Annotated in this window: 58 protein-coding genes and 1 pseudogene (2 of these 59 running past the window's edge); 41 read left to right on the forward strand and 18 right to left on the reverse strand. The window is 62.9% G+C overall.

The genetic code is table 11. The features are described from left to right. The 3 genes from ABID19_RS16445 to ABID19_RS16455 all read left to right on the forward strand — a co-directional run. On the forward strand, positions 1–283 hold the 3' end of the coding sequence (locus ABID19_RS16445; protein ID WP_354492192.1) for a carbohydrate ABC transporter permease. 551 nt of this gene lie to the left of the window's left edge; only the last 283 of its 834 coding nucleotides appear in the window; its start codon lies off the left edge, out of view; the stop codon is at positions 281–283. A 4-nt stretch (positions 284–287) separates the two neighbouring features. Next, positions 288–1,424, forward strand: a complete 1,137-nt coding sequence (locus ABID19_RS16450) for an ABC transporter ATP-binding protein (RefSeq protein WP_354492041.1) — start codon at positions 288–290, stop codon at positions 1,422–1,424. Between the two features lie 96 nt (positions 1,425–1,520). Then, positions 1,521–2,249 carry an SDR family oxidoreductase gene (locus tag ABID19_RS16455; protein WP_354492042.1) on the forward strand — a complete coding sequence of 243 codons (729 nt, stop codon included), beginning with the start codon at positions 1,521–1,523 and terminating at the stop codon, positions 2,247–2,249. 162 nt (positions 2,250–2,411) lie between these two features. On the opposite strand, the gene ABID19_RS16460 is transcribed toward ABID19_RS16455, so the two are convergent. After that, entirely contained in the window at positions 2,412–4,016 is a 1,605-nt protein-coding gene (locus ABID19_RS16460) for an FAD-dependent oxidoreductase (protein WP_354492043.1), read from the reverse strand. 151 nt (positions 4,017–4,167) lie between these two features. Here ABID19_RS16460 and ABID19_RS16465 point away from each other — a divergent pair, with 151 nt between their 5' ends. The 4 genes from ABID19_RS16465 to ABID19_RS16480 are packed head-to-tail and all read left to right on the forward strand — an operon-like array spanning position 4,168 to position 8,032. Next, positions 4,168–4,704 carry a cupin domain-containing protein gene (locus ABID19_RS16465; protein ID WP_354492044.1) on the forward strand — a complete coding sequence of 179 codons (537 nt, stop codon included), beginning with the start codon at positions 4,168–4,170 and terminating at the stop codon, positions 4,702–4,704. 10 nt (positions 4,705–4,714) lie between these two features. Then, a complete protein-coding gene (locus ABID19_RS16470; RefSeq protein ID WP_354492045.1) occupies positions 4,715–5,491 on the forward strand; it encodes an aspartate dehydrogenase in 777 nt (258 codons plus the stop codon). Continuing rightward, positions 5,491–6,303: an alpha/beta fold hydrolase gene (locus tag ABID19_RS16475; protein WP_354492046.1), complete on the forward strand. Its 813-nt coding sequence runs from the start codon at positions 5,491–5,493 to the stop codon at positions 6,301–6,303. The genes ABID19_RS16470 and ABID19_RS16475 overlap by 1 nt, the downstream gene beginning before the upstream one ends. Continuing rightward, positions 6,293–8,032 carry a cobalamin-dependent protein gene (locus ABID19_RS16480; protein ID WP_354492047.1) on the forward strand — a complete coding sequence of 580 codons (1,740 nt, stop codon included), beginning with the start codon at positions 6,293–6,295 and terminating at the stop codon, positions 8,030–8,032. Before ABID19_RS16475 ends, ABID19_RS16480 begins: the two co-directional genes overlap by 11 nt. Positions 8,033–8,073: 41 nt before the next feature. Here the strand turns inward: ABID19_RS16480 and ABID19_RS16485 are convergent, their stop codons facing one another. Next, positions 8,074–8,820: an SDR family oxidoreductase gene (locus ABID19_RS16485; protein ID WP_354492048.1), complete on the reverse strand. Its 747-nt coding sequence runs from the start codon at positions 8,818–8,820 to the stop codon at positions 8,074–8,076. 103 nt (positions 8,821–8,923) lie between these two features. Between ABID19_RS16485 and ABID19_RS16490 the strand changes: the two genes are divergently transcribed. The 7 genes from ABID19_RS16490 to ABID19_RS16520 all read left to right on the forward strand — a co-directional run bounded on the left by ABID19_RS16490 (position 8,924) and on the right by ABID19_RS16520 (position 15,173). Then, the gene (locus tag ABID19_RS16490; protein ID WP_354492049.1) at positions 8,924–9,895 is read left to right on the forward strand and encodes a thiamine pyrophosphate-dependent dehydrogenase E1 component subunit alpha; all 972 of its coding nucleotides are present in this window, start codon (positions 8,924–8,926) and stop codon (positions 9,893–9,895) included. 1 nt (position 9,896) lies between these two features. After that, positions 9,897–10,871 (forward strand): alpha-ketoacid dehydrogenase subunit beta, encoded by a 975-nt coding sequence (locus tag ABID19_RS16495; protein ID WP_354492050.1) that lies wholly within the window; start codon positions 9,897–9,899, stop codon positions 10,869–10,871. Between the two features lie 11 nt (positions 10,872–10,882). After that, the gene (locus ABID19_RS16500; RefSeq protein WP_354492051.1) at positions 10,883–12,181 is read left to right on the forward strand and encodes an acetoin dehydrogenase dihydrolipoyllysine-residue acetyltransferase subunit; all 1,299 of its coding nucleotides are present in this window, start codon (positions 10,883–10,885) and stop codon (positions 12,179–12,181) included. Between the two features lie 103 nt (positions 12,182–12,284). Further along, a complete protein-coding gene (locus tag ABID19_RS16505) occupies positions 12,285–12,608 on the forward strand; it encodes an NIPSNAP family protein (protein ID WP_127293567.1) in 324 nt (107 codons plus the stop codon). A 1-nt stretch (position 12,609) separates the two neighbouring features. Further along, positions 12,610–13,476, forward strand: a complete 867-nt coding sequence (locus ABID19_RS16510) for a hypothetical protein (protein ID WP_354492052.1) — start codon at positions 12,610–12,612, stop codon at positions 13,474–13,476. Then, the gene (locus ABID19_RS16515) at positions 13,476–14,399 is read left to right on the forward strand and encodes a 3-hydroxyacyl-CoA dehydrogenase NAD-binding domain-containing protein (RefSeq protein WP_354492053.1); all 924 of its coding nucleotides are present in this window, start codon (positions 13,476–13,478) and stop codon (positions 14,397–14,399) included. Before ABID19_RS16510 ends, ABID19_RS16515 begins: the two co-directional genes overlap by 1 nt. 24 nt (positions 14,400–14,423) lie before the next feature. Continuing rightward, positions 14,424–15,173, forward strand: a complete 750-nt coding sequence (locus ABID19_RS16520; protein WP_354492054.1) for an SDR family oxidoreductase — start codon at positions 14,424–14,426, stop codon at positions 15,171–15,173. 21 nt (positions 15,174–15,194) lie between these two features. Here the strand turns inward: ABID19_RS16520 and ABID19_RS16525 are convergent, their stop codons facing one another. Beyond that, positions 15,195–15,956, reverse strand: a complete 762-nt coding sequence (locus tag ABID19_RS16525) for a pyrroline-5-carboxylate reductase family protein (protein ID WP_354492055.1) — start codon at positions 15,954–15,956, stop codon at positions 15,195–15,197. Positions 15,957–16,064: 108 nt separating this feature from the next. On the opposite strand from ABID19_RS16525, the gene ABID19_RS16530 reads away from it, so the two are divergent. From ABID19_RS16530 to ABID19_RS16560, 7 genes are all read left to right on the forward strand, one after another. Continuing rightward, complete coding sequence (locus ABID19_RS16530) at positions 16,065–16,838, forward strand: GntR family transcriptional regulator (protein WP_354492056.1); 774 nt, start codon at positions 16,065–16,067, stop codon at positions 16,836–16,838. 141 nt (positions 16,839–16,979) lie between these two features. Next, positions 16,980–18,092 (forward strand): branched-chain amino acid ABC transporter substrate-binding protein, encoded by a 1,113-nt coding sequence (locus tag ABID19_RS16535; RefSeq protein WP_354492057.1) that lies wholly within the window; start codon positions 16,980–16,982, stop codon positions 18,090–18,092. A gap of 147 nt (positions 18,093–18,239) precedes the next feature. Continuing rightward, entirely contained in the window at positions 18,240–19,190 is a 951-nt protein-coding gene (locus ABID19_RS16540; RefSeq protein WP_354492058.1) for a branched-chain amino acid ABC transporter permease, read from the forward strand. Beyond that, positions 19,190–20,185, forward strand: coding sequence for a branched-chain amino acid ABC transporter permease (locus tag ABID19_RS16545; RefSeq protein ID WP_354492059.1), 996 nt, complete (start codon positions 19,190–19,192; stop codon positions 20,183–20,185). The genes ABID19_RS16540 and ABID19_RS16545 overlap by 1 nt, the downstream gene beginning before the upstream one ends. After that, positions 20,182–21,012 carry an ABC transporter ATP-binding protein gene (locus tag ABID19_RS16550; protein WP_354492060.1) on the forward strand — a complete coding sequence of 277 codons (831 nt, stop codon included), beginning with the start codon at positions 20,182–20,184 and terminating at the stop codon, positions 21,010–21,012. The genes ABID19_RS16545 and ABID19_RS16550 overlap by 4 nt, the downstream gene beginning before the upstream one ends. After that, positions 20,936–21,685, forward strand: a complete 750-nt coding sequence (locus ABID19_RS16555) for an ABC transporter ATP-binding protein (RefSeq protein ID WP_354492061.1) — start codon at positions 20,936–20,938, stop codon at positions 21,683–21,685. Before ABID19_RS16550 ends, ABID19_RS16555 begins: the two co-directional genes overlap by 77 nt. Beyond that, the gene (locus ABID19_RS16560) at positions 21,678–22,976 is read left to right on the forward strand and encodes an NAD(P)/FAD-dependent oxidoreductase (RefSeq protein WP_354492062.1); all 1,299 of its coding nucleotides are present in this window, start codon (positions 21,678–21,680) and stop codon (positions 22,974–22,976) included. The genes ABID19_RS16555 and ABID19_RS16560 overlap by 8 nt, the downstream gene beginning before the upstream one ends. Before the next feature lie 31 nt (positions 22,977–23,007). Here ABID19_RS16560 and ABID19_RS16565 read toward each other — a convergent pair whose 3' ends face one another. The 6 genes from ABID19_RS16565 to ABID19_RS16590 form a co-directional block, all read right to left on the reverse strand. Then, positions 23,008–23,736 carry an ABC transporter ATP-binding protein gene (locus ABID19_RS16565; protein WP_354492063.1) on the reverse strand — a complete coding sequence of 243 codons (729 nt, stop codon included), beginning with the start codon at positions 23,734–23,736 and terminating at the stop codon, positions 23,008–23,010. Then, positions 23,736–24,500 (reverse strand): ABC transporter ATP-binding protein, encoded by a 765-nt coding sequence (locus ABID19_RS16570; RefSeq protein ID WP_354492193.1) that lies wholly within the window; start codon positions 24,498–24,500, stop codon positions 23,736–23,738. Before ABID19_RS16570 ends, ABID19_RS16565 begins: the two co-directional genes overlap by 1 nt. A gap of 2 nt (positions 24,501–24,502) precedes the next feature. Next, the gene (locus tag ABID19_RS16575) at positions 24,503–25,462 is read right to left on the reverse strand and encodes a branched-chain amino acid ABC transporter permease (protein WP_354492064.1); all 960 of its coding nucleotides are present in this window, start codon (positions 25,460–25,462) and stop codon (positions 24,503–24,505) included. After that, the gene (locus ABID19_RS16580; protein ID WP_354492065.1) at positions 25,462–26,373 is read right to left on the reverse strand and encodes a branched-chain amino acid ABC transporter permease; all 912 of its coding nucleotides are present in this window, start codon (positions 26,371–26,373) and stop codon (positions 25,462–25,464) included. The genes ABID19_RS16575 and ABID19_RS16580 overlap by 1 nt, the downstream gene beginning before the upstream one ends. A gap of 121 nt (positions 26,374–26,494) precedes the next feature. Continuing rightward, on the reverse strand, positions 26,495–27,604 hold the full coding sequence (locus tag ABID19_RS16585) for a branched-chain amino acid ABC transporter substrate-binding protein (protein WP_354492066.1): 1,110 nt from the start codon (positions 27,602–27,604) through the stop codon (positions 26,495–26,497). Between the two features lie 160 nt (positions 27,605–27,764). Further along, positions 27,765–28,400 (reverse strand): RraA family protein, encoded by a 636-nt coding sequence (locus ABID19_RS16590; protein WP_354492067.1) that lies wholly within the window; start codon positions 28,398–28,400, stop codon positions 27,765–27,767. Positions 28,401–28,629: 229 nt separating this feature from the next. Here ABID19_RS16590 and ABID19_RS16595 point away from each other — a divergent pair, with 229 nt between their 5' ends. From ABID19_RS16595 to ABID19_RS16620, 6 genes are all read left to right on the forward strand, one after another. Next, the gene (locus ABID19_RS16595; RefSeq protein ID WP_354492068.1) at positions 28,630–29,406 is read left to right on the forward strand and encodes an SDR family NAD(P)-dependent oxidoreductase; all 777 of its coding nucleotides are present in this window, start codon (positions 28,630–28,632) and stop codon (positions 29,404–29,406) included. 1 nt (position 29,407) lies between these two features. Further along, positions 29,408–30,070, forward strand: coding sequence for a 5-oxoprolinase subunit PxpB (pxpB, locus tag ABID19_RS16600; protein ID WP_354492069.1), 663 nt, complete (start codon positions 29,408–29,410; stop codon positions 30,068–30,070). Then, a complete protein-coding gene (locus ABID19_RS16605) occupies positions 30,067–31,047 on the forward strand; it encodes a 5-oxoprolinase subunit C family protein (protein ID WP_354492070.1) in 981 nt (326 codons plus the stop codon). The genes pxpB and ABID19_RS16605 overlap by 4 nt, the downstream gene beginning before the upstream one ends. Beyond that, on the forward strand, positions 31,044–32,210 hold the full coding sequence (locus ABID19_RS16610) for an epoxide hydrolase family protein (protein ID WP_354492071.1): 1,167 nt from the start codon (positions 31,044–31,046) through the stop codon (positions 32,208–32,210). Before ABID19_RS16605 ends, ABID19_RS16610 begins: the two co-directional genes overlap by 4 nt. A 45-nt stretch (positions 32,211–32,255) precedes the next feature. Then, the gene (locus ABID19_RS16615) at positions 32,256–33,287 is read left to right on the forward strand and encodes an Ldh family oxidoreductase (RefSeq protein ID WP_354492072.1); all 1,032 of its coding nucleotides are present in this window, start codon (positions 32,256–32,258) and stop codon (positions 33,285–33,287) included. 86 nt (positions 33,288–33,373) lie between these two features. Further along, positions 33,374–34,399: a proline racemase family protein gene (locus ABID19_RS16620; RefSeq protein WP_354492073.1), complete on the forward strand. Its 1,026-nt coding sequence runs from the start codon at positions 33,374–33,376 to the stop codon at positions 34,397–34,399. 26 nt (positions 34,400–34,425) lie between these two features. On the opposite strand, the gene ABID19_RS16625 is transcribed toward ABID19_RS16620, so the two are convergent. The 5 genes from ABID19_RS16625 to ABID19_RS16645 are packed head-to-tail and all read right to left on the reverse strand — an operon-like array spanning position 34,426 to position 38,632. Beyond that, the gene (locus ABID19_RS16625; RefSeq protein ID WP_354492074.1) at positions 34,426–35,205 is read right to left on the reverse strand and encodes a LamB/YcsF family protein; all 780 of its coding nucleotides are present in this window, start codon (positions 35,203–35,205) and stop codon (positions 34,426–34,428) included. Between the two features lie 11 nt (positions 35,206–35,216). Continuing rightward, positions 35,217–35,612, reverse strand: a complete 396-nt coding sequence (locus tag ABID19_RS16630) for a biotin/lipoyl-containing protein (RefSeq protein ID WP_354492075.1) — start codon at positions 35,610–35,612, stop codon at positions 35,217–35,219. After that, entirely contained in the window at positions 35,602–36,975 is a 1,374-nt protein-coding gene (gene accC, locus ABID19_RS16635; RefSeq protein WP_354492076.1) for an acetyl-CoA carboxylase biotin carboxylase subunit, read from the reverse strand. Before accC ends, ABID19_RS16630 begins: the two co-directional genes overlap by 11 nt. A gap of 5 nt (positions 36,976–36,980) precedes the next feature. Continuing rightward, positions 36,981–37,421, reverse strand: a complete 441-nt coding sequence (locus ABID19_RS16640) for an acetyl-CoA carboxylase biotin carboxyl carrier protein (RefSeq protein WP_354492077.1) — start codon at positions 37,419–37,421, stop codon at positions 36,981–36,983. 5 nt (positions 37,422–37,426) lie between these two features. Next, positions 37,427–38,632 carry a pyridoxal phosphate-dependent aminotransferase gene (locus ABID19_RS16645; RefSeq protein WP_354492078.1) on the reverse strand — a complete coding sequence of 402 codons (1,206 nt, stop codon included), beginning with the start codon at positions 38,630–38,632 and terminating at the stop codon, positions 37,427–37,429. Positions 38,633–38,839: 207 nt separating this feature from the next. Here ABID19_RS16645 and ABID19_RS16650 point away from each other — a divergent pair, with 207 nt between their 5' ends. Both ABID19_RS16650 and ABID19_RS16655 read left to right on the forward strand, forming a co-directional pair. After that, positions 38,840–40,018, forward strand: a complete 1,179-nt coding sequence (locus ABID19_RS16650; protein WP_354492079.1) for an NAD(P)/FAD-dependent oxidoreductase — start codon at positions 38,840–38,842, stop codon at positions 40,016–40,018. Positions 40,019–40,124: 106 nt separating this feature from the next. After that, on the forward strand, positions 40,125–40,778 hold the full coding sequence (locus ABID19_RS16655) for a GntR family transcriptional regulator (protein WP_354492080.1): 654 nt from the start codon (positions 40,125–40,127) through the stop codon (positions 40,776–40,778). 57 nt (positions 40,779–40,835) lie between these two features. Here ABID19_RS16655 and ABID19_RS16660 read toward each other — a convergent pair whose 3' ends face one another. The 3 genes from ABID19_RS16660 to ABID19_RS16670 all read right to left on the reverse strand — a co-directional run bounded on the left by ABID19_RS16660 (position 40,836) and on the right by ABID19_RS16670 (position 42,563). Continuing rightward, a complete protein-coding gene (locus tag ABID19_RS16660) occupies positions 40,836–41,300 on the reverse strand; it encodes a VOC family protein (protein ID WP_354492081.1) in 465 nt (154 codons plus the stop codon). 97 nt (positions 41,301–41,397) lie between these two features. Then, positions 41,398–41,985, reverse strand: a complete 588-nt coding sequence (locus tag ABID19_RS16665; RefSeq protein WP_354492194.1) for a thiamine pyrophosphate-dependent enzyme — start codon at positions 41,983–41,985, stop codon at positions 41,398–41,400. Positions 41,986–41,990: 5 nt separating this feature from the next. Further along, positions 41,991–42,563 (reverse strand): thiamine pyrophosphate-binding protein, encoded by a 573-nt coding sequence (locus ABID19_RS16670; protein WP_354492082.1) that lies wholly within the window; start codon positions 42,561–42,563, stop codon positions 41,991–41,993. A 101-nt stretch (positions 42,564–42,664) separates the two neighbouring features. On the opposite strand from ABID19_RS16670, the gene ABID19_RS16675 reads away from it, so the two are divergent. From ABID19_RS16675 to ABID19_RS16735, 12 genes and pseudogenes are all read left to right on the forward strand, one after another. After that, positions 42,665–43,600: a LysR substrate-binding domain-containing protein gene (locus ABID19_RS16675; RefSeq protein ID WP_354492083.1), complete on the forward strand. Its 936-nt coding sequence runs from the start codon at positions 42,665–42,667 to the stop codon at positions 43,598–43,600. Between the two features lie 80 nt (positions 43,601–43,680). Next, positions 43,681–44,868, forward strand: a complete 1,188-nt coding sequence (locus ABID19_RS16680; protein ID WP_354492084.1) for an acyl-CoA dehydrogenase family protein — start codon at positions 43,681–43,683, stop codon at positions 44,866–44,868. Between the two features lie 11 nt (positions 44,869–44,879). Then, entirely contained in the window at positions 44,880–45,620 is a 741-nt protein-coding gene (locus ABID19_RS16685; RefSeq protein WP_354492085.1) for an NAD(P)H-dependent oxidoreductase, read from the forward strand. Then, positions 45,613–46,743, forward strand: a complete 1,131-nt coding sequence (locus ABID19_RS16690; protein ID WP_354492086.1) for a CaiB/BaiF CoA transferase family protein — start codon at positions 45,613–45,615, stop codon at positions 46,741–46,743. Before ABID19_RS16685 ends, ABID19_RS16690 begins: the two co-directional genes overlap by 8 nt. 11 nt (positions 46,744–46,754) lie before the next feature. Next, positions 46,755–47,309, forward strand: coding sequence for an FAS1-like dehydratase domain-containing protein (locus tag ABID19_RS16695; protein ID WP_354492087.1), 555 nt, complete (start codon positions 46,755–46,757; stop codon positions 47,307–47,309). Continuing rightward, positions 47,282–47,593, forward strand: coding sequence for an HTD2 family dehydratase (locus ABID19_RS16700; protein WP_354492088.1), 312 nt, complete (start codon positions 47,282–47,284; stop codon positions 47,591–47,593). The genes ABID19_RS16695 and ABID19_RS16700 overlap by 28 nt, the downstream gene beginning before the upstream one ends. Positions 47,594–47,755: 162 nt before the next feature. Next, on the forward strand, positions 47,756–49,132 hold the full coding sequence (locus tag ABID19_RS16710) for an MmgE/PrpD family protein (RefSeq protein WP_354492089.1): 1,377 nt from the start codon (positions 47,756–47,758) through the stop codon (positions 49,130–49,132). 765 nt (positions 49,133–49,897) lie between these two features. Further along, on the forward strand, positions 49,898–50,884 hold the full coding sequence (locus tag ABID19_RS16715) for an MBL fold metallo-hydrolase (protein ID WP_354492090.1): 987 nt from the start codon (positions 49,898–49,900) through the stop codon (positions 50,882–50,884). Positions 50,885–50,924: 40 nt separating this feature from the next. Further along, positions 50,925–51,089: pseudogene (locus ABID19_RS16720) on the forward strand ((2Fe-2S)-binding protein); the annotation flags it as partial. Positions 51,090–51,216: 127 nt separating this feature from the next. After that, a complete protein-coding gene (locus ABID19_RS16725) occupies positions 51,217–52,470 on the forward strand; it encodes a cytochrome b (protein WP_354492091.1) in 1,254 nt (417 codons plus the stop codon). 83 nt (positions 52,471–52,553) lie between these two features. Beyond that, positions 52,554–54,095 carry a mechanosensitive ion channel family protein gene (locus ABID19_RS16730; protein ID WP_354492092.1) on the forward strand — a complete coding sequence of 514 codons (1,542 nt, stop codon included), beginning with the start codon at positions 52,554–52,556 and terminating at the stop codon, positions 54,093–54,095. Further along, a complete protein-coding gene (locus ABID19_RS16735) occupies positions 54,092–55,024 on the forward strand; it encodes a pirin family protein (RefSeq protein WP_354492093.1) in 933 nt (310 codons plus the stop codon). The genes ABID19_RS16730 and ABID19_RS16735 overlap by 4 nt, the downstream gene beginning before the upstream one ends. A 126-nt stretch (positions 55,025–55,150) precedes the next feature. Here the strand turns inward: ABID19_RS16735 and ABID19_RS16740 are convergent, their stop codons facing one another. Next, on the reverse strand, positions 55,151–55,198 hold the 3' portion of the coding sequence (locus ABID19_RS16740) for a DUF1810 domain-containing protein (RefSeq protein ID WP_354492094.1). Its footprint extends 387 nt past the window's final position; the window shows 48 of its 435 coding nt (coding positions 388–435); its start codon lies off the right edge, out of view; its stop codon occupies positions 55,151–55,153.

A 55,198-nucleotide genomic window follows, 5' to 3' on the forward strand; every position in this document is an offset into this window, starting at 1 on the left:
CTGGCACGTGGCCTTGCCGCTTGTACGACCGGCCCTGGTCTTCGTGACGATCTGGCAGTTCATCGTGACATGGAACGAGTTCTTCCTCGCTCTCATCGTCCTCACCAAAAGCGAGATGAAGACGCTCACCATCGTGCCGATGCAGTATTCCGGCCTCTACATGGCCAATCCCGGTGCCCTCTTCGCAATCCTGACGCTGATCGCCCTTCCCCTCATCCTCCTCTATGTGCTGGTGCAGCGCGCCTTCGTGCGTGGCCTGCTCGCCGGTGCCGTAAAAGGCTAGATCCATGGCGACGCTTTCGATCGACAAAGTTACCAAGGCGTTCGGCAACACCACGGTCATTCCGGAACTGTCGCTGACAATCGAGGACGGCGAATTCTGCGTATTGGTGGGACCGTCGGGCTGCGGCAAGTCCACGCTGCTTCGGATCATCGCCGGGCTGGAACCCATTAGCTCCGGCCGGATCCTGGTCGATGGCGTCGATATGAGCGATGCCGAGCCACCGGAAAGGGGCGTGGCCATGGTGTTCCAGTCTTATGCGCTCTATCCGCATATGGATGTCGGCCGCAACATCGGCTTCGGCCTGAAGATCGCACGGACGCCTGCCGCCGAGATCGTCGAACGTGTAAGCCGCGCTGCCGAAAAACTGCGGCTCGGCTCCTACCTTAAGCGCAAGCCGCGAGAGCTTTCTGGCGGGCAGCGTCAGCGCGTTGCGATCGGCCGCGCCATGACACGCAAGCCGAAACTCTTCCTGCTCGACGAGCCACTCTCCAATCTCGATGCGGCGCTGCGTGTCGGCATGCGCGTGGAGATCGCGCGGCTAAAGGCCGAACTGGCGTCCACCATGGTCTATGTCACCCACGATCAGGTGGAGGCCATGACGCTTGCCGACCGCATCGTGGTCATGAACAGCGGGCGCATCGAACAGGTCGGCACACCGCTGGATCTTTACCACCGGCCAGCCAATTTGTTCGTTGCCGGTTTCATCGGCTCGCCGGCGATGAATTTCTTGAATGGCAAGGTTGTTGCCGTTCAAGGCACGGTCGCGACTGTGGCTCTTTCCTGGGGGCCAATGCTGGACATTCCGGTCGAGCGGCATATCGAGCCCGGCGACATCGTCACGCTCGGCATTCGACCGGAACACGTTGAGCTTGCGGGCGAAGGACAGGCCAATGACCATGTCGTGCAAGCTTCTATGGTCGAACTCCTCGGTAGCGACACCTTCATTCATACCAATGAACGCGAGGAAAGCCTGGTCATTCGCGACAGCCGCGGCCGGATGGTGCGGGCGGGCGACCGCATCTCAATCTCGCTGCCGACCCGCGTCTGCCATCTTTTCAACGAGTCCGGAGACAGAATTTCTGATGCCGCCGCGGCGTATGCGGAGCCCGTTCCCCTCTCCCCCAGGGAACGCGTCAACTGACCCACGAGAAGCAACACAGTCCGGCAATCGATGGTCTTCGGAGACCGGACGTCGCGGAATACCCGACACGAGCAGAAACAAGGACGAGAAGGAAACATGACGGATTTTCAGGATAGAAAGATTCTGGTGACGGGGGGCAGCGGCGGTATCGGTGGTGCCACCGTGCGGCACCTGGTGCGTGCAAACGCCAACGTCATCGCGGCCGGACGCTCCCGCGAAGCACTCGATGCGATCGCAAAGGAGACGGGCTGCCGCACTGTGGCCTTCGACCTTGCCTCGGAAGACGAGATTCGCGGCGCTCTCGAAGGGCTCGACCTCTGGGGGGTGGTCAATTGCGGCGGTTTCGGCGGCGAGATCGCGACGCCGATGGATACCGACATCGCCATTTTCGACAAGGTCATCACCATCAATGCGCGTGGTGCGCTATTGGTCACCAAATATGCGACGCAGCAAATGGTCCGCATCGGCAAGGGCGGAGCGATCGTCAATGTCTCCAGCCAGGCGGCGCTGGTCGCGCTCGAGGGGCACATTTCCTACGGCTCCTCGAAGGCCGCGCTCGAAAACATCACGCGCTGTTCGGCTTTGGAGTTGGGCAAATACGGAATCCGCGTCAACAGCGTCAATCCGACCGTGGTCATGACACCAATCTCGTCCGGCCACTGGAGCCAGCCGCATGTCGCTGAACCTTTTCTGAAGCAGATGCCTCTCGGCCGGTGGGCAACGGAGGACGAAATCGCTGGGCCGATCGTGTTCCTGCTCAGCGATGCGGCCTCGATGATCACAGGGATTTCGCTTCCCATCGACGGCGGCTATACCTGCCGATGAGCCCGCGATCGGGAGTGAGATACTCGAGATCGTAGGACGGCAAATCTGGCACACGCGCCTTGCCGCATCATCAACTCGATGATGGACGATGCCCGGTGCCAATGGCCGAAGGTCGACGTAATCGGCGGCGCGATCGCGCGCGCCGGCCTCGGCATCCCGCAATCACCGGTTCTGCTGCAGGATCGTTTCGGCGGCGATGAAGCCCCATGTCAGATTGGGGCCAAGTGTCGTGCCGGCGCCGACGGCGCGCGTGCCAACGGGATTGGCCATGGCGAGCCCTGCCGCATAAAGGCCGGGAATGATCGAGCCGTCCGTTCTCAACACCTGCGCTCGCTCGTTGGTGCGGGCGCCGCCCTTGGTACCGAGAATTGAGCGATTGATCGTCATGCCGACATAGGGAGGCTTATCGATCGGCTTCAGCCGGTTCTCGGGCCCATGCGCCTTGTAGTCCTCCCAGCCGTTCTCACCGCGGCGGAAATCCGTGTCGCGGCCCTTCGCGCAAAGGTCGTTCCAGCGGGCAATCGTCTCCTCGAGCGCCACCGCCGGCAGCCCGAGCTTGGCGGCAAGGCCACCGATCGTGTCGGCCTTCTTGACCCAATCGCGCTCGTAGGAGGCGTACCAGCGGAAAGGCAGCGACGTTTTCAGGAAGCGGTGATCGCCAATGAGATAGCAGGGCAGATTGACGGGAGAGCCATCCGTCCCACGCGCGTCGATCGCCTCGCCGATATTGAAGTCGTTCTCGCTGACAAAGCGCTTGCCACCACGATTGACCACGATCGAATGCGGCTCGGCCTGGAAGGTCATCGGCAAGCCGTGCTTCTGTCCCTGGTAGCGCGTCGGCAGGCAGGGATAGATGTTGGCCTGGTCCATGCGGTCCAATTGCGCGCCAACGGAAGCCGCGAGCTTCTGGCCGTCGCCCTCGTTGCTGCGCGGGCTGCCGATCCGGTCGAAGGCACCGGGGAAATGGCGCATGCGCATTTCGGCATCCCATTCGAAGCCCCCGGTAGCGATCACGACGCCGCGGCGCGCGAGAATCTTCGTTCGTTGGCCGTCGCTTTCCACCTCCGCGCCGGTGATGCGCGAGTCCGGGTCCTGAAGCAGGGTGACGGCGCGCGCTTCCACCTGGAAGGTTACGCCGGCATCGAGGCAGCCCTTGATCAGCCCGCTCATGAGGGCCGTGCCCTGGCCGCCGGAATTCGTCAGCCATCGCCACAGAAGCTTCGGCCAGAGCTTGAGCCCGGCCCGGATAGGATGGTGATAAAGGTCGAGATCGACCACCTCCTGGTAGGTGAAGCTGTGCGGCAAGGTGGATCGGCGCAGCCGGGCTGCAAACCTGCCCAAGATACGGCGGCTGAGCGGTCCGGGCGAGACCATGCGTCCGTAGAGCTTGCCGCCCGGCGCTTCGGCAAAGGGGTCCGGTTCGTTGATCAGGCGAAAATCGAGCGGCGTGTTGCCGGACAGGAAGCGCAGCATGTCCGGCGCAGCCCTGACGAAGGCGCTCCAAAGCGCGTCCTCCTTATCAGCCCAGCCCTCGGGCGAGACATGGCGCAGATAGGTCAGCGCATCTTCCTGGCTATCGGCAACGCCTGCAGCGGCGGCGACATGATTGGCGGGCACCCACACGCCGGCGCCCGACATGGCTGAGGTGCCACCGAGCCATTCGGTCTTTTCGATCACGAGCACCTTCAGATCGCCCTTGGCGGCCCTCAATGCCGCCGAGCAGGCCGCCGACCCCGAACCGATGACCAGAACGTCGAATTTATCCATTGGCGTTCCCCTGCTTTTCGTCGCCGCAGCACTATAGGGGCAGGAAATTAAATCTGTCTACTATTGTGTCGACACTTTTTGCGCTGTAGCTTCCTTAGGGTCGGCAGCTTGCCGGCATGATCCTCGCAGCTCCTTTTCGAGAGGCAGAACCATGGACGATACGAGCCTTCCAAGCGCCCCGTCCGGCATCCATGTTTCCGGATCGGATGCACGCGAAAGCTACTGGCAGCCGGTACCGGCAAACGGCCATATCGACGTGGCGCTCGCGCCGCACATCGTCGGCATGGAGCACCCCTTTGCACTGGGCACCCAATCGGTGGCGCCCGGAGGCTATGTGCGCGAGCACACGCATGAGCGCAACGAAGAGGCGATCTACGTCATCGAAGGTCAAGGCCGCGCCGTGGTCGAGGGCAAGGAATATCCGCTCAGCCCGGACAGCGTGGTGTTCCTGCCGAAGAATGTCAGACACATGTTCATCAATGACGGCGAGACGCGCCTGCGCTGGCTCTGGCTGATCGTGCCCAACGGGCTGGAGGACTTCTTTCGCCTTATCGGCAAGCCGCGCAAGCCGGGTGAGCGCGTGCCATCCAATTTTCCGAGGCCGGAGAACGTGCTTGAGATCGAGCGCAAGACGGTGTTCGGGGCAGACCTTGCCGACAAGTTCGATCCCACGAAGCAGAACCCTTAAGAAGCTCCAGATGCTGACGCTCGGCCTCATCGGCTACGGCACGGTCGCGCGCGGGATTGTCTCGGCTTTTCCGCCGGACTCGATCGGCTGGATAGCGCTTCTGCGCGACGGCGCCAGCCCCGCTTTGCCGGCTAATGTCCGTGCGGTCACGCGGCTCGATATGCTGATTGGCGCCCGACCCAAAGCGGTGATGGAAGCGGCAGGCCAGGAGGCGGTTGCCAGCTACGTGCCCGCGATTCTGGAAGCCGGCATACCGACCGTCATCGCTTCGATCGGCGCACTTTGCGATCCAGCACTTGCCGACCGGATCGCCACCATCCGCCGCAAGGGTGGCGCGCGCGCTGTGCTGCCCGCCGGAGCCTTGGGCGGCCTCGACTACCTCAGGGCGATTGCGGCACTTCCCGACGCACGCGTGCGCTACACCTCAAGAAAGCCGCCGTCGGCCTGGCAGGCCGAACTTGCCACTCTCGGCCTGTCGGCCGAGCACGAGGAGCTGATGCTTTTCGAAGGCACGCCTGACGAAGCGACAAGAGCCTATCCGAAAAACCTCAACGCCGCCTTCGCTGTGGCGCTCGCGGCGGGCGTCGGCAAGGTGACGGTGCGTGTGATCGCCGATCCGAAGGCGACCGGCAATACCCATGAGATCGAGGCCGAGAGTGCCGCCGGCACTGCCTCCTTCCGCTTCACCAATGCGCCGGCTCCCGACAATCCGAAAACCTCGGCGCTCACGGCGCTTAGCCTCGTCGCGGCGCTCGGCGAGCTGCTCGATGTGGAAGGCCTTCGGTAATGCCCTTCTTCACCGCCGCCGATGGCTGCCGCATCCACTACGAGACATCAGGCGCCGTTGGCCCGTGCGTCGTTCTCATCCCGGGACTTGGCGGCGACGGCAGGTTCTGGTCAGGCGTGGTGCGCCTGCTGGAAGTCGACCATCGCGTGGTCGTCACCGACCATCGTGGCGCGGGACGCAGCGACCGCCCGCAAAGCCCGTACTCCATTCCCCTGATCGCCAGCGACATTGCCGCCCTGCTGGCGCGCACAAGTGGACCGGCGCATATTGTCGGGCACTCCACCGGCGGCGCCGTCGCGCAGGTGCTGGCGCTCGATCATGCCGAACTCGGCCTGAGCTATACGATCAGCAGCTCCTGGGCGCGAGCCGACGGCCGTTTCCGCACGCTGTTCACCGCGCGCGCCGAACTGCTTGATGCCGGCATGGCCGAAACCTATCAGCGCCTTGGCCATGTGCTCTGCCATGAGCCGTCCTATCTCGAGACGCACGCCGGGCAGCTCGAGGCGGCGGTCGCCGACGCTCCTCGTACCCTGGCTCCGCTGACCGTGGCAGCTGCGCGGGTGCGCATGCTGCTCGACCACGATCGCCTGGCCGACCTGCCTGATATCGCCGTCCCGGTTCAGGTGATCGCCGCCGCGGGCGATGTGCTGACGCCGCCCGCTCTTTCGCATTCTATTGCCACCGCGATACCGCAGGCGACCTATGTAACCGTTGGTGGCGCTCATTTTCATCCACTCGCCGATCCCGAGGGTTTTGCCGCCATCGTTCGCCAATTCATTGCCAAAGCCGACAGCAAAAAACATGACCGCTGAAGTCGACCCCACTCTCATCGATCCACGCCTGAAGCCCGGCGCTGACCTCCTTGCCGATGGGCGCGCGATGGCGCGCGACTGGCGGCTTGGCAGCTGCCGCTTCCTGGCCGAGACCGGAATGCCGTCCGAAGCCGCATGGAAACGCAAGGCGGCGGCGGAGAAGCGCGTTATGCAGCACGCCCATATCGGCTTTCGAAGCGTCGACCGCACCATTGAGGCGATCGGCGAAGTGCATGAGCAATGCCGAAAGGCCGGGGTGACGGTCGACCGTTTCGGCATCACCCTCGACTGGTCGATGGGCTATCCGCACTCCATGCGGGCCAAGGCCGCGCGCGGCACCGGCATCGTGCTCGCCGGCCCGGAGGATTTCGCTCGCATCACCAATGCCGCGCCTGCCGCCGCCCATTTCGGCGACTTCATGCTTGGCCTGCCGGCCGCGGTGGAAAACACGCGCGCCGCGATCGCCGCCGGGGCGACCGCGGTGGGCAATCTCGGACAATATTTCACCTTCCGGCTGCCCTATTGGGACGATGACGTGGCGACCACCGAGGCGACCGTCACCGCGCTCGGTCTGATCGCCGCGCAGGACGCCGAGATCCTCGTCCACTCCAATCTCGATGACGGATTCGCCGGGCTGTTCATCGACATGGCCTGCGCGCTCGGCATGGTGCTGATCGAAAAGCACATCGTCGAGGACCTGATCGGCGCGCGGCTCGGCCATTGCTACGGCCACCACTTCAGCGATCCGCTTTCGCGCACCGCCTTCCATGCCGCACTGGTCCGGGTCAGCGACACGCCTGGGACGATGATCTTCGGCAATACCGTCTCCTACCAGTCGACCGCGTCGGGCAACTATGCAAGCCTGGCCAGCTATCTCCTGGCAGACATACTCGCTGTCGGACGCTGGCCGTCCGGCCATGCGATCAATCCGGTACCGGTGACCGAGAACCAGCGCATTCCCGATGTCGACGAGATCATCGATGCGCAGACCTTCGCGCATCGGCTGACGCTGCATGCGCCGTTCTATGATCCAGTCTTCGACTGGGCAAAGGCCGAGGCTATGGCCGATGTGCTGGTCGAAGGCGGGCGCCGCTTTGCCGATGCCGCCCTTGCGGGTCTCGTGGAACGAGGCGTGAATGTCGAGGACCCCGCCGCCCTGATGCTGGCGGTCCGCCGCATGGGACCAAGGCGCATGGAGGCGCTGTTCGGTCCGGGCGCGGCCGGCTCGAGCGGGCGCACGCCGCTGATCCATGCCGAATGGGCCCGCGAACTGAACCACAAGGCAGCCACCTGGGTCGCCAGGCAGCAGCCGTTGAGCACTGCAAAACCCCTCATCATCTGCATCGGCACCACCGACGTGCACGAGCATGGCAAATATCTCGTCGAACAGGCGCTCCAACGTATGGGCATCACCATTGCCGATGCCGGGGTTGCGGTCGATCCGGAAACCCTCGTCGCCCGCGCCGCCGAAACCGGGGCGGACGCCATCGCGGTCAGCACCTATAACGGCGTAGCGCTGCGCTATGCGCAGGCGGTGAAGACGGCGCTTGCCGCGCGCGAACTTGTCCTGCCGGTGCTCATCGGCGGACGCCTCAACGAAGTGCCCAAGGATTCCAATTCGGGCCTGCCGGTGGACGTAACCAAGGAGATCGCGGACCTTGGCTGCCTGCCATGCGCCGACCTCGACGAGATGCTGGACGCCTTGCGCGCCATCCGGCCTGTTGCCTGAAGCGGCAGGCTCCGTTTGCCGCCGCCGACGGGTGCGTTGCCTCACCAGGCGGTCATGCCGCCGTCGACTGTCAGGATCGAGCCTGTGGCGAAAGAGGATTCGTCGCTGGCAAGCCACAGGATTGCATTTGCGATTTCAACTGGTTGCGCGACGCGGTTCATCGGCGAACGCGCGTTCAGTGCCGCGACGAACCCCTGAGGATCGGGATGGGTTTCCAGCATGCTTTCGAAATAGCTCGACCAGGTCACACCAGGCGCCACGGCGTTGACGCGGATATTGCCTGCGACATGGTCGAGCGCCATGGCACGCGTCAGCGCCGCGACGCCACCCTTGGAGGCGACATAGGCCGCCCGATCGGCAAGTCCGACATGGGCGACGTTGGAGGCGGTGTTCACGATCACCCCGCCACCACCCGCGGCCATGACGGGGATGACATATTTGGAGCAGAGGAAGACGCCCTTGAGGTTGACGGCCATGAGCGCGTCCCAATCCGCCGCCGCGGTAGTGACGACCGAACCGCGTATGCCGTAACCGGCGTTGTTGACCAGGATGTCCACCTGCCCGAATGCGTCTTGCGCGCGTCGCACCATGGTCGCGACGGAAGCTTCGTCCGAGACGTCCGCTTCCATGGCCAGCGCTCCGGTCCTGCCGGCCACCTCGCTGGCCCGCGCATCGTCGCGGTCGACGACCAGAACGCGCGCGCCCTCCTTCACGAACAGTTCCGCGACGGCGGCGCCGATACCGGCACCGGCTCCGGTCACGATGGCTGCTTTGCCCTTCAGACGCATGATCGATCCCCTTTTCAAAAACTTGTTTTGCCCTATCTTGCAGAACCTCTTGCAAAGTGTCGACACTTTTGTATTTAATTTCGGCACGAGATCGGGGACCGCCGTGAAAAATACTCCTTCCGTCGAACAACAGCTGGAAATCTATCGCCGGATGCTGCTGGTGCGGCATCTGGAAGAAAGCCTTGGCGCGCTTCACAAGGAAGGACGCACGCGCGGTCCAATCCACCGCTGCGACGGTCAGGAGGCCGTCGGCGTCGCCGCCACGGCAGTGTTGGAGGCCGGAGACAAGGTCACTACCACCCATCGCGGCCATGCGGTCTATATCGGCAAGGGCATGGAAATGCGGCCCGTGGTCGCCGAGATTCTCGGGCGGGCCACCGGCGCCTGTGGCGGGCGCGCCGGCCATATGCTGATAGCCGATGCGCAAAAAGGCGTGATCGGCGGCAACGCCATTGTCGGTGCCGGCATTCCGGCGGCCACAGGGATGGCGCTGTCCATGCAGATCCTTGGCACCGGCAATGTCGCCATGTGCATTTTCGGCGACGGCGCCGCCCAGACCGGCATCTGCCACGAGGCAATGAACATGGCTGGGCTGTGGAAGCTGCCCGTCGTCTTCGTGCTCGAGCACAACCAGTTCGGTCTGACCGTTCCCTCCGATGTCCAGTCGTCTGTCGAAGATTTGTCGATCCGTGCCGCCGGCTATGCAATCCCGGCCGAGATCGTCGACGGCAACGATGCGGTGGCCGTCTACCGCGCCGTCTCGGCCATGGTCGAACGCGCCCGGCGCGGCGAAGGCCCCGGCATGGTCGAGTGCAAGACCTACCGCATCGAAGGCTTTTCCACCTCCGACATGGGCGGTTACCAGAGGCCGGAGGATATCGCCGCCTGGAAGGCGCGCGATCCGCTGCAGATTTCACGCACGGCACTTCTGAGCGAATTCAGCGAGGCGCAGCTCGCCGCGATCGAGGCGGCGGCCAAGGCCGAGGTGGCCGAGGCTTTCGAGACCGCGCTTTCCGATCCGATGCCGGAATTTTCCATCGACGAAGCCTGCAATCCCTACAGCGAGGCGCACTGACATGGCCATGATGCGATACGCTGAAGCGCTGAACGCCGCGCTGCGCGAAGAGATGCAGGCCGACCCTTCCGTCTTCCTGTTCGGCGAGGATATCGGCCGCTATGGCGGCGTCTTCAAGGTGACGAAGGGGCTTATGGAGGAATTCGGCCAGACGCGCGTGCGCGACACGCCGATCTCCGAACAGGCGCTGGCCGCAATGGCGGTGACCGCCGCCATGACCGGCACGCGGCCGGTGCTGGAAATCATGTATGCGGATTTCGTGCCGCTGACACTCGATGCGCTGGTCAACCAGGCCTCGATCTACAATTACATCTGGAACGGCCAGGTAAAGATGCCGTTCGTGCTGCGCACGCAGGGCGGCGGCGGGGCCGGGGCCGGCGCGCAGCACTCCAAGGCGCTCGATTCCATGCTTGCCCACATACCCGGCATCAAGGTCGTTGCTCCATCGACGCCCGCCGACGCCAAAGGCATGCTGAAGGCCGCCATCCGCGACGACCAGCCGGTCGTCTTCCTCGAGCACAAGCTGCTCTACAACACTCGCGGCGAGGTGCCGGAAGGTGACGTGACAGTGCCGCTCGGCACGGCGGCAACCATGCGCGAAGGCAGCGACATCTCGATCTTCGCCACCTCCAAGATGGTGGTCGAGGCGCTGAAAGCCGCGGATCTTCTCACCGCCGACGGTGTTTCGGCCGAAATCATCGATCTCCGGTCGCTGCGCCCACTTGATGTCAATGCCATTACAGCCTCGATCTCGAAAACGCACCATGCCGTGGTGGTCAACGAGGGCTGGCGCTTCTGCGGCTATGCCGCCGAGCTTTCGGCAACGATCATGGACCACGCCTTCGACGAGCTGGACGCGCCGGTCGCGCGCGTCACGCTGCCAGACATGCCCATCCCCTATTCCGAACCTCTGGAAACGGCGATGCTGCCGAGTGCCGAGAAGATCCGCACTGCTGCGCTGAAGACGCTGAAGTGACGGGGGCAGCAATGGCGACCCATCCGATCAGCATCGACAGCGCCGGCGGCGAATATATGGAAGCCGTGCTGGTGGTTGCCTGGGCGGTGAATTCAGGCGATCCGGTCAAGGCGGGCGATCTTGTCGTCACTGTCGAGACAGCCAAGGCGGCCACCGAAATCGAGGCCGACCGCGATGGTTGGCTGGCTGAGATCTTCTTCGCCGAGGGGCAGGAAGCGCCGGTGGGCGCGGTGCTCGGCACGATCACGGACGAGAAGCCTGTGCCTGGCCACGCGCCTGCGATCACGCAAGCCATGGTGGCCGCTAGCTCAGCCAATCCGCCGGTGCTTGCGTCGACTGACGCCCCTTCCCCTAACCCGCAGGCCGGCAGCCGCGCGATCGCCAGCCCCCTCGCCCGGAGGCTTGCCGCTTCGGCCGGGCTCGACCTTTCCACCATCCCTGGAAGCGGCCCCAACGGGCGCATCAAGAAGCGCGACATCGATGCCGCCCTAACTGATCTCTCGAATGGGCACAGCGCAGCTGGCCAGTCGAGGTCGGCTGCGCTTGGTCCCCGGGTGTCAGCCGTTTCCGCACCGGCTCGGCAGACGGCGCCGATCGTCCTTATCCACGGGTTTGGGGCGGATCGCTCCATTTGGCGTCAGGTTATTCCCTTGCTCGAACCGGGGGTCGAGACGATCAGCCTCGACCTGCCTGGCCACGGTGCCGAAGCAGCGAGACCCGCAACGAGCATCGAGGAGATCGCCTTCATCCTCTCCGACCGGTTGGAGGACATGGGGGTGGGGGATGCCCATCTCGTCGGCCATTCCCTGGGCGGTGCGGCGGCTCTCGCGCTCGCCCGGCTGGGCCGTCTCACCGTGCGCTCGGTCACGCTTCTCGCGCCCGGCGGGCTTGGCCCCGAGATCAATGCAGGTTTCATTGCCGGCCTTGCCCGCGTCACCACGGTGCAGGTCCTGGAACGGTGGCTGACGGTCATGGTCGGCGAACCCTCGGCCCTGCCGGACGGCTATGCGCAGGCCGCGCTCAGGCAGATCGAAAAGACCGGTAATCGCGACGCGCTCGCGGCGATGGCCGAAAGCCTGTTCCCGGACGGCACGCAGGGCTTCGATCTGGCAACCGCGCTCGCCGAGCTCGACGTGCCGACGCGGCTCATCTGGGGCAGGCTCGATCGCATCATCCCGGTTGCCCATGCGGCCCGCGCGCCAGGCTTCGCCGCGGTTCATCTTCTCGATGGCATTGGCCATGTAGCGCAGATGGAGGCGCCGGCGCTGACGGCCCGGCTCATTGCAGAAACGGTGCGCAGCGCCGGCTGAACCGGCAGCCGACCGACCCGCGGATCAACCGCGAGAAGCAGACAAGACCACACCATGCCGGCGCCGAGGGCGCCGGAACAGAATGCCAGAAGGAGTGACCAGGATGATCTTCGACCATCGTACCTACACCGCCCGTCCAAACAAGCTTTCGCATTTCCTCAAGCTTTACGAGGATGTCGGCCTGCCGATGCAGCGGCACTATCTGGGCGAGCCTTTCGGCTTCTTCCAGACCCATATCGGGGACCTCTCGCGCACCGTTCATTTGTGGAAATATGAAAGCCTTGCCGACCGGGAGGAGCGGCGCGACCGCATGGAGGCCGATCCCGAATGGCAGGCCTATCGGCGCAAGGTGATCGAGACCGACTATCTTCTCGATATGCGCAACCAGATCCTGAAACCCGTCTCCTTCTTCAATCCCGGGAAATAAGATGGACCTGATTTTCTCTGCCGAAGGGCGAAGCTGGCCGCTTCGCCTTACCGGCGACGCCGGCCGCACCCGCCGTGCGTTGCTTTCGGCCCTGCCCATGCGCCTGCAACTCCACACGCCCAAGATCGCCGGCAGCCATATCTATTGGCACGCGCCGTTCGTCGAGGATCTGGAGGGTGCGACGCATGTGCTTTCGGCGACCGCTGGCGCCTTCATCTACTGGCCGGTGCGGCAGTTTCTCGAAATCACCTTCGCGCCGCTGCAGGCGGAGAATGCCGAGATCACCGTTCTCGGGCATCTCGACGCGCCGGTGGCAGGCATTGCCGAGCTTGCTGCGACACTGAAACACGACCAGGGCCGCCGTGTCCTGGACGGCACGCTTGGCAGATCGGATGGCGTGGCGCCGGAGCCATCGGCTTTGACGCTGCTGCCGCAAGATATCGTCGCCGCACGCAAGGCGCTGTGGGCGGCTTGTCCCGCCGACATCAGTGGTATCACCACGTCCCGCGCCATCATGCATCCGGCAGGCCCCGTCTTCACCGCGGAGTCGGAAGCCCGGGTGCTGCATGAATTCCTGTGGTGGATTCGCGCCGAACGCGGCAAGGACGAAGCAGTGCGACGCCAGGCGGCCGCCCTCGCGCTCGACAAGGCCGCGACACGCCTGCGCGACTTCTGCCACATGGAGGAAACGCCGGCCCTGCTTTTCCGGCTCAAGGCGGCGATGGGCGAAGGACATGCTTTCGATGCCTTGATCGACGAGGCAATCCTGGTGGCCGGGCGAGTAGGCGCCTGGCTCGACCTGCTGATCCCGTGGAACGACCTCAATGAAGCCTTCCGTGCAGCGCTTGATGGCAGGAGAGCCGCGTAATGGAAAAGCTGACCATCGGCATCGTCGGCTTCGGTGTGATCGGGCAGCGCTGGACGGCCTGCTTTGCCCATGCCGGCCACGCGGTGCGCGTATTCGACCCGACGGAACGGCGCGAGGCAGCTTTCAGCGAAGCGCTGCCTGCACTCATGGCCGACCTTGACGCGTTGAAGGGGCCTTCGCCCGCACCGGGTCCGATCCGTTTGTTGCCGACCCTGGCCGAGACACTCGAAGGCGTCGATTTCGTGCAGGAGAACGGTCCCGAGGACCTAGCTCTCAAGCGCCGGTTGCTGGCCGAGATCGAAGATCATATCGGCGATGAGATCGCCATCGCGTCTTCCTCCTCGGCCCTGCTCGTGTCCGACATGCAGGCCGAATGCCGCCTGCCCGGCCGCATCGTGCTCGGTCATCCCTTCAACCCGGCGCATTTGATGCCGCTGGTCGAAATCGTCGGCGGCAAGGCAACCGATCCGCGGGCAATCGCCCAGGCACGCGCGATCTATGAAGCGATCGGCAAGAAGCCGGTGACGCTCAACCGCGAAGTGACAGGCCACATTGCCCTGCGCCTGATGGGCGCGATGTGGCGCGAGGCGATCGCGCTGGTGCGCGATGGCGTCGCCTCCGTCGAGGATGTCGATCGCGCTTTCATGTACGGGCCGGGACCGAAATGGACGCTGCAGGGTTCGTTCATTTCCAACAGCCTTAACGCCGACGGCATCGAGGACTTTCTGCGCAAATATGGCCCGACATATCAGGCGATCTGGGACACGCTGCTCGACGCCAAGCTCGATGACGAGACGATCGGCGCGATCACGACTTCGACGGGTGCTGCGGTCGACGGACGCAGCCAGGAGGAACTGAAGGCAGCGCGCGAAGCCGGCCTCGTCGGCATTTTGAAAACGGTGGCCGAACGCGGCGCACTCTAATCATCACGGTTCAGGAGAACGGCCATGAACTACCGCACCGCCCTCGTCACCGGCGCCTCGAAAGGCATCGGTGCGGCAATCGTCGAGAGCCTGATCGCGGAAGGATTGACGGTCCATGCGCTCGCGCGCAGCCACGACGCGCTGCGGGTCCTGCAGCAGCGCCTCGGACCAAATGTAAAGCCGCTTGTCGCCGATGTGCGCGACCATGAAGCGATCGCCTCAGCGCTCGGCGCGGCTGAAATCGATGTGCTGGTCAACAACGCCGGCGGTCTGGCAACCGTGCGTCCCCTGTATGAGCAGAGCGCGGAAGAGACAGCCGAGGTGGTGGCGCTGAACCTCACCGCGCCGCTGCAGCTCATCCGCCTGCTGTTGCCCGGCATGATCGCGCGCAAGCGTGGTCATATCTTCAACATGACCAGCACTGCGGCAAGCGGCGTCTTTCCAGGCACGACGACCTATGGCGCGGCCAAGGCAGGCCTCTCGCAGGCCGGCCGCATCCTGCGCTTTGATCTGGCAGGCACAGGGGTACGGCTGACCGAGATCGCTCCCGGGCGCGTGGAAACGGATTTCTACCTGAAGGCGTTCGACGGCGACCGCGAAGGCCTGCGCAAACGCATGTATTCCGAACAGCGGCCGCTTGGGCCGGCAGACATCGCCACCGTGCTCGTTTCCGCGCTGCGTTTGCCCGATCACGTCGATATCGCCGAACTGATCGTCGCGCCAAGCGAACAGGCATCAGGCGGCCAGATCTATCCGCCCGCGCCGCAACGCTGACGCGTGGCGTCGGCGACGCGCTTAGGCATCAAATCGTCGCTTGGTCAATTTGTCGAGCACCGCTACGCAAGCTTCCTCCCACGCCGCTGGCACGCCGCGTAGTGAAAGAACCTGCAGTCCCCTTTCGGTGATGCCACCCGGTGTCACCAGTTCTTCGAGCATCTGGTCCATCGGTTCGTCCTTCTCGGCAATCAGCTGCCCGGCCGCCACGAAGGTCATGGCCGCCAGCCGGCGGGAAATTGCCGGGTCGAGGCCTTCGGCACTCGACCATTCAGCCGTCTTGCGGATCAGATCCTGCGCCCAGCCGTACACTGCGGCGCTGACCGTCGCCACCTCGAAGTCATTCTCGCTGGGGAGCGCGATCGAGGGTCCGAGCCGATCGAGAACCGCCCGCGCCTCTCCGACGTCGGGGAAATAGACCGTCGGGCTTGCGGCGATCTCGGAAGCGGTGAACGGCATGGCGCGCACGGCGCGCGCGGGTGCAACATCAAGCCGCGACAAAGGCACGCCGGCACAAACCGAAACCACTGTCTGTCCGATACGCCACGGCAAGCCTGCAACCGTCTCCGGCGCGTGCTGAGGCCGCACGGAAAGAACCACGACGTCCGACCGTTCGACGAGGTCGCGATTGTCGGCCGCAAGCTGAAAGCCGTGCCGGGCGGAAAGCACCGCGGCCTTGCCACGTGGAGACAGGAGGATTGCTGCGGGGTCGAGCCCGGAACGCAGGAAACCAGCCAGCATGGACGCCGCCAGATGCCCGACGCCAAGAATGCCTATGATCATTGTTGTCTCCGGGGTTCGAACCTGCCGCTTGCCATTCACAGAAAGTTGGGAAACAAAGGCGCATCAAAGTGTCGACACCGCCTGTAGACAAATCAGATTGGAATCTTCATGACCGAACGAGCCGAGACCGGCGCCGACAGCGAGCCGTCGCTTGCGAACGACGCCGAAACGCGCCGCACCGCCGACAGCAGCGAACGCGCCTACAACACCATCCGCAAGCTTCTCGTCGAGTTCAAGCTCAAGCCCGGCGAGCGCATCAACGAGGTTCAGCTTTCGCGCAGCCTCGGCGTGTCGCGCACCCCTATCCGGGAGGCGCTGAACCGGCTTGCCTCGGAAGGCTTCGTTTCGCTGACGCCCAATCGCGGCTTCTTCGTCAGGAGCCTCAGCACCGAAGGCCTGCTCGACCTTTACGAATTGCGCTCCATCATCGAATGCGCCGCCTTCAAACTGATGTGCGAGCGCGCGGATGACAGCGAGATCGACCGTTTGCGGCAGTATTGGGAAGCGATCGTCGATGTCTACCCGAACCAGCCGCCGGACATCATCCTGGCGGAGGACGAAGGCTTTCATCTGCTCATCGCCGAACTTTCCGGCAATCCGGAAATCGTCGGCCAGCTTGCTTCCATCAATGCGCGCATTCGCTTCATCAGGCGCATCCAGATCGAACACCCCTCGCATGACAGGGCGCAGATCACCTCCCACTCGGCAATCGTCGACGCCGCCGTCAAGCGCGATGCGGAGAATGGCGCGAAACTGTTGCGCGAACATATCGAAATGACCGTCTCCGCCACGCAGCAAGCGCTCAAGGACGCCCTGCTCAGGGTTTTCGCGCCCGACAATGGCGCCGAACTGAAGCGCCGCCGAAGGACTCGCGACGTCTAACCGGTATCTGACCACAAAATTGAACGCAATAGTGTCGACACTTTCTTGACGACAGCCTCTTTGTCTGCTTCGATGGATCACAAGGGAGTTGAAGACCGCAACGGCCGCTCCCGTAGTGATCAGTAGTCAAGGGGAACCATCATGAAGAAATTTACCGCCGCACTTCTTTTCGGAGCATCGCTGTTCGCAGCGCCGGCCATGGCCGAGCAGATCACGGTTGGTCTGTCGGCTCCGCTCTCCGGCCCGCAGGCCTATTTCGGCACCACATGGCATAACGGCTTCAAGCTCTACGTCGACAAGCTGAACGCCGACGGCGGGGTTAATGGGGTGACCGTCGCCTATGAGCAGGAAGACGACAAGGCGGACCCGCGCGAGGGAACGCTCGTGGCGCAGAAGTTTTGCGACAATGACGAGGTGGTCCTTGGCCTTGTCAACTTCAATTCCGGCGTCGCACAGTCAACTCTGCCGATCTACGAGGACTGCACGCTGCCGACGATGACCTTCGGCTCCAACCCCTCGCTCACCAAGCAGGGCTACCAGTTCATGGTACGTCCGGTTGCCAATGACCTCGCCGGCGCGCTGCTGCCGGCCGAATACGCGATCGGCAAGCTTGGCGCTAAGACCGCCCTTGTCGTCAACGACAAGCAGGTTTTCGGGCAGGGAATCTCCGAAATCTTCGCCAAGAACTTCCAGGCTGGCGGCGGCACGCTTCTCAACACCATTGCCGTTGCGCCGAGCGACGTGGACTTCACCGCTGTCCTGGCGCAAATCAAACCGAAGAAGCCTGACGTGATCTATCTCGGCGCCGTCATGCCGCAGCTGGCGCTGTTTGCAAAGCAGATGCATGAGCAGGGCATCACCGCCACGCTGATCGTGCCCGACGGCGGCTATACGCCGGACCTCATCAAGCAGGCTGGCGAACCTAGCGTCCAGGGCACGCTCGTCGCCATCCAGGTGCCGCCGATGGATGCCTCGCCGGCAATTGCCGATTTCGCCAAGGCCTACAAGGCCAAGTACGGCGAGGAAGCCGGCCCGTACTCGATTTACGGCTATGTCCAGGGCCAGATCCTCGAGCAGGTGCTGAAGACGACCAAGGGCCTGACGCGCGAGGACCTCAACGCGGCGCTGCACGCAGTCAAGGTCAAGACCGCTGTCGGTGACCTAGAATTCGACGAGACAGGCGAACTTAAAGTCGCCCCATCCTACCTCTACAAGGTCGATGGGTCGAACTTCCAGCTTGTCGGCTCGAAATAGCAGCCTGGCGCCGGAGCTGCCTGCCGTTCGCATGCGGCTCCCATTGCCTGTCGACGGCCTCGCCTGACAACGTGCGGCGGCCGTGTCGAGCGCTTGTCTTTCCGGCTCGACCGGTCGATCGGAACCCCTTGCACAGGACGCCAGCCCATGCTGGGAAACCTCATTCAACAGACGGTCAATGCCTTGACCATCGGCTCCATCTACGCGCTGATCGCGCTCGGCTACACCATGGTCTACGGCGTGCTGCGCATGATCAATTTCGCCCATGGCGAGATGTTCATGCTCGGCGCCTATGTCGCCTTTCTGCTGCTCAGCATGCTCGTCGGCGATGTCGGCATGGCAGGCGCCATTGCGCTTGCCATGGCTTTTGTCATAGCGATTTTCCTGGTCGGCGCCGTGGGCGTCGGCATTGAAAGAGTTGCCTACAAGCCACTCAGAAACTCCACCCGCCTTGCGCCGATGCTCTCCTCGCTTGGCGTCTCGCTTTCGCTGGTTACCGGTATACAGATTCTCGCCGGCCCGCAGCCGGTCGCCTTCCCGAGCTTCTTTCCCGTCGTCCGCTACGAGGTGATGGGCGGCACCATCACCTCGATGCAGATCGGCATCCTGGTCGCCGCCTTCGTGTTGATGTTCGGCCTCCATTTCCTCGTCAACCGCAGCCGTATCGGCATCATCGTGCGCGCCGTATCGGAAAGCCGCCCCACGGCGCAGCTCCTGGGCATCAACGTCAACGGCGCGATCTCGATGGTGTTCTTCGTCGGGCCGTTGCTCGGCGCGGCGGGCGGCATCCTCTATGCCAGCTATTACGGCATCATGTCGCCGACCATGGGCGCGGTCATTGGACTGAAAGCATTCACAGCCGCGATCCTCGGCGGCATCGGCTCCATTCCCGGCGCCATGCTTGGCGCCTTCATCCTCGCCTTCGTCGAAGTTGGCGGAACCGCGCTGCTGCCTGTCGTCACCCATGGCGTGCTGGGCACCGAATATCGCGACGTGCTCACCTTCGCGATCCTCATACTCGTGCTTCTCGTTCGTCCCGCCGGCATATTGGGCGAGACCGTGTCCGAGGAAAGCGTCGTGTACAAGAGGGAGTTCTGATGTCCGTTGCCGAGGCTCGCACCGCTGTCAGGCCGCGTTCAAGCCGGATCGTTCCGCTTCTCGTCTTCGCCATAGCAATCGCATTGATCGTGGCGACGCCCTTTCTGCCCAACTACTACGTCCGCGTCATCAACAGCCTGCTGATCTACATCCTGCTCGGCATCGGCCTGAACATCGTGATCGGCTACACGGGACTGCTCGATCTCGGCTTCGTCGCGTTCTATGCGGTTGGCGCATACACCTATGCGCTGCTGGCCAGCCCCCAGTTCGACCTGCATTTGCCTTTCCTGCTTATTCTGGTCATCGCTGCCTGCCTTGGCGCGATAACCGGCATATTGCTCGGCATTCCGGTGCTCAGGCTGCGCGGCGATTATCTCGCCATCGTCACGCTCGGCTTCGGCGAGATCATCCGCATCATCATCAACAATCTCGACTGGCTCACCGGCGGGCCGCAAGGCATCGCCCGCCTCGACAAGGCCTCGATCCTCGGCTTGCAGATCGCCCGCCCCGTCGAGTTCTTCTGGCTGCTGCTTGTCGTCGTCGTCATTGCCGGTGTGGTGGCCTGGCGACTGGAACGTTCCATCCTCGGCAAGGCCTGGGCCGCGATCCGCGAAGATCAGGACGCCGCGCGCGGCATCGGCATCAACACGACCAACGCCAAGCTCGCCGCCTTCGCCACATCCGCGACGATCGGCTCGATCGCCGGCGCGATCTTCGGCGCCTCTCAGCGTTTCGTCAGCCCGGAGAGCTTCACGCTTCAGGAATCCGTGCTGATCGTGCTGATGATCGTGGTTGGCGGCATCGGCAACATTCTCGGCATCGTCGCCGGCGCGGCGATCCTGATCCTGCTGCCGGAAGTGCTGCGCGAATTCGCCGAATGGCGCATCCTCTTCCTCGGGCTGCTGATGATTTTCCTTATCATCGTGCGCCCGGCCGGCATCGTGCCGCGCAGTTTCGGGCCTGAGAAGCTCATCCGGGGGCTCTTCGGAAAATGACGCTGGTCTTTCAGAGCCTTCGCAAGGAGTATGGCGAGGTCGTCGCCATCGACGACGTATCGACTTCCTTCACCCCCGGCATGATCCACGGCGTGATTGGACCGAACGGCGCCGGCAAGTCGACGCTCATCAACATGACCGCGGGCTCCTACACGGTCTCCTCAGGGTCGATCACGCTCGACGGCAAGCGCCTCGATACGCTCAAGAAATACCAGATCGCCAATTCGGGTATCGCCCGCACATATCAGAACATCCGCCTCTTCGATCAGATGACGGTGATCGAGAACCTCGAAGTCTGTTTCTATCCCGCCGAGGTCGCTGGGACCTGGAAGGAAGTGGTCTGGCCGCCCTACGCCACAGCCCAGCGGCAGCGCCGTCGCGAAAAATGCATGGAGATATTGCGTTTCTTCGACCTGCAGGGCTACGCCGAGGCCGATGCCGGCGGCCTGCCCTATGGCCGGCAACGCATGCTTGAAATCGCCCGCGCGCTGGTCTGCAACCCGCGCGTCTTGCTGCTTGACGAGCCCGCCGCCGGATTGAACCATCACGAGACGGCGGAGCTGACTGCCAAACTCACCGCACTGCGTTCGCCCGACCGGATCATGATCGTCGTCGAGCACGACATGGATCTGGTCATGGCGCTCTGCGACAGCATCATCGTCATGCATCACGGAAAGCTGCTTTTTCGAGGCACGCCCACCGAGGTGCAGGCCAGCACCGAGGTCCAACTCGCCTATCTGGGAACCGCCAATGACATCGACGACATCCGAGCCGCTGCTCAGGATCGCCGGGCTCAGCTCGGGATACGGGCGCGTCGGCGTTCTTGAAGACATAGACCTCGAAGTCGATCCGCATGAGATCGTCGTCGTGCTCGGCCCGAACGGCGCCGGCAAGACGACGCTGCTCAACTCCATCTCCGGCGTGGCGCGTCCGACCGCAGGCAGCATCACCTTCGAAGGACGCGACATCACCGGCATGCGGCCCGAGCAGGTCGTGCGCCTCGGCATCACTCATTGCCCGGAAGGCCGGCAGATCTTCCAGCGCCTCACGGTCGAGGAAAATCTGGTCGCTGCCCATATCGGCCGTGGCGGCAAGAGTTTCGAAACGCTGCGCGCCGAGGCATTCGATCTCTTTCCGGTGTTAAAGGAGCGGCGCAACGGCTTGGCGAGCCGCATGTCCGGCGGCCAGCAGCAGATGCTTGCGATCGGCCGCGCGCTGATGGCCGAGCCGAAACTTCTGATGCTCGACGAACCGTCTCTCGGCCTTGCGCCGAAGATCGTGCACCAGATCTTCCGCATCATCCTCGACCTGTCGCGCAACGGCATTTCCATCCTGCTCGTCGAGCAGAACGTTCAGCTCGCGCTTGAATGCGGCGACTACGCCTATCTCTTGAACACCGGCAGAGTGAAGCTGCATGGGCCAGCGCAGGAAATGGCCGCGCACTCGGCATTGAGCGAGCACTATCTCGGCGGGGTCACCGAGGAAGTGCTTCATGTTTGAAGTCGATTGGAAAACCCCGCATCTCTGGCGCAAGACTGCGAACGTGCGCCAAACGGCTCCCGCGCTGCAAGGCGACCTGAAGACGGACGTGCTGGTCGTCGGCGGCGGCTTCACCGGCATGGCCGCAGCGCTGGGGGCGCGCGACAGCGGCGTCGATGTGATCCTCCTCGAAGGCAACGAGATCGGATCGGCAGCATCCGGCCGCAACAACGGCCTCGTCATCTCGCATCATTCCAAGGCATCGCCTTCGGAGTTCGAAGCGGCGTATGGCAAAACCATCGGCGACCGCTACAACCGCATGGTGGCAGACGCGGCCGGCGTCGCCTTCGGCCTGATGCAGCGCTTCAACATCGATGCCCACCAAGTGCAGGAAGGCTGGATCCAGCCGGCGCACACCGAGGCGACGCTTATTCGCACGCGCCAGTTTTGCGAGGAGTGGAAAGCCTTCGGCGCCAATGTCTCCAGCCTTGACCGCGACGAAGTCACTGCGCGCATCGGCAGTCCCTATCTCGGCGGCTGGATGGTGCACAATTCGGGCCACATCAATCCGTTTGCCATGACCATCGGTCTTGCGGCCGCGCTCGAGCGCGAAGGCGTGACCATCCGCGAGAACTCCCGTGCGACGCGGCTCGAGAAGGTGGAAAGCGGCTGGCGCGTCTTCACTCAATCGGGAAGCGTCACGGCATCGGAAGTGGTGCTGGCGACGAATGCGTTGACCAATGACATCTGGCCAGGGCTGAAGAGGACGCTCGTGCCATTCAAGGTGTTCCAGGCGGCAACCGATCCTCTACCGGAGGAAATGCGCGAAAAAATCCTCGTCGGCAATCCGGCCGTATCCGACATGCGCAATGACATCCGCTATTTCCACTATGACCGTGACAATCGGCTGGTGAGCGGTGGTACGCATACATTTTGGTTCGACGAGGCCGATCGCGGCCGCGCCAAGGTATCGCGCATGCTCAGCAGGGCCTTTGCTGCATTTGGCGGCGAGCCAAGAATGACCGAATATTGGCACGGGACGTTCGCCGTGGTGCCCGACCGCAGGCCGCGCCTTTATCGCCTGGCGCCCGGTCTTGTGTTTGGGGGCGTCTATTCCGGTCGTGGCGTGGCACTTTCGATGTCACTTGGCCAGGAAATCGGCCGCTGGGCGGCAGGTCGGCGCACGGATGAGCAGATGTCGCTGCCGGTCACGAACATGAAGCCAGTTCCGTTTCACCCGATCGCGGTGCAGGTCGCCAACCGCATGCACCCCTGGAACCGCCTGCAGGATCACCTGCTCCCGGTAAAGTAACACGGACGGAGTTCTCATCGTTCGTACGGTGCTAGGCGGCAACACCGCCTAAATAGGCGCTGATGACGGCCTCGTTGCTCGCAAGATCACTGCCTCGTCCCTCAAGAACGATGCGCCCGGCCTTGAGAACATAGCCGTAGTCGGCGAATTTCAAGGCGACTTTGCTGTTCTGCTCGACAAGCAAGATGGTCACGCCTTCGCGATTGAGGCGCTGGACGATGTTCATGACTTCCTTGATCAATTGCGGCGCCAGGCCCATTGACGGCTCATCGAGCAAGAGCACATTGGGCGCGGCCATTAAAGCCCTGCCGATCGCCAGCATTTGCTGCTCTCCCCCCGACAAGTTCCTTGCCTCGCCATTCTGTCTGCGCGCCAGGATGGGGAAGAGTTCAAAAACGTGATCCAGCCGCCGGCGGCGCTCTACGTCGTCGGCGAGCGTAAATGAGCCGAGGTCAAGGTTCTCCTTGATCGTCATGTCGCCGAAAATGCGCCGCCCCTCGGGGACGTGGACGAGCCCGCGGTGAGGCAGACGGTGAGCAGGAACCTTGGTTATGTCCTCACCCATGAAGCGGACATTTCCAGAGGACGCTGCAATGAGGCCGGACAGCGTGCGCAAGGTCGTGCTTTTGCCGGCACCATTCGCACCGAGCAGGGCGACGATCTGACCGCGCTTGACCGAAAGGCTGATGCCATGAAGGGCCTCGATGCCGCCGTAGCGCGTAACGATGCGATCGGCGGAAAGAACAATATCGGAGTCCATCAATCCTCCGTACCGAGATAGGCTTCGATGACTTTGGGGTCCGCACGTACGGCCTCTGGCGTGCCGTCGGCGATCTTCTGGCCGTAGTCGAACACCACGATCTTTTCCGAGACCTGCATGACAAGGCCCATATCGTGCTCGATCAGCAGGACCGTGACGCCGGTCTCGTCGCGGATACGGCGGATCAGATCTACCAGCTCCAGCTTCTCACGCTCGTTCAGGCCGGCGGCGGGTTCGTCCAGCAGGATGAGCTCTGGCGTCGACGCCAGAGCCCGTGCCAGTTCGAGCCGCCGTTGATCGCCGTAGGAAAGCCCCCCTGCAAGACGATGCGCATGCTCCTCAATGCCGACGAAATCGAGCCAGTGCATCCCGACTGCGCGGATATTCTCCTCCTCGCGCCGCTGCGACGGCAAATGCAAGATCGCCGAGATAATGCCGTGGCGGCTGCGGCAGTGCTGGCCGGACATGACGTTCTCCAGAACGGACATTTCCTTGAACAGCCGGATGTTCTGAAATGTGCGGGCAAGGCCGAGCGCGGTGATGCGATGCGGCGGCAAACCGGCAATCGGCCGGCCGCCCAGCCTGATCGAGCCGCCCTTTGGCTTGTAGAATCCCGTCAGGCAGTTGAAGAGCGATGTCTTGCCGGCCCCGTTCGGCCCGATAAGACTGTTTATGGCGCCCTTCTCCACCGAGAACGAGATATCATCAAGGACCTTCAAGCCGCCAAAGCTGAGACGCAGATCGCTGACTTCCAGCAAGGCCATGGTCAAACCCGCTTGTCCGGCCACAGACCGTTCGGCCTGAAGAGCATGATCGCCAGCAGCGCGATCGCGATCACCAGCGGACGATAGGTGCCTGCCCCGCGCAGTACCTCTGGAAGCAGGGCGACCAGAACAGCGCCAAGCACGACACCGGGAATGCGCCCCATGCCACCCAGGACGACGCCGAGAAGGATGAGAAGCGATTGGTTGAAGGTGAAGCTTTCCGGCGAGATGGCAGTCATCTTGGCGGCGTAGAGGCATCCGGCCACGGAAGCGATCACGGCTCCCATCATGTAGGCCTGCAGCTTGGCCGAGACCCGGTTGATGCCGATGCCGGCAGCAGCGTCCTCGTCGTAGCGAACGTAGAACCAGGCACGTCCCATGCGCGATCGTTCCACACTCAGGCAGACGAAAGCGGTGAGCAGAGCGAGCACCAGGAACGCATAGTAGAAGTGCTGCACCTGCATTAGCTTGATGCCAAAGAGCTCTGGTCGCTCGATACCGATCAGGCCGCTGGCGCCACCGGTGATATCGAGGTTGCGGGCGACGATACGCACGATCTCACCAAAGCCCAGCGTCACGATCGCCAGATAGTCACTGCGCAGCCTCAATGTTGGAGCGCCAATGATGATGCCAGCCACGCAGGCTGCCGCCATGGCAACCGGAATGCTGAGCCAGAAATTGAAACCGAACTCCGCCGTCAAAATCCCTGTTGTGTACGCGCCCACCGCGAAGAAGGCGGCGTAGCCGAGGTCGAGCAAGCCTGCATAGCCGACAACAATGTTCAGGCCGAGGCATAACACGACATAGAGCAGAGCGGTGGTTGCCACCTCGGTCACATAAGCATTGGCAAATTGGGGCAGCATCACCGCGCAGGCGAGCGCCGCCAGCCCAGGAAACACAAACCAAGGGCGCATCAATCGCGTTTGCTGGACGGCCGGCAAGATTCTTGTTTCGTCGGTCATCAGACCCGCTCCACGATTGAGCGGCCGAGAATGCCGGTTGGCTTGAAAACGAGGAACAGGATCAGCGCGCCGAATACGAAGACGTCGCGCCATTCCGAGCCAACGAAGGGCAAGGACGAGCCGAAAGCCTCAAGCAGGCCAAGCAGCAAGCCGCCAAGCATGGCGCCCGGCACGCTGCCGATCCCGCCTATGACAGCGGCGGTGAAGGCCTTCAGCCCCATGATAAATCCCATGAAGAAATGGACGCTGCCATAGTAGGCGCCGGCCATAACTCCGCCGCCGGCGGCGAGCGCCGAGCCCATGAAGAAGGTCAATGCAATCACCCGATCGACATCGATGCCCATCAGGCGACTTGCGCCCATGTCGATGGACACCGCGCGCATCGCCTTGCCGTACATGGTGCGCGAGATGAATATCTGCATCCCGGCCATCAGGGAGATGGAGGCGGCGACAAGCACCATCTGTGTGTAAGTGATGTGGACCGAGGAGATATCAACACCGGCAAAACCGAGGTCCGTATTGAACGCGTAGTGTCTTCCGCCGGTGAAAGCGAGTGCCGCGCCGTTCAGCGCCATCGAGGCACCGAGCGCCGTGATAAGGATGGAGAGACGCGGCGCGTTGCGCATCGGCCGATAGGCGAAGCGCTCGATGACAACGCCGAGCAAGCCGACAGCCAGCATCGACACCAGCAGGGCGCTGACGACACCCAGCCAGCCATTGCCGATCCATATGCCCACGGAGGAAAACACAATAAGGCCGACGAAAGCCCCACTCATGTAGATGTCGCCATGGGCAAAATTCAGGAGCTTGATGACACCGAAGACCATGCTGTAACCGAGCGCGATCAGGGCATAGAACGAGCCGACGATAAGGCCGTTCACCAGTTGCTGAATAATCAGGTCGAGCGTCATTGATGCTCCGGGTGCGGAATTGAGAAGTCTTGGCTGGGCGGCGTCAGGTGTGCCAGACAATCGGCAAATAGCGCCGCCGAGGCGGCGCCAGCCCCGCCTCGGCGTGAAGACTGCCTTGACCTTACTCGACAGCCACCCACTTGCCGCCCTTGGCAATCACCGGGCGGAAGTTGGACGTCTGCAGCGTGTTCTTGTCGGTGAACTTGATTTCACCGGCGAGACCCTTGAAGTCGCTGGCCTTGAGCGCCCCGACGATTGCCTTGTGATCCGCCGACTTGGCCCGCGCGATAGCATCGACGATCAGGTCACCCACATCGTGGGAGAGAGCTGCATAGGCACCGGCGTCGCGGCCGTGGGCTTCCTTGTACTTGGCCTTGAAATCGCCCGCGCCGGACAAGAGGTCGACGGTCGGCGGGGACAATAGGTACACGCCCTCACCCGCCGAGCCGGCGATCTCCAGATATTCCGGGGAGTTGTTGCCGTCGCCCAGCACGATGCCGCCCTGGAACCCTGCCTGCCGAAGCTGCTTGGTGAGCAAGGCGCCCCCGGCATGATAGGCGGTCCAGAAGACAGCGTCCGCGCCGCTCGATTTGACTTTGGTGACGACCGCCGAATAGTCCTGCTCGCCGGCGGTGGTGGTTTCCTTGGCGGCAATCTCGCCGCCGGCGCTCTTGAAGGCTTCGGCGGTCAGCTTGGCGAGGTCGGACGAATAGGCGTCGCCTTCGTCTATGACCGCGATCTTCTTGTAGCCGTTCTTCTTGAAGAGTTCGACGGCCGTTATCGCCTGCATGTCACCGGTTGAATTGGCGAGAAAGGCATTGCCCTGATTGGCGGCGACCAGCTTGGTCGAATTCGCGCCGATGATGACGAAGGGAATGCCGGCGTCACCATAGATCTTCAATGTCGGCAAGACAGCGCCCGAACAGTAGCCGCCGACGATGGCGGTCACGCCCTCCGAGACGAGCTTGCTGCCCGCCGTCACCGCCTGCTGCGGATCGCAGGCATCGTCGGCGGTGGTGGTGGTGATCTTGTCGCCGTTGACGCCGCCCTTTGCATTGGCGGCATCGATCGCCATCTTGACGGCGTTCTCCATATCCTGCCCTTCGCTGGCCAATTGGCCAGTCATTGGGGCCACGATGCCGATCTTGATGTCGGCAGCCAAGGCCACGGTAGTCATCCCCAGCCCGGCAAAGGCGGTGGCACAAGCAAGCTTCTTGAAGAAATCAACCATTTTTCTCTCCATTTTCCCCTGTTGGCGCATCCGGGCAGCGTGCCCGGAATGCATTCTTCTGCCTTGTTGCCGAACCGTTCGCGGAAGGTTCGGGATGGTCATGTTCAGAAGATCCCGAGCCAGCAATCTGATCTGCACCGTCGGGATCTGACCAGACAGATCAATGACTTCCGCCAGCGGCCCGGGCATACGCCCCCTGATAGCGGTTCTCCCTGATGCTCTGCATGATTTCGGCTTCGCGGGCCTCTTGCGCGCGGACGGCGGCCAGCAAGGCGGCAGCGCCGTCGACCGGAAACGCCACGACACCATCCTCGTCGCCGACAACGATGTCGCCCGGACTGACGACCATGCCGCCCACACAGACGGGAACGTTGATGGCTCCCGGCCCATCCTTGTAGGGTCCCAGATGAATGGCCGACCGTGCAAAGCATGGAAACGGATTGCGGCCGATGGCGCCCGCGTCGCGAATGGCGCCGTCGATGACGATGCCCGCGGCGCCGCGTGAGGCCGCAACGCTCGTCATGATCTCGCCGACCAGCGCGCGCCCCTCATAGCCACCGCCATCCACGACGACGACGTCACCGGGTTGCACCAAATCGAGCGCGCGATGGATGAACTGGTTGTCGCCGGGGCGCGTCCTGACCGTCAGCGCCCGCCCCGCCATGACGCCGCTGGCACGATGAAACGGCCGCAGCCCGATAGCCCCGGGGACACGAGCGAGATTATCGCTGATCAACGGCGTCGCAAAAGCACGGAACGCGTCGATCATTTCGCTTTCCCGAAGCCCACCTGCCATCTCCGGCTCTCCCGTCTATCGGCACCACTGTGAATATATTATCCAATCATGATTAGTTTGGGAAAGTCAACCGGATTGCGCGATCTGGTGAAAAAAGCCGAAAGCTGCGCAAATTTGGGCGAAATAGGCCCATATCGATCAATCAGCCGTCTCGATCCGGGCTTGCAATGGTGCGGAAGTTCGCGATAAGTTGGATAACATATCCATTAACTTAGAAAAGGACCTTGCCGTGAAGCATGCAGGAAAAGTCGTGATCGTCACCGGGGCGGCGCAAGGTTTGGGCCTTGCCTGCGCCGAGCGCTTTCACGCCGATGGCGCCAATGTCGTGCTTGTGGACGTGCAGGCCGATCGGGGGCGCGAACATGCCGAACGTCTGGGCCAACGCGCGGCCTGGCTATCGGCGGATCTCTCCGAATGCACCACGGAAATGGCAACCGACATCGTTGCCAAGGCCAAGGAGAGTTTTGGCAGCGTGGACGTCCTCATCAACAATGCCGGGGTTATCCATCTGGACGATTTCGTCGACTTCCCTGAGGAGGCCTTCGACCGGGTCCAGCGTGTCAATCTCAAGGCGCCCTTCCTTCTCGGCCAGGCGGCGGCACGAGCCATGATCGTGCAGGGACGTGGCGGCTCGATCATCAACATGTCTTCGATCAACGCCATCCTGGCCATCCCCAATTCGGTCGCTTATGCCGTGTCCAAGGGCGGCATCAAGCAACTGACGGCGGTGATGGCTGTCGGACTGATCCCGCACAACATTCGCGTCAACGCCATCGGCCCGGGCACGATCCTGACCGACATGGTCAAGAGCTCGGTCATGGCCAACGAGACGCAGCGCCAGACCATCCTGTCGCGCACGCCGAGCGGGAGATGTGGCGAGCCTTCGGAGATCGCCAGCGTCGCGTCCTTCCTAGCCAGCGACGACGCCTCCTACATCGTTGGCCAGACCATCTACCCCGATGGCGGCCGTCTCATCCTGAACTATACGGTGCCGGTCAAGGACTGACATGGCCGTCAATACGCCCCAAATCAGCCTTGCGGGATCAGGCGCGCTGCTGGTCGATGGTGCGCAGGGCGCCTTCGACGATGCCACCCAGGAGTTGGTTTGGGCTGTAGCCAATGCCGCCCTGTCCATCGAGGGGGTGTGCGAAGCTGTCCCCGGCATGAACAATCTGCTCGTGCTGTTCGACCCGCTGGTGGTCGACGCACGAAGCGTCGACGGGCGACTGAAGTCGATCTGGGCCAGCACCGATGCCAGTGCGGTGACCGGAACGCAGCATACCGTTCCCGTCGACTATGGCGGCGCGCGCGGAGAGGATCTCGCCGGCTGGGCCGCACACTGCGGCGTGACTGTCGAAGAGGCCGTCAGGCGCCACGCCGCGGCCATCTACACCGTCGCCGCGATCGGCGCCATGCCGGGTTTTCCCTATCTGTCAGGCCTCGACCCGCGGCTTGCCTGGGCTCGGCGGAGCACGCCTCGGCTGAAACTCGCCGAGGGCGCCGTTATCATCGGTGGCGCGCAGGCCGGTATCATGCCGATGACGGCGCCGTCAGGATGGCATGCCATCGGGCATACCGACTTGAAGCTCTTTGACATTCAGGCGGAATCGCCCGTCCTGCTCAGGCCTGGAGATAAGATCCGATTCGCAATCACAGGGATCGAGGGATGATCGAGATCCTCACCACCGGCTTGCCGAACTCGGTCCAGGACCTCGGCCGGCCCGGCCATCTGGCGCTGGGGGTCAGCCATGGCGGCGCCATGGACAGGCAAGCGCTGGCGATCGCCAATCTCATGCTGGGCAACGAGGCTTCGGCAGCCGGGATCGAGGTCGCGCTTCATCCGTTCCGGCTGCGCGCGCATGTGGATACCGCAATTGCCGTCACTGGCGCGGATTGCGCCATCAGCGTCGGCGATCGCCCCTGCCCGCCCTGGTGGGCCACGACGATCCAGGCGGGCGAGACGCTTGTGCTCGAAGCGCCGCGAGCGGGTGCGCGTTCCTACATCGCCTTCGCTGGAGGGCTCGATCTGCCGACCGTCATGGGCTCGCGCGCGACCGACATGAAGGGCGGCTTCGGCGGGCTTGACGGGCGCGGTCTGTCGCGCGGCGATCGACTTGCGCTCAACCCTGCGAAGTACTCCTTTCCCGCAGGCGGTCTCGGTGCGGCGCTGGAGGAGCGGCAAGGCATGGCGAATGGCTTTGCCTCCGCCATTGGCGTGCGGGTTCTGCCGGCTGCCGAGTTCGATGTCTTCAGCCCTGAGGCCCAGGCGGCTTTCACCGGCAGCGAATGGAGCATCACCAACGAAGCCAACCGCACGGGATATCGCCTTTCCGGGGAAACACTTTCATTGACGTCGCCACTGGAGCTCTTGTCGCACGGTATCGTGCCGGGCACCATTCAAGTGCCGCCGTCCGGCCAGCCGATCATCCAGCTTGCGGACGCCAACACTTGCGGCGGCTACCCGAAGATCGCAACGGTAATCGAAGCCGATCTCTGGCGGCTGGCGCAGGCGCCGGTGGGCGCGCGCCTGCGCTTCCTGCCTGTCTCGATGGAAACCTCGACTGAAGCGCTTCGCGCGAGCCGGCAGTGGCGCCTCGACTTTGTCGCCGCCCGAAATCTCATCTTCCGCGAGCAGAGGGGTCCATGAAAATTCGCCCTTTCACGATCCAGATTGTGCAGGCTGATATCGACGAATTGAAGAAGCGCATCTCAAACTGGCGCGAGCCAGACCAATTGCAGGCAATAGGCTGGGCCCAGGGAACGGAGTACGAAGAGCTGCGACGACTTGTGCAGTACTGGGGCTCCGGCTTCGACTGGCGCAAGCAGGAAGCCGTCTGGAACATCCATCCGCACTACCGGACGGATATCGGCGGTCAAACCATCCATTTCATCCACGCACGCGCCGCCGTTGCAACCACCAAAACGATCCTGCTCACCCATGGCTGGCCAGGTAGCGTCTTCGAATTTCACAAGCTGCTTCCCTTTCTGACCGACCCGCTTTCCCATGGCGGAAGGCAGGAGGACGCCTTCAACGTCGTGATCCCATCGATTCCCGGCTATGGCTTTTCGAGCCGGCCAAGCAGGCCTGGCCTCAACCTGTCCGCCGTCGCCGACCTTTGGGCCGAATTGATGAGCCGTCTTGGCTACGAACGATATCTGGCGCAAGGCGGGGATCTGGGCGCCGGCGTGTCGACATGTCTGGCACATGCCCATCCTGACAGCCTCGCCGGGATACATCTGAATTTCATTCCCGGCTCATACTCGCCCCCACACGATCCGGGACCGGACGGCGACGTCACTTTGGAGGAACGCGCCTTCCTGGAACGGAAAGCCAGGTGGGCGGATCTTCATGGCGCATACGGCCATATTCAAGGCACGCGTCCCCAGACCCTTGCCTACGGGCTGACGGATTCACCGGTCGGACTGGCAGCGTGGATGATCGAGAAGTTTCGCGACTGGAGCGATTGCGATGGCGATCTGGGCAATGCCCCATTTTCGCGGGACGACATCCTCGCCAACATCTCGCTTTACTGGTTCACCCGGACCGTTGCTTCGTCGATGCGCCTCTATTGGGAAACGCGCGCGCGCCCGCTTGCATTCGCGCCCGGCACGGCGATCAACGTCCCGCTTGCGGTGGCATTATTTCCCAAAGAGCTGCCGATGCCCCCAAGGAGCTGGGTCGAGCGCGTCTTCAAGGACATTCGCCGGTGGACAGCGATGCCGCGCGGTGGTCATTTCGCAGCCCTCGAGCAGCCCGCTTTGCTTGCACAGGATTTAAGAGCTTTTGCCGGCGGTCTGGACTTTTCTTGACGACGCAGATGCGTCGCAGTGCAGCCAAAATCCCTGAAGGAAAAAATGAACAATACCGTCCTCACCATCAATGCCTTGCATGAGCGCGTCGATGCAATTTTTCGCAAGGCCGGACTGAACCCTATCCAGGCCAGTTCCATCGCACGGGTCATCGTCGCGGCGGAACGCGATGCTTGCAAGTCACACGGTGTCTACCGGATCGAAGGAGCCCTGCGGACGATCAAGGCCGGGAAAGTGAAGCCGGACGCGGTGCCCAAATTGCTGCCGCAGGACGCGCCCGCCATCGTGAAGGTGGATGCGAAAGGCGGCTTCGCCAATCCGGCTTTCGAATTGGGCCTGCCCGTGCTGGCCGAGCGGGCACGCTCCTGCGGCATTGCAGCGCTCGTCATCAACGATGCGGTGCATTTCTCCGCCCTCTGGGTGGAGGTCGAAGCCTTGGCAGAGAGAAACCTCGCCGGTCTTGCCATGTGCCCGAGCTATGCCACCGTCGCCCCGACCGGCGGCAACAAACCCTTGCTGGGCACCAACCCCTTCGCCTTTGGCTGGCCGCGCGAGGGACAGCCGCCCTATGTGTTCGACTTTGCAACCTCGGTTGCCGCGCGTGGAGAGATCGAGCTGCACCGCCGGGCAGGCAAGCCGCTACCCGAGGGTTGGGCGATCGATGTCGACGGCATGCCCACCACAGATCCCGACGCTGCCCTGGCGGGCGCCATGCTGTCCTTCGGCGGGCATAAGGGGTCTGCTGTCGGGACGATGATCGAATTGCTGGCCGGGATCATGATCGGCGATCTGACGAGCCCCGAGGCGCTCGATCTACTCGGCACCACCACGCTTTATCCGTCGCATGGAGAGCTTGTAATCGCCTTTTCGCCGCAAGCGTTCGCGGCAGGTCGATCCGGCAATCCGCTGGGTCGTGCTGAAGCTCTGTTCGAGGCGATCCTTGGGCAAGGCGCGCGCCTGCCCTCGCAGCGGCGGTTCCTTGCCCGCGCAAGCTCGGAGAAGGACGGCATCAGCCTCTCAGCCCAGGAGATGGACCAGCTCGACCGTTTTCTCGAACAAGGACTCGGCGGCGTTTGAAGTCATTCGTCGACCTCATCCGAGTTGCGATGCAATTCATCCCGCCATCGGCGGGAGACTTTGGAACTCATCATTCAGGAGAAAAAATGCGCTGGTCAAAAACGTTCACGGTTGTCGGCTGCCATGCCGAGGGAGAAGTCGGCAATGTGGTCACCGGCGGGGTCATCGACGTGCCCGGTAACACCATGTTCGAAAAGAAAGAATATCTCGAACAGCACATGGACGATATACGCGGACTCGTTCTCTTCGAGCCGCGCGGCGCGCCCTACGTCAACGCCAACATCATCCTGCCGCCCTGCGACCGCTCGGCCGACCTCGGCTATGTGATCCTCGAAAGCACCGAATACCCACCAATGTCGGGTTCGAACACAATTTGCGTCGCCACGGTCGCGCTGGAGACGGGCATCGTGCCGATGCAGGAGCCCGAGACGCGGCTGCGGATGGAAGCGCCGGCCGGCATGATCGAGGTGCGCTGCCTCTGCGAGAACGGCAAGGTGAAACAGGTGGAGTTCACCAATGTGCCGGCTTTTGCATTTCACCTCGACACATCAGTCGAGGTCGAAGGGCTGGGCACCATCACCGTCGACACTTCCTATGGCGGCATGACTTTCGCCCATGTGAATGCTCGCGCGCTTGGCTTCGACGTGAGACCCGACGAAGCCCACCAGATGTCGCTGATGGGCCAACGCATCAAGAAGGCAGTCAACGAGCAGCTCAAGGTGGTGCATCCCGAGAACCCGAAGATCCGCGACGTGTCCAATGTCATATTCGAAGGCCCGATCGAGCGCGTTGAGGGTCGCGTGGAAAGCGTCAACGGCACGGTGTGCCTGCATGGCAGGCTCGACCGCTCGCCGACCGGCACTGGCACCACCGGGCGGCTGGCGGTTATGTCGGCAAAGGGGCAAATCGCCAAGGGTGAGCTGTTTCGCAACAAGTCCATCATCGGGACCCATTTCGATTCCAGGGTGATCGCGAATATGCGCGTCGGCGATCGCGACGCTGTCGTGGTCACTGTCGCGGGACAGGCCTGGATCACCAGCATCGGCCAATACGGCCTCGATCCGACCGATCCCTACCCGCGTGGCCATCGGCTCAGCGACGTCTGGTTCTGAGGTGGCGATGGCCTGGCCGGTCGGGATCAAGCCGCTTCCGAGAACGCCTTGATCCTGACGCCGCTCTCTTCCAGTCGCCTCCTCACGCGCGCAGCGATGGCGACGGCCGCCGGCGTGTCGCTGTGGACGCAGATCGAGTCGATCGGCGTTTTCAGCATCTGGCCCGAAACCGTCTCGATGGCGCCTTGCTTGACCATGCGCACGACCCGTTCCGCTGCCTGCTCGGCATCGTGGATGACTGCACCTTTCAGCTTGCGCGAGACAAGAAAGCCTTCCTCCGTATAGGCGCGATCGGCGAAGATCTCGGACCTGACCGTCAGGCCCGCGTCGCGCGCGAGCCGGTCTTGGAAACCCAGCGCGATAACCAGGCATGTCAAGCTGGGATCGACGGCCTTGACCGCGCGTGTCACGGCTTCGGCAACGCCACGGTCGGTTTGCGTAAGGTTGCCCAGCGCGCCATGCGCCTTCACGTAGCGGATCGGATGCCCGGCATAGGCGGAAAGCGCCTGCGCCGCGCCGATCTGGTAGGCGACAAGCCTCTCGATTTCGCCCACCGAGTGCGGAATGACGCGTCGTCCGAACCCCCATAGATCGGCGAAGCTCGGATGCGCGCCGACGGCGACGCCCTTCTCATGCGCCATCGAGAAGGTGGCCGCCATGATCTCCGGGTCGCCGGCATGAAAGCCGCAGGCGACGTTCGCGGAGCTTACGATATCGAGGATCGCCGCGTCGTCACCGAGCTTGTAGGCGCCGAAACCCTCGCCCACGTCGGAATTGATATCGACGTGCAGTCCACTGTTCGTCATGGCGCTTTCCTTCATGCCAGCGCGTAGAGCGGCGTGCCGTAGCCGACGACCGCACCGTCCTCGACCAGTGCGGCGCCCAGCACGCCGTCTGCCGGCGCGACGACGGCCTTCAGGCATGGACCGACCTGCAGGACGCCAACCGTTTCGCCTTTGCGGACCGTCCGGCCGGGTTCGGCGACCAGGTTGCCGGCGGTTGGATGATTGAGACGGAACACGCCGACGCCAGGCGCGCGTACGCCCCTGAAGACCGTTTCGGCCTTCGGCGCTCCGGCCACGGCCACAAGCGTTTCGGCAACAACGGATTGCATACGCAGGCGCAGCGAAAAACCGGCCTCCGCCAGTTCGATCTCGCCGATATCAGCACTTGCACAGCAGGCGGCCAGCCTTTCGATCTCTTCAACCGTCATGGCCGCCCCGCCCCTTGAGAAAACCGCCTTCGATCAGGCGTTCGAGATGATGGATATCGAAGCCTCCCGCGGTGAAGCCGGGCTCTTCCATGAGGAGGCCGTGCAGCGGCGCGTTGGTGGCGATGCCGACAGCCTCCATCTCGCCCAGCGCTCCGCTCATGCGCCGGATCGCCTCGGCCCGCGTCGACCCATGCGCCAAGAGCTTGGCCACCAGTGAATCGTAATGCGGCGGCACCGTGTAGCCGGAATAGAGATGCGACTCGACGCGGATCCCGGGACCGCCCGGCGGCGTCCAGCGCTCGACCCGGCCTGGATGCGGCCGAAAGCTGTAGGGATCCTCGGCATTGATGCGGCATTCGACGGCGTGGCCCTGAATGCGGATGTCTTCCTGGCCAAACGACAAGTGTTCGCCACGCGCGATACGGATCTGCTCACGCACGATATCGATGCCGGTAACGAGCTCGGTGACCGGATGCTCCACCTGCACGCGGGTGTTCATCTCGATGAAATAGAAGCGACCGTCCTCGTAGAGAAACTCGAAGGTGCCCGCGCCGGTGTAGCCGATGGCAAGGCATGCACGGGCGCACAGGTCGCCGATCTCCGCGATCGCCTCGCGGGCGATACCGGGTGCAGGCGCCTCCTCGATGATCTTCTGGTGGCGGCGCTGCATGGAGCAATCCCGCTCGCCAAGCCAGACCGCCGCACCATGCCGGTCGGCCAGCACCTGGAACTCCACATGACGCGGGTGTTCGAGGAATTTTTCCAGATAGACCTGCGGGTTGCCAAAGGCCCGGCCTGCCTCCTCCCGCGCCAGCGAAACGGATTCCAGGAGCGCGCCTTCCTCACGCACGATGCGCATGCCGCGCCCGCCACCGCCGCCCGCCGCCTTGACGATGACCGGATAGCCGACGGTCCCGGCAATGGCACGCACCGCTTGCTCATCTTGCGGCAGCGCATCCTCCGCGCCTGGAACACAAGGAACGCCGGCAGCGATCATCGCCCGCTTGGCGGAGACCTTGTCACCCATGACGCGGATCGCCGCTGCGGACGGCCCGATGAAGATAAGGCCGGCACTTTCGACCGCCTCGGCGAAGGCCGCGTTTTCCGACAGGAAGCCGTAGCCGGGATGGATTGCGCCCGCGCCGGTGAGCTGCGCGGCGGCGACGATCTCAGCGGTGTTGAGATAGCTCTTCGCCGAGGTCGCCGGTCCGATACAGATCGCCTTGTCCGCCAGCGCGACATGGCGAAGGCTCGCGTCGGCTTCCGAATAGGCCGCCACCGTCTTCAATCCGAGGTCGCGGCAGGCGCGCAGGATGCGTAGCGCAATTTCACCGCGATTGGCGATAAGGACGGTATCGAACATCGTTCCTAGCCCACGTCTTCCAGAACGAACAGCAAATCGCCGGACTGCACCGCGGCATGGTCGTCGAGAGCAATCTGGACGATCCGTCCGGTGCGATCGGACTCCACGACATTGAAGGTTTTCATGGCTTCGAGGACGCCGATCTTCTGTCCCTCCTCGACCACATCGCCAACCGAAACGAGCGGCGGCTCGCCCTCGGCAGTGGAACGGTAGAACACGCCCGTCAGCGGAGCCCGGACCGAATGCCGCGCTGTAGCAGGAGCTGTCGGATCGGCATTTGGGGTAGCGGCGGCGACGCCTAAAGTCGGCCTTGGCTGCGGCGCAGATTGTGTTGGCGCCGCCTGTCTGGAAATACGGACGCGAACGCCGTCGCGCTCGATCTCCAGTTCATCAATGGGCGAACATGCGACAAGCTCGATCAGCCTTTGGACGAAGTCCAGATCCATCGCCGTCACTGCCGTAGCGCTTCGACGGCCTCGGCGATGCGCCCGATCGCTTTTTCGATCAGGTCCATCGACGTGGCTATGGAAATGCGGAAATGCGGCGACAGGCCGTAGGCCGAGCCCTGGACAACCGCGACCCGCGCCTGGTCGAGCAGGAAGAGCGAGAAATCGTCGTCGCTGCCGATGGGAGTGCCGTCCGGGCGGCGACGGCCGATCAGGGCCGAGCAATTGGGATAGAGATAGAAGGCACCCTCCGGCGTCCGGCAAGTGAGGCCGGGAATTGCGCGCAGCAGCTCCAGCGCACGGTCCCGCCGCACCTGGAATTCAAGCGCCCGCGGACGAAGAAAGTCCTGAGGCCCCTCCAGCGCGGCTATGGTCGCGGCCTGCGAGATGGATGACGGGTTCGACGTGCTCTGGCTCTGCACGGTCGCCATGGCGCGGATCAATGGCTCCGGACCGCCGGCATAACCGATCCGCCAGCCGGTCATGGCATAGGCCTTCGACACGCCGTTGACCGTCAGCGTGCGGTCCTTCAGCCGGGGCTCGACACCGGCGATGGTATGGAAGGTGCGTCCGTCGAACAGGATGTGCTCGTAGATGTCGTCGGTCAGCACATGGACATGCGGGTGATCGAGCAATACCTCGGCCAGTCCGGCAAGTTCGTCACAGCTGTAGACGGCGCCCGTCGGATTGGAGGGAGTGTTAAGCAACAGCCATTTGGTGCGTCCGGTGATGGCTTGCCGCAGGGCTTGCGGTCGCAGCTTGAAGCCATCCGCCTCCGCACAGGCAACCACCACGGGCTTGCCTTCGCCCAACAGAACGATGTCGGTATAGGAAACCCAATAGGGTGCTGGAACAACCACCTCGTCGCCGGGGGCGAGCGTTGCCAGCAGGGCGTTGTAGATGATCTGTTTCGCGCCGCCCGCGACACTTATCTGGGACGGCTTGTAGTCGAGGCTGTTCTCGCGCCTGAACTTGTCAGCGACCGCCTGCTTCAGTGCGGCCGTGCCATCAACCGCGGTGTAGCGGGTTTCGCCCCTGCGCATAGCCGCATAGGCCGCCTCGACGATGTGCGGCGGCGTCGGAAAATCCGGCTCTCCTGCACTCAGGCTGACGACGTCGATGCCTGCCGACCGCATTTCGATGGCCCGCGCGGTGACCGCCATGCTGGGGCTTGGCTTGATGACATCGAGACGGGGAGCGATGAGACCCACGGAGCAATCCTCGGCACGATTCTGCCGCGGCCTTGCCGGGCAGATGGGTTTCGATATAAATTGGATAATGTATTCTTATTTTCGCGTCAAACCCCTTTTTCTACGCCAAAGACCGGGTTATGTGTCTCTGTGACGGCGGGGCTGAGGCAAAAAGTATCCAATCTATCGCCGCCACGTATGACATTCGAGATAGGGAACACGATTGGAATGGGCACGAACTATGATGTGGTGATCGTCGGAGGCGGCGTTGTCGGCAGCTCGATTGCCTATTTCCTGTCAGCCAACCCTGATTTCGCAGGACGGATCGCCGTGGTTGAGAGGGATCCCTACTACACAGCCTCCTCGTCCTCATTGTCGACCAGCGCCATACGCCAGCAATTCGGCACACCGCCGAACATCGCCATGTCGAAGTTCAGCATCGACTTCCTGCGCCAGGTGGGAACGCGGCTTGCCATCGGCGACGAGTTGGCGGACATCGGGCTGCATGAGCCCGGTTATCTCGTGCTGGCGGGCCCTGAGCGGATCGAGGTGCAACGTGCCAAGAACCGCGTTCAGCGTGACATGGGTATCGACATCGAGCTGATCGAGCGGGTCGATCTGGCACAACGCTTCCCTTGGCTCAACACGGACGATCTCGCCATCGGCTCATTCGGCCTCGGCAGCGAAGGCTGGTTCGACGGCCCTGGCCTGATGCAGGCATTCCGTCGAAAGGCGCGCGCGCAAGGCGTCAACTATCTCGCCGCGACCGTGACCGGGCTGACCATGGCCTCTCGCGGCAAGGTCGGCGAAGTGGTGCTGGACAACGGCGAACGGCTTGGCGCCGGAACAGTGATCAATGCCGCCGGACCGTGGAGCGCGGGCATCGCCCGGATGGCCGGCGTCGACCTGCCGGTCGTCCCGAGCAAGCGATGCGTCTTCGTCTTCGAGACGCCGGCAAGAATCGAGAACTGCCCCTTCGTCTTCGACACAAGCGGCCTCTGGCTGCGGCCGGAAGGCCAGCTCTTCCTGTGCGGCATCCCGCCGGTGCGCGAGAACGAGCCAGACGATTTTGGCCTGGAGGTGGACTATGAACTGTTCGACGAGCTGATCTGGCCGGCGCTGGCACATCGTGTACCTGGGTTCGAACAATTGCGGATGCTGCGCGCCTGGGCAGGCCTCTACGAGTACAATACTTTCGACCACAGCGGCATCATCGGCCGACACCCCGAGGTTTCGAACCTTATACTGGCCACCGGCTTCAGCGGCCACGGCATGATGCACGCGGCGGCAACCGGATCCGGCGTCTGTGATCTCATTGCCTATGGCGAATACCGCTCCATCGACCTGTCGGCCTTCCGCTATGAACGGATCGCCAGCAACCAGCCCATCGAGGAGCATGTCTACTGATGCGAAACGGGCGACATGGCATCGGCGTGACAACGGTGCTATGCGTCCACTTCTTCAATCAAAACGGCGCCAATCAATAAACAAGGCGGCCGCCCCAGGCTGATTCATGCTCGTACAGAAGAAAACCATCTCGACCCAGGTCGCCGATGCCATCAGGCAGAAGATCCTGATCGGCGAGTATGAGGCCAACTTCCAGCTGCGGCAGGAGCATCTGGCTGCCGAGTTCGGCGTCAGCCGGATTCCGGTGCGAGAGGCGCTGCATCAGCTTCACTCGGAAGGCTTCGTCACGCTGGTTTCCCACAAGGGAGCTGTCGTCACCTCCATTTCCCTGGACGAGATCCTCGAGCTCTACGAATTGCGGGCCCGGATCGAGACATGGCTGCTTGCCCTTGCCATTCCACGGATGACGGATGCCGATCTCGCGCTTGCCCGTGAGCGGGCAAAGCAGCATCAGGAACAGGGCAAGACAGGCGAGTATTCGAACCAGCTGAACTGGAACTTCCACGCCGCGCTCTACGCGCCGTCCGGCCGCAAGGCGACGATCGAATTGGTGGGGCGCATCTACCAGCAGTTGGAGCGCTACACGCGAATGATGGTGACGCTCACCGAGATACAGGTACAGTCCGACCGCGACCACTGGCAGCTGATAGAACTTTGCGAAGCCAAGGATACGCTGCGCGCCGTCAGCCTTTTGGAAATGCATATCATCACCAGCGGCAGATTCCTGGTCGACCGGCTTCAGGAATTGCGGGGCAGCTGACACACCAGTCGTCCCGCGCTCGATCCTCATCGGCCTCCCGACCTTCGCGTGAATGGATCATTTGCCGGGCAGATTGGTTGCCCGGGTCAGCAAGATCACCCCCGCCTGGTCGGCCGTGTCGTAATAGGTGAAGCCGGTGCGGTTTTCCCGACGCCCGCGCATCAGCACGGAAAGCCCGTCGGTTTGCGCCTTGGCTTCGGCTAGGTCCGCATCACAGACCTCAAAGCCGATATGGAAAACGCCTTCGCCCTTGGTATCGAGATGAATGCGTTGTGGTGAAGGATCATGGCTCGGCTGGCAGAGTTGCAGCTGAACGGTCGGCAGGTTGCAGATCCGGTATTGCATCGCCCTGAAGCCTTCGGGGCTTGGGACCTGGAGTTCTTCGTATTCGGCCAGCGGTGGATAGGCTTCCCAGGGCCCGACGCCGATAGAGTCATAGTAGGCCTGCGCCTTGTCGATATCGTGCACGACGATGCAGATGTGATGCAGCTTGCCGAAATTGCCCATGTCCTCACTCCCCATTCTTCTCACTCCTTGATCGGAACCGTATAGTTCAGCACGCGGCGCTGGAGCCGACCGCTGACCGTGTTCTGGAAGCTGACCAGCGCCATATCGGTCCTCAACAGGTGGCAAAGCCCAGATGGGCGCGAAAGCGGTTCTTGACCTCGACCGCGTCGCGCGGCGGCAGCGAGCGCGGCAGGTTCTCAGGCGTGATCTTCAGCACGAAAAGGCGCGGACCGTCGGTTGAACGACGCAGCTGCTCGCACAGCGTGTCGATCTCGTCGAGCGTACGCAGTTCGGCGGTTTCCCAGAAACCGCAGGCGGCAGCGACCTTCTCGAAACCTATGCCTTTGCCGGTATGGCTCGACTGCATGCCGGTCTCACCGAAATGCTGGTTGTCGAGCACGATAAGATCGAGATTTCTGGGCCGTGCCACCGAGATCGTCGCCAGCGAACCGAATGCCATCAGTTGTTCACCGTCCCCGGTAATCACCATCACCCGCTTCTGCGGCTGGGCCTGGGCGAGCCCGAGGCCAATCAGCGCAGCACCGCCCATCGCGCCCCACAGATAATAATTGTCGTTGCGGTCACCGGCAGCATGCACGTCGTAGCTCGGCGAGCCGAGACCGGTTACGACCAAGGCGCCGTCGCGGGCGTCGAGGAGCTTCTTCACCGCAACCCGGCGGTCCATCGTCGGCAACGTCATGTCGCTCACCACTTCTTCTTGCCGAGCAGCCGCTGCCCGATCAGCACGGCAATCTGCTGGTCGGCGTCGAAAGCCATCGAGGCTGCCTGCGCCACCGTTTCCACGAGGTCGTCACCGGTCTCGGCGCGCAGCACCTTGAGGCCGATCGCCCTCAGCGACGCTTCCGTCGCCTGCCCCATTGGCACCTGCCACGGGTTGAACTCGGCCCATTCGCCCCGCATCGTCACCAGGATGAGCAAGGGAAAGCGTGCCTGCACGGGAAGCGACAGCATATTGATGCAGTTGCCGACGCCTGAGGATTGCATGAGCACGACGCTCCGCTTGCCCCCGAGCCAGCAGCCCGCTGCAATGGCGATACCCTCCTCCTCCGTCGTCAGCACATTGGTGACGACCTCCGTATCCGCGCTGAAGCGGCGAATCAAAGTGGTATGGCCGGCATCGGGCACATAGGACATCTGGCTGATGCCGGCCGCCTTGAGCACCTCATAGACCTGATCCGGCCACTGCTTTTCCGGTACCGCCGAAGCGGCCTCAAGCGAGGATGTCTCCGGTTGTTTTGCTTGCACGCTCGCCGTCACCTTGGACCCCCGAGAATTGGACTGGCATCACCTTATCTCGGCTATGCGATCGAATCTTCGTCTCTTTCTTGTGATCAGATATAATGATACTCGATACCTTTATGGAGCTATCCCAGCTACGCACTTTGATCCACGTCGCCGAACTGGGCAGCCTCAGCAAGGCTGCCGACCGGCTGCACATTGCGCAGCCTGCACTCAGCCGGCAGGTGCGCATGCTGGAGGAGGAGTTGGGCTTTGCCCTTTTCCTGCGCCACGGACGCGGCATGGTATTGTCCGAGCAAGGCAAGGAGGTGCTGCCCCACGCGATGCGCGTGCTTGCCGAGGTCGATGAGATCCGCGCCACGGCTACACCCGCCGACGCACCGCTGACCGGCGACGTGGCCATCGGCCTGCCACCTACCGTGGCTGACATTATTTCAATGCCGCTGGCCGCGGCCTTCGGCAAGGCCCACCCAAAGGCGAAACTCAGACTGGTGAGCGCCTATACCGGCTACTTGCTGGACTGGCTTCACCGGGGCGAAGTCGACATCGCGGTGCTCTATGACCCGCGCATGGCACGGTCGCTGCGCTCCCGCCCGCTGCTGCTGGAAAACCTCTTCCTAATCGGGCCGCCGGACGCCGGCTTTTCCACCGTGCGTGCAGTGCCATTCTCCTCGCTCGCCGGCAAGCGCCTGCTGCTGCCCAGCATCAAGCATGGATTGCGCATCATCGTCGAACGTTGCGCTGCTGAAAGCGGCATCCCGCTCGAGGTCGGCATCGAGGCGGACTCGTATTCCGCGCTGAAGGACCTCGTGCGCAACGGTCATGGTTGGACGATCCTGCCGCTCGCCCCTATCCATGCCGATGTCTCTGCGGGCCTGCTGACCGCTGCGCCGCTGATCGATCCCGTGCCCGTACGCCGTCTCATCCTGGCATACCCAGCCGACCGGCCTGCCTCGCGGTTGGCGCGGTTCGCCGGACAAGCAATAGAGGACATCGCCAAGGATCTTGTCGAGCGGGCCGTATGGGTCGGCCAGCTTCTCGGCCCTGCGCCATGAGTATTTGAATCGAGCATTTGAATTTTGGCATATCTGCTCACGCCGATCTTACATTGCTGATAGGAGGTGGTAGCGCGATAATGTGGCCCGCAAATAAGACGAAAGCTCGGGCGAACCTCGTGGAAAACTATCAGGACATTCGGGAAGCTGTCGCCAAGCTGTGCGCGCGCTTCCCCGGAGACTACTGGCGCGCGCTCGACAGGGACATGGGCTATCCCCGTGAATTCGTCGGCGCTCTGACGGAGGCCGGCTGGCTCTCGATCCTGATCCCGGAGGCGTATGGCGGCTCGGGCCTGCCGCTTTCGGCTGCCGCTGCCGTGCTGGAGGAAATCCAGCGCGCCGGATGCAATGGGGGCGCCTGCCATGCCCAGATGTACACGATGGGCACGCTGCTTCGCCATGGCTCGGAAGCGCAGAAGCAGCGGTACCTGCCGAAAATCGCCACGGGAGAATTGCGCCTGCAGGCCTTCGGGGTAACCGAGCCGACCAGCGGCAGCGATACGGGCGCGCTCAAGACGACCGCCCGGCTCGACGGTGATCATTTCGTGGTCAAGGGCCAGAAGATCTGGACCAGCCGCGCCGAGCACTCGGATCTGATGCTGCTTCTGGCCCGCACCACGCCGCTGAAGAGCGGCATGAAGAGGACCGACGGCCTCTCGGTCCTCATCGTCGACATGCGCGAAGCCGTCGGCAACGGCCTCACCATCCGGCCAATCCGCACCATGATGAACCACGCCACCACCGAGGTCTTCTTCGATGACCTTCGCGTGCCGGCCGAAAACCTGATCGGCGAAGAGGGAAAGGGTTTCCGCTACATCCTCTCCGGCATGAACGCCGAACGCATCCTGATCGCATCCGAGTGCGTCGGCGACGCGAAATGGTTCATCGAAAAGGCTGGCACCTACGCCAAGGAACGGCATGTGTTCGGCCGGGCAATCGGCCAAAACCAGGGCGTCCAGTTTCCGATCGCCAGGGCCTACGCCAACATGCGCGCGGCCGAACTGATGGTACGCGAGGCGCTGAGCCTCTACGAGGCCGGCAAGAACCCCGGCGCCGAAGCAAACATGGCCAAGATGCTGGCTGCCGACGCCTCCAACGAGGCCGCCAATGTCTGCATCCAGACGCATGGCGGCTTCGGTTTCGCGGAGGAATACGACGTCGAGCGCAAGTTTCGCGAGACGCGTCTCTATCAGGTCGCACCGATTTCCACCAACCTGATCCTATCATTCCTCTCCGAGCATGTGCTTGGCCTGCCGCGTTCCTACTAGGAGCAGTCGCCGTGAATGTCCTCATCGTCTACGCCCACCCGGAACCCAGATCCTTCAACGGCGCCATGAAGAATCTCGCCGTGGAAGCCTTGACCGGCGCTGGCCATAGCGTGGTCGTCAGCGATCTCTACGCGATGGGATTCAATCCCGTCGCCGGGCCGGGCGACATGTCAGGCGAGCGCAACGATCCGGTTTTCTTCAGCCTGCAACGCGAGCAGACTGCGGCCTACGACGCCGGCGCGCTCTCGGCGGACATCGCAGCCGAGATCGAAAAATTGAAGCAGGCGGATTTCGTCATCTTCCAATTCCCCGTCTGGTGGTTCGGAATGCCTGCGATCCTGAAGGGTTGGGCGGACCGCATCTTCGCACGTGGTTTTGCCTATCTGCCGGGCCGCAAATACGACACCGGTATGTTTAGGGGAAAGCTCGCCATGGTGGCCGCCACCACGGGCACATCGGCCGACACCTATGCGCCCGATGGTATCGACGGTGACATTCTGACCGTGCTGTGGCCGATCCATAACGGCCTGCTGCGCTATTGCGGCTTCGACGTGCTGCCGCCCTTCGTCGCCCATATGCCGGGCCGCGTCGGCGACGATGGTCGCGAGGCCTATCTGGAGACCTACCGCAAGAGGCTCGAAGACATCGACGACACACCGCGGCTGTTCTTCCACCCTGCCGAGGACTACGGCAAGAACGAGCGGTTGAAGCCGGGGGTGCTTGCCCGTTCGGGAGTGCAGCGCAATGTCTGATGCCACCCGCCCACTGGAGGATCTGCTCGTCGTTTCCATCGAGCAGGCGGTCGCCGCTCCGCTTTGTACGGTCCGGCTTGCCGACGCCGGCGCGCGTGTCGTGAAGATCGAGCGCCCGGAAGGCGAAACCGCGCGCCACTATGATTCCGCAGTGGAAGGCATGTCGGCCTATTTCGTCTGGCTCAACCGCGGCAAGGAAAGCGCGGTGCTCGACCTTAAGACTGAGCACGACCTGGCTTTGCTGCACCGCATGGTCTCACGCGCGGATGTTCTCGTGCAGAACCTTGTGCCGGGAGCGATCGACAGGCTCGGTCTTTCCGCTGATGCGATTGCGCAAAAGTTCCCTCGGCTGATCGCCATCAACATCGTCGGCTACGGGCAGGACACGCCATACGCGGCGATGCGCGCCTACGACATGCTCGTGCAGGCCGAAAGCGGCATCTGCGCCGTGACCGGCACGCCGGACACGCCGTGCAAGATCGGAGTCTCGGCCGCCGACATCGCCACCGGAATGAACGCTCATGCAGCGATTCTCGAAGCGCTGTTGGCGCGCGAGAAGACCGGGCGCGGTCGCGTCGTCGAGATCGCGATGTTCGACAGCATGGCCGACTGGATGGCCGTGCCGCTGCTGCATTATGAATATGCAGGGCGCGAAACCGGTCGCTATGGCCTGGCGCACGCCTCGATCTACCCCTACAGGCCCTATGCCTGCCGCGATGGCGCCGTGGTCGTGTCCATTCAGCAGAACAGCGAATGGAAGCGCTTCTGCACCGTCGTGTTGCAAAGACAGGATCTGTTCGCCGACGAACGCTTCGCCACCAACGCCTGGCGGGTGGCCAATCGCACGGCACTCGACGCCGAGATCGAACCGATCTTCGCGGCAATCGACGGCGAAGAGGCCATCCGCCGCCTCAGTGAGGCACAGATCGCCTGGGGCCGTGTGAGCGAGATGCGCGACCTGCCGCACCACAGGGCGTTGCGTCTGACGGAGGTGGCGCTACCGGACGGCAAGCGCATCGCAGTGCCGTTGCCGGCGGGGCGATCTGAGGGATTCACTTCGATCCCCCGCGTTCCCGCTGTCGGCGCCGATACGGCTCGAATCCGGTCCGAATTCGCCGCCTGAAGAGGAACGCCATGAGCCCGGATACCAGCGCCGCGCTGCAGAAATGGGTTGGACGGACCCGCGAGGTCGAGGACATCGTCACCCCGCGCCTGCTGGCCAGCTTCGAAGCCATGCTCGGCCCTCACGCAATGCAGGCCGCCGAGGCCCCGCCCGGCTTGCACTGGTGCCTGGCGCCCGACATCGCCAACGCGCGCGAACTTGGACCCGACGGGCACCCGGCCAAGGGCGGCTTCTTGCCGCCGGTGCCGCTTCCGCGCCGCATGTGGGCGGGCAGCGACGTGCGTTTCATGGCGCCGATCCGCAGTGGGGACACCATCCGCCGTCGCTCGACGTTGACCGCCATCGAGGAGAAGCGGGGTCGCACCGGTCCGCTCATCTTTGTCACGGTCCGGCACCACGTCGCCAACGACGTCGGTCCCGTAATCGAGGAGGACCAGACCCTTGTCTATCGCGCCGCCGAAGCGGCCGCGGCTAGACTCACCTTGCCAGCAGTCCGATTCTGGCCGCATCGCACGAGCGCACGATTGACGTGGATTCGGTGCTGCTTTTTCGTTATTCCGCGCTGACGTTCAATGGGCATCGTATCCACTACGACGCACCCTACGCCACGGCAGTCGAGCATTATCCCGGGCTCGTCATCCATGGCCCGCTCCAGGCGACTCTGCTCATGAACTTCGCCGCCGCCATTGTCGGGCAGTCGCCGCAACGCTTCTCGTTTCGGGGCCTTCGTCCGGCGACCGGACCGCAGCGCCTGCTTCTGAGCGCGACGGCCCCAGGGAATGACGCCATGGAACTGGAAGTGCGATCGGCGGACGGGCATGTGACGCTGAAGGCCACGGCGCAATGGTAGGCTTCGTCACGCCTGTCGCGCCGCTTTTCGTACCGGGTTCGCGACCGGAAAGGTTCGCCAAAGCCGATAGCAGCGGCGCGGACGCCGTCATTCTTGACCTCGAGGAGGCTGCGCCGGGCCGCCTCGGTCTAGCTAGAGGACTGCTGACGAGGAGAAACGCAGATGAGCCCGGAAACCGCCGATTGGCCGACCGCAAGACTTTGCAACTTCATCGTCGAACTCGACTTCGAGCAGATTCCGCAGCGCGTGGTTCATTTCGCGAAAGGGTTGATGATCGACTGGCTCGGTTCGGCGCTCGCCGGCAAGGGCGCGCGCCAGGTCGAGATGATCGACGGCTTTGCCCGTGCGATGGGCCCAGCGGACGGCTCGAGCACCGTTATCCCGACGAGGCGGTGCACAAGCCCCTATTTCGCAGCAATGGTCAATGCCGCGGCCTCCCACGTCGTGGAGCAGGACGACGTTCATAACGGCTCGGTTTTTCACCCGGCAGCAGTGATCTTTCCGGCTGTCCTGGCCGTCGCCGAGGCAGAGAAGAAGACCGGGCGCGAGATGCTGACGGCCTGCATCGCCGGCTATGAGGCCGGCATCCGCGTTGGAGAATTCCTGGGGCGCTCCCATTACGAGACCTTCCACACAACGGGCACGGTTGGCACTGTCGCCGCGGCCGCGGCCGTCGGCAAGCTGATCGGCCTGGACGCATCCGGCCTCAACCATGCACTCGGCTCCGCCGGCACGCAGGCAGCAGGGCTGTGGGAGTTCCTGCGTGATGCCGCAGATTCCAAGCAGCTTCATACCGCGCGAGCCGCCGCCAACGGCCTGTTCGCTGCCTATCTTGCACGCGATGGCTTCCGGGGTGCGGCGCAGATCCTCGAAGGCAAGAAAGGCATGGCGGCTGGCATGTCCAGCGACGCCGATCCCGCCCGGCTAACGGACGGCCTCGGCACCCGTTGGGCAACCGAGGAGACGTCCTTCAAATGGCACGCCTCCTGCCGACACACCCATCCCGCCGCCGACGCGCTCCAGTCTCTCATGCGCCGCGAAGGGCTCGGCCCGGACGACATCCTGGATGTAGTGACCCATGTCCACCAGGGAGCCATCGACGTATTGGGCGCCGTGGACATTCCGCAAACCGTCCATCAGGCGAAGTTTTCCATGGGCACGGTGCTGGGCCTGATTGCCGTGCATGACGTCGCCGACCTCGACGCGTTCGAACACCACGCACTGGCCGACGCGCGCGTCTCCCGTTTCCGCTCGAAAGTGCGCATGGCCTTCGACACCGAGGTCGATAGCCTTTATCCGAAGCAATGGGTCGGCAAGATAAGCGTCACGACCATTGACGGGCGTAAGCTGGCGGCTCGCGTCGACGAGCCCAAGGGCGACCCCGGCAACACGCTTGCCAGGCAGGAATTGGAAGCCAAGGCCATTCGCCTCGCCGAATTTCGAGGCGGCGCTGCGGCTGACGGGATGCGCCGTTGCATTGCCCGCATCTGGAACCTCGATCAGGCTGGCAGCGTGGTGGGTATATTTGCAGAGCTTTAGTTCGCTCTTGGCCGGCACATGGCGCGGTGAGGCGCCGGTGCGAATCTTGGTCTTGATCTTCTTTCCGAGGTTGGCGTTGGGTGTCAGGCCGCCTCGATGGCTCAACGTTCGCCGCGTTTGCCGTCAAAGGCAAAATTTCAAAACAAGATCAAATCGCTTAATGGGAAAAAGGGGTGGTACCGTTGGCTGGGATCGCGTTCTAACATAAGCAATTGTTTTGATTTGATTTTTACCGCATTAACCGCATATTTGTATTACAATAGGTATCACAATACGTAGCACAAATTCATTTCGGCTTCGTGGGCGCAACCAGAGATACGCGGTCGAAGCCGCCGCTATATAGTGACGCGACATCCTGCTTCTTTCGGCGGCGCTGAAGTAAACACCCTGCTGTCCAGAAACGGAGATGGTGGGCCCGGAGGGGCTACGAGGGCGCGCGTGCCGTCGACTGCATCAAGGCCGTGAACGACTGATACCGCGGCATAGGATCTCCCCGCGCTGGGGCGGACCGCGGACGGCCGCTGTTCGCTGCTCGAAGCAAGCCTTCGACGTTTGCGGGATATTACCCATGCTCGTAACGGGTCTGCCATAGACTTTCGCATCGCCTGACCGGTGCTTCCGTCCGATGGTGGCGCAGGTCGAGGCGGCGCAACTTCGTCCGCAGACGCCAGGTGGCGGTCCATGGAGGCGCATGCCAAATCCACGGGCGCCAGCGGCGGAGGTGGCCGATACGGCCGTGGGTAAGGCGATCAACAGGAGATAAACATGAGCCTAGCAGAGCAACAGGCGAAAAGCACGAGCTTGGACAACACCCCACACCCCTCGGTCAAGCACTGCACTGACACGGTGAACGCGAGGTACACTCACGGTAGGCCGGATCACGAGTTGGTTCCGTCGCGCTACGTGCTGAAGGTCGGCACGATTGAAGTGACGGTGGTCAGCGATGGGGTGCTGTCGTTGCCAGGCGCTATGCTAGGCCACAATGCCGACCCGGCCGTCCGGGAGGCCTGGCTGGAGGACAAGTTTCTGCCGCCGGACGTGCTCGAATGGGCGCTGAATGTGGTCGTGGTGCGTAGCGGCGGCCGGACGATACTCGTCGACGCTGGGATAGGGGCGGAGTTCCCGGACTTGAAGCGGGCCGGGCAGTTGGTCGGGCGACTGGACGACGCCGGCATCGATCTCTCATCCGTGACCGACGTGGTGCTGACCCACCTGCACATGGACCATATTGGCGGGCTGCTCGTCGACGGGGTGAAGGAAGTGCTGCGTCCCGATCTGCGAATCCACGTGGCGGCCGCCGAGATCAAGTTCTGGGAGGCGCCGGATTTCTCCCACGTCTCCATGCCGCCGGGCTTCCCGGACGCGCTTCGGGTGTCGGCCAAGCGGTTTCTCAAGGAGTACCGCAACCAGCTGCGACCGTTCGAGGACGAGCACGAGGTGGCGCCGGGAGTGCGCGTCCAACGCACCGGCGGCCACACTCCCGGGCATAGCGTGGTCCGCCTGGCGTCCGGCGGCGACCGGCTGACGTTCGCCGGCGACGCCGTGTTCCAAGTCGGGTTCGAGCACCCCGACTGGTACAACGGCTTCGAGCACGACCCCGAGGAAGCGGCCCGCGTCCGCGTTAGTCTCCTGCGGGAGATGGCGGCGAACCGCGAGTCGCTGTTGGCCACTCACCTGTCATTCCCGTCCGTCTGCCATGTGGCGGTCGACGGCGACGTCTTTCGTTGGGTACCAGGTCCCTGGGAGTACTGACCGTTTGTTGGGTTAGGTCGCAGTCGAGGACCATCGCGCCATGATCGTCTGTTCGTGCAATGTGTTGAGCGATCAGGATGTCCGCTCCGCCCTCGAGGCGGAGCGGCCGCGCTCGACCAGCCAGGTCTATGGCTGTCTCGGCTGCAGCCCGAAGTGCGGCCGCTGTGCGCGCACCATCCGCCGCATCATTGACGAGGCACTCGGTATCAGAGTGTCCGTCTCGCCGAGGAAGAATCGTGACACAAGTGAACCGCTCATCCGTGGTGAAGGGCGGCCGGCCAGATAGCACCGGCCGATGTCGATACCGGCAATTCGAGACTAGAGGCAACGCGATGAGCGGTGGACCTTCAACCTATGTTCCCAAGACCGGGATCGGACGCTGGTTCGACGCCCGCTTGCCGGTACCGCGCCTGGTGCATGATCAGTTCATCGTCTATCCCGTCCCGCGCAATCTGAACTACGCCTATTCGTTCGGCGGCATTCTGACGATGATGCTGGCGGCGCAGATCGTGACCGGCGTGGTGCTCGCCATGCATTATGCGGCCGACACGGGGCTCGCCTTCAGTTCCGTCGATAAGATCATGCGCGACGTGAATTCCGGTTGGCTGTTGCGGTACCTGCATTCGAACGGCGCGTCGTTCTTCTTCATCGCGGTCTATGTCCATATCTCGCGTGGCCTCTATTACGGCTCCTACAAAGCGCCGCGCGAGTTGCTGTGGGTGCTCGGCTGCACCAACCTCTTATTGATGATGGCGACGGCGTTCATGGGCTATGTGCTGCCCTGGGGGCAGATGAGCTTCTGGGGCGCGACCGTCATTACCGGTTTTTTCAGCGCCATCCCGCTGGTCGGCGACTGGGTGCAGCAATTGCTGCTCGGCGGCTTTGCGGTCGACAATCCGACCCTCAACCGCTTCTTCGCGCTGCATTACCTGCTGCCTTTCATGCTGACTGGCGTCGTCATCCTGCACATCTGGGCGCTTCACGTCGCCGGCCAGACCAATCCGGCAGGCATCGATGTGAAATCGAAAACCGATGTGGTGGATTTCACGCCGCACGCCACCATCAAGGACATATTCGGGGCCGTGGTGTTCCTGCTCGTCTTTGCGTATTTCGTCTTCTACTTACCGAACTATCTCGGGCATCCGGACAACTACACCCCCGCCGACCCGCTGAAGACACCAGCGCATATCGTGCCCGAGTGGTACTTCCTGCCCTTCTACGCGATCCTGCGCGCCGTCACCTTCAACATCGGTCCGATCGACTCGAAGCTTGGCGGAGTGCTCGCTACGTTCGGCGCCATAGCCGTATTGTTCTTCGTGCCCTGGCTCGACACCTCGAAGGTGCGCTCGGCTGTCTACCGGCCTTGGTACAGGCGGTTCTTCTGGCTGTTTGTCGCCAACGCGCTGTTCCTCGGATGGCTGGGATCCAAGCCGGCTGAAGGCTGGTATATCCCCGCCATGCAGGCGTCGACCATCTACTATTTCGCGTTCTTTCTTGTCGTTATGCCGCTGCTGGGGGTAATCGAGACGCCGCGCCGGCTGCCGAACTCGATAACCGAAGCGATCCTGGAGAAAAGCCAAGGATAACATTGAACGATCGCTTGTCCGGATGCTGTGCTCTCGCTCAGAGGCGAGGATTGTGTGAGGATTTTATGGATTCGGATCCGGTCATGAGCTGGTGGAATGCTCCCCATCTCTACATGGTGCTGGTCGGTCTCGCCGGGATAGTCGTTTGGCACGTCATTCCGCGCCGGCTCTCCACCACCAGGCTGATTGTCCAGATAGCATTCTTCCTTACCATGTCGGTCCTGCTTCTTGACCGGGCTGTGATCCCCTACGAGCCGACACGGGGCAACGAGACAACCGCTGGCGCAATCCTCGTCGGTTCGGCCAAGGTACTGTGGTGGGTTCATCTCGCCTGGGCGCTGATCGGGTTTGTCCGCATCTATCTCGTGTTCGAACGAAAGCCGCGTGAGGCGCGCCTTCTGCAGGACCTCGTCGTAGGCATCGTCTATGTGGGAATGCTGCTGTGCATCCTGGCATTCGTCTTTGGCGCGCCGGTCGGGACGCTGATCGCCACCTCGGGAGTCTTTGCCATCATACTCGGACTGGCGCTCCAGAACACGCTGGGCGACGTCTTCTCGGGCATCGCGCTCAACCTCGGTCGTCCTTATGTGCTTGGGGATTGGATCGTTCTCAGCGATGGCACCGAAGGCCGCGTTGTCGAGACCAACTGGCGATCCACCCACCTGCTCACCTTGGCTCACAACGTCGTGGCACTGCCGAACAGCTTTCTGGCAAAGCTCGGGCTGACCAATGTCAGCAGCCCTGAGGAGAGCCATGGGCTGTCCGTCACGATAAGATTGGCTCCGACCAGGATGCCGGCCCTCGTCGCGGACGTCATGAACGCTGCGCTACAAAGCAGCAACATAATATTGAAGGAGCCGCCACCAGTGGTCGCTATTAAAGGTCTGGATGCGACAGCGATTGAGGTCGATCTGTTTTTTCGCGTCGCAAATGTTGGCCAGAGAATTCCAGCGACGAACGAAATCTTCGACCTTGTCTATCGTCATTCCAAGTCCACGGGTTTGCGGCTGGCGACGCCACCCTCCTCTTCAATTCTTATGAGTGACCTGCCGAGCGATACTGCAAATTTCCCGCAAGTCACGCCGATCAAGCTGATAAACGCGATACCAATATTCTCGGCGTTGACCGACAGCGAAAAAGAAGCCCTCGCGACAACGGTTACTGTGCGCACCTATCGCAAGGGCGACATCATAGTGCGTCAGGGAGAGATGCTGCCGTCCCTTATGATTGTTAGGAAGGGCATCATTGTTCGAGAACGGGGCGAGGACGCCCATCCGCAAGAGGTTGGCCACCTCGCTCCCGGCGACTTTTTTGGAGAGACGGGTCTGCTAGCAGGCATCGGCGAGACCTCGACATTGCGCGCATTTAGCCACGTCGTGATCTATGAGATTGACCAGCAAAGCTTCGCGTCCCTGCTGCTCGACCGACCCGAAATGGCCGAAGATGTTGCAGCGGTCCTTGCGGCCAGAATGTCGTCTTCCAACCCGAGCGGCATCGCTGGACAACCGCACACGAACTCGAAATTTGCGCTCCTCAAAGCTATGCGCACCGTTTTTTCACGCCGTTCCGTTCCGGTGCGTTTGAACGCCAGCGGACAGGGCGCACAAGAAGGAATAAAGCCATGACCATCCGACACGCCGGCGTCTTAGACATCGACACAGTCGTTCTGCCGGTGTCCAGTGACCCTGGGAGCGGTTTCAAGGTACGGCGCGTATTGCCCTCCAAGTATGGGCGAATGGTCGGCCCTTTTGTCCTCTTCGACCAGATGGGCCCGGCGGTGTTCAATACGGGCCAGGGCTTTGACGCTGGACCGCATCCCCATATCGGCCTGGCGGCCGTGACCTACCTGATCGACGGGGAGATCGTTCACCGGGACAGTCTCGGTAAGGTGGAGGTTCTCCATCCTGGCGAAGTCAGCTGGATGACGGCCGGTTCAGGGATCGTCCACTCGGAGCGGACGACGCCTGAGGCTAGAGCATACGGGAGCAATTTTTTCGGCATTCAGGCCTGGATCGCGCTTCCTTGCAGGCATGAGGAAGTCGCCGCCGATTTTGCCCATTATAATGAACTGGAGATACCGAGGACGTGTGCCAGAGGCGTCGAGTTCACGTTGATCGCCGGCGCTTCCGACGGTTTGGTCTCGCCGGTCAAAACCTTCTCCGACTTGGTGTTCGCAGAAATCGTGCTCACCAGCGGCGCGCGGTACCAAGTCAAGTCCAGACACCACGAGCGGGCGATCTATGTCGTCGCCGGCGAGGTTGAGATCGTCGGCCAGCCGGGCTCGTTCCGTGAGGCCGAATTGATACTGTTGGAACCCGGCGCCGAGATCGTGCTCAAGGCGCCGGCCTTTCATTCAGCACGACTGATGCTGATGGGAGGAGAGCCCTTTCCCGAACCCCGGCACGTCTACTGGAACTTCGTCTCGTCCTCCGCTGAACGGATCGAGCAGGCCAAGACCGATTGGCGTGAACGCCACTTCCCGGAAGTGCCTGGGGAGCAAGAATTCGCTCCGCTGCCGGAGGATCTGGACCAGGACGCAGGTCGCTCGCCCTGATCTGCCTTTGGTCGGCCGCGTGCGGGTTGGCGGCGGAACGTGCATGCTGGCCGGCGGCCGCACAAAGCGAGCAGGTGGGACGGAAATTCTCCTGTTCGAAGATGTGCGGCGGCAGGCGATGCCGTCTTACCGTTGCATCGAGCGGATCCTTGTCATGGTGGCCTCGTCGAGCAA

Source organism: Mesorhizobium robiniae, assembly GCF_040545535.1.
GTDB lineage: Bacteria > Pseudomonadota > Alphaproteobacteria > Rhizobiales > Rhizobiaceae > Mesorhizobium > Mesorhizobium robiniae.

Coding starts and splice junctions, on each gene's coding strand:
- ABID19_RS16450 (WP_354492041.1), top strand. CDS start 288: ATGGCGACGCTTTCGATCGACAAAGTTACCAAGGCGTTCGGCAACACC.
- ABID19_RS16455 (WP_354492042.1), top strand. CDS start 1,521: ATGACGGATTTTCAGGATAGAAAGATTCTGGTGACGGGGGGCAGCGGC.
- ABID19_RS16460 (WP_354492043.1), bottom strand. CDS start 4,016: ATGGATAAATTCGACGTTCTGGTCATCGGTTCGGGGTCGGCGGCCTGC.
- ABID19_RS16465 (WP_354492044.1), top strand. CDS start 4,168: ATGGACGATACGAGCCTTCCAAGCGCCCCGTCCGGCATCCATGTTTCC.
- ABID19_RS16470 (WP_354492045.1), top strand. CDS start 4,715: ATGCTGACGCTCGGCCTCATCGGCTACGGCACGGTCGCGCGCGGGATT.
- ABID19_RS16475 (WP_354492046.1), top strand. CDS start 5,491: ATGCCCTTCTTCACCGCCGCCGATGGCTGCCGCATCCACTACGAGACA.
- ABID19_RS16480 (WP_354492047.1), top strand. CDS start 6,293: ATGACCGCTGAAGTCGACCCCACTCTCATCGATCCACGCCTGAAGCCC.
- ABID19_RS16485 (WP_354492048.1), bottom strand. CDS start 8,820: ATGCGTCTGAAGGGCAAAGCAGCCATCGTGACCGGAGCCGGTGCCGGT.
- ABID19_RS16495 (WP_354492050.1), top strand. CDS start 9,897: ATGGCCATGATGCGATACGCTGAAGCGCTGAACGCCGCGCTGCGCGAA.
- ABID19_RS16500 (WP_354492051.1), top strand. CDS start 10,883: ATGGCGACCCATCCGATCAGCATCGACAGCGCCGGCGGCGAATATATG.
- ABID19_RS16505 (WP_127293567.1), top strand. CDS start 12,285: ATGATCTTCGACCATCGTACCTACACCGCCCGTCCAAACAAGCTTTCG.
- ABID19_RS16510 (WP_354492052.1), top strand. CDS start 12,610: ATGGACCTGATTTTCTCTGCCGAAGGGCGAAGCTGGCCGCTTCGCCTT.
- ABID19_RS16515 (WP_354492053.1), top strand. CDS start 13,476: ATGGAAAAGCTGACCATCGGCATCGTCGGCTTCGGTGTGATCGGGCAG.
- ABID19_RS16520 (WP_354492054.1), top strand. CDS start 14,424: ATGAACTACCGCACCGCCCTCGTCACCGGCGCCTCGAAAGGCATCGGT.
- ABID19_RS16525 (WP_354492055.1), bottom strand. CDS start 15,956: ATGATCATAGGCATTCTTGGCGTCGGGCATCTGGCGGCGTCCATGCTG.
- ABID19_RS16530 (WP_354492056.1), top strand. CDS start 16,065: ATGACCGAACGAGCCGAGACCGGCGCCGACAGCGAGCCGTCGCTTGCG.
- ABID19_RS16535 (WP_354492057.1), top strand. CDS start 16,980: ATGAAGAAATTTACCGCCGCACTTCTTTTCGGAGCATCGCTGTTCGCA.
- ABID19_RS16540 (WP_354492058.1), top strand. CDS start 18,240: ATGCTGGGAAACCTCATTCAACAGACGGTCAATGCCTTGACCATCGGC.
- ABID19_RS16545 (WP_354492059.1), top strand. CDS start 19,190: ATGTCCGTTGCCGAGGCTCGCACCGCTGTCAGGCCGCGTTCAAGCCGG.
- ABID19_RS16550 (WP_354492060.1), top strand. CDS start 20,182: ATGACGCTGGTCTTTCAGAGCCTTCGCAAGGAGTATGGCGAGGTCGTC.
- ABID19_RS16555 (WP_354492061.1), top strand. CDS start 20,936: ATGACATCGACGACATCCGAGCCGCTGCTCAGGATCGCCGGGCTCAGC.
- ABID19_RS16560 (WP_354492062.1), top strand. CDS start 21,678: ATGTTTGAAGTCGATTGGAAAACCCCGCATCTCTGGCGCAAGACTGCG.
- ABID19_RS16565 (WP_354492063.1), bottom strand. CDS start 23,736: ATGGACTCCGATATTGTTCTTTCCGCCGATCGCATCGTTACGCGCTAC.
- ABID19_RS16570 (WP_354492193.1), bottom strand. CDS start 24,500: ATGGCCTTGCTGGAAGTCAGCGATCTGCGTCTCAGCTTTGGCGGCTTG.
- ABID19_RS16575 (WP_354492064.1), bottom strand. CDS start 25,462: ATGACCGACGAAACAAGAATCTTGCCGGCCGTCCAGCAAACGCGATTG.
- ABID19_RS16580 (WP_354492065.1), bottom strand. CDS start 26,373: ATGACGCTCGACCTGATTATTCAGCAACTGGTGAACGGCCTTATCGTC.
- ABID19_RS16585 (WP_354492066.1), bottom strand. CDS start 27,604: ATGGTTGATTTCTTCAAGAAGCTTGCTTGTGCCACCGCCTTTGCCGGG.
- ABID19_RS16590 (WP_354492067.1), bottom strand. CDS start 28,400: ATGGCAGGTGGGCTTCGGGAAAGCGAAATGATCGACGCGTTCCGTGCT.
- pxpB (WP_354492069.1), top strand. CDS start 29,408: ATGGCCGTCAATACGCCCCAAATCAGCCTTGCGGGATCAGGCGCGCTG.
- ABID19_RS16605 (WP_354492070.1), top strand. CDS start 30,067: ATGATCGAGATCCTCACCACCGGCTTGCCGAACTCGGTCCAGGACCTC.
- ABID19_RS16610 (WP_354492071.1), top strand. CDS start 31,044: ATGAAAATTCGCCCTTTCACGATCCAGATTGTGCAGGCTGATATCGAC.
- ABID19_RS16615 (WP_354492072.1), top strand. CDS start 32,256: ATGAACAATACCGTCCTCACCATCAATGCCTTGCATGAGCGCGTCGAT.
- ABID19_RS16620 (WP_354492073.1), top strand. CDS start 33,374: ATGCGCTGGTCAAAAACGTTCACGGTTGTCGGCTGCCATGCCGAGGGA.
- ABID19_RS16625 (WP_354492074.1), bottom strand. CDS start 35,205: ATGACGAACAGTGGACTGCACGTCGATATCAATTCCGACGTGGGCGAG.
- ABID19_RS16630 (WP_354492075.1), bottom strand. CDS start 35,612: ATGACGGTTGAAGAGATCGAAAGGCTGGCCGCCTGCTGTGCAAGTGCT.
- accC (WP_354492076.1), bottom strand. CDS start 36,975: ATGTTCGATACCGTCCTTATCGCCAATCGCGGTGAAATTGCGCTACGC.
- ABID19_RS16640 (WP_354492077.1), bottom strand. CDS start 37,421: ATGGATCTGGACTTCGTCCAAAGGCTGATCGAGCTTGTCGCATGTTCG.
- ABID19_RS16650 (WP_354492079.1), top strand. CDS start 38,840: ATGGGCACGAACTATGATGTGGTGATCGTCGGAGGCGGCGTTGTCGGC.
- ABID19_RS16655 (WP_354492080.1), top strand. CDS start 40,125: ATGCTCGTACAGAAGAAAACCATCTCGACCCAGGTCGCCGATGCCATC.
- ABID19_RS16660 (WP_354492081.1), bottom strand. CDS start 41,300: ATGGGGAGTGAGGACATGGGCAATTTCGGCAAGCTGCATCACATCTGC.
- ABID19_RS16665 (WP_354492194.1), bottom strand. CDS start 41,985: ATGACGTTGCCGACGATGGACCGCCGGGTTGCGGTGAAGAAGCTCCTC.
- ABID19_RS16675 (WP_354492083.1), top strand. CDS start 42,665: ATGGAGCTATCCCAGCTACGCACTTTGATCCACGTCGCCGAACTGGGC.
- ABID19_RS16680 (WP_354492084.1), top strand. CDS start 43,681: ATGTGGCCCGCAAATAAGACGAAAGCTCGGGCGAACCTCGTGGAAAAC.
- ABID19_RS16690 (WP_354492086.1), top strand. CDS start 45,613: ATGTCTGATGCCACCCGCCCACTGGAGGATCTGCTCGTCGTTTCCATC.
- ABID19_RS16695 (WP_354492087.1), top strand. CDS start 46,755: ATGAGCCCGGATACCAGCGCCGCGCTGCAGAAATGGGTTGGACGGACC.
- ABID19_RS16710 (WP_354492089.1), top strand. CDS start 47,756: ATGAGCCCGGAAACCGCCGATTGGCCGACCGCAAGACTTTGCAACTTC.
- ABID19_RS16715 (WP_354492090.1), top strand. CDS start 49,898: ATGAGCCTAGCAGAGCAACAGGCGAAAAGCACGAGCTTGGACAACACC.
- ABID19_RS16725 (WP_354492091.1), top strand. CDS start 51,217: ATGAGCGGTGGACCTTCAACCTATGTTCCCAAGACCGGGATCGGACGC.
- ABID19_RS16730 (WP_354492092.1), top strand. CDS start 52,554: ATGAGCTGGTGGAATGCTCCCCATCTCTACATGGTGCTGGTCGGTCTC.
- ABID19_RS16735 (WP_354492093.1), top strand. CDS start 54,092: ATGACCATCCGACACGCCGGCGTCTTAGACATCGACACAGTCGTTCTG.